At 59.6% G+C, this 56,179-nt stretch carries 57 protein-coding genes and 1 pseudogene (1 of these 58 cut by a window edge); 20 read left to right on the forward strand and 38 right to left on the reverse strand.

Annotated elements, in window-relative coordinates:
- The 4 genes and pseudogenes from J4721_RS17595 to J4721_RS17610 all read left to right on the forward strand — a co-directional run.
- Nucleotides 1–713, forward strand: a pseudogene (locus J4721_RS17595) (SAM-dependent methyltransferase); the annotation flags it as partial.
- A gap of 18 nt (nucleotides 714–731) precedes the next feature.
- On the forward strand, nucleotides 732–1,037 hold the full coding sequence (locus J4721_RS17600; protein WP_024099309.1) for a hypothetical protein: 306 nt from the start codon (nucleotides 732–734) through the stop codon (nucleotides 1,035–1,037).
- Between the two features lie 124 nt (nucleotides 1,038–1,161).
- Nucleotides 1,162–1,890: a DUF736 family protein gene (locus J4721_RS17605; RefSeq protein WP_024099310.1), complete on the forward strand. Its 729-nt coding sequence runs from the start codon at nucleotides 1,162–1,164 to the stop codon at nucleotides 1,888–1,890.
- Between the two features lie 156 nt (nucleotides 1,891–2,046).
- Entirely contained in the window at nucleotides 2,047–2,583 is a 537-nt protein-coding gene (locus tag J4721_RS17610) for a hypothetical protein (protein ID WP_024099311.1), read from the forward strand.
- A gap of 159 nt (nucleotides 2,584–2,742) precedes the next feature.
- Here J4721_RS17610 and J4721_RS17615 read toward each other — a convergent pair whose 3' ends face one another.
- From J4721_RS17615 to J4721_RS17630, 4 genes are all read right to left on the reverse strand, one after another.
- Nucleotides 2,743–6,147 (reverse strand): AAA family ATPase, encoded by a 3,405-nt coding sequence (locus J4721_RS17615; protein WP_024099312.1) that lies wholly within the window; start codon nucleotides 6,145–6,147, stop codon nucleotides 2,743–2,745.
- Entirely contained in the window at nucleotides 6,144–7,322 is a 1,179-nt protein-coding gene (locus J4721_RS17620; RefSeq protein ID WP_096873515.1) for a DNA repair exonuclease, read from the reverse strand. The genes J4721_RS17615 and J4721_RS17620 overlap by 4 nt, the downstream gene beginning before the upstream one ends.
- 67 nt (nucleotides 7,323–7,389) lie before the next feature.
- Nucleotides 7,390–9,234, reverse strand: coding sequence for a UvrD-helicase domain-containing protein (locus J4721_RS17625; RefSeq protein WP_024099314.1), 1,845 nt, complete (start codon nucleotides 9,232–9,234; stop codon nucleotides 7,390–7,392).
- Nucleotides 9,231–11,462 carry an ATP-dependent endonuclease gene (locus tag J4721_RS17630; protein ID WP_024099315.1) on the reverse strand — a complete coding sequence of 744 codons (2,232 nt, stop codon included), beginning with the start codon at nucleotides 11,460–11,462 and terminating at the stop codon, nucleotides 9,231–9,233. Before J4721_RS17630 ends, J4721_RS17625 begins: the two co-directional genes overlap by 4 nt.
- A 775-nt stretch (nucleotides 11,463–12,237) precedes the next feature.
- On the opposite strand from J4721_RS17630, the gene J4721_RS17635 reads away from it, so the two are divergent.
- From J4721_RS17635 to J4721_RS17655, 5 genes are all read left to right on the forward strand, one after another.
- Entirely contained in the window at nucleotides 12,238–13,167 is a 930-nt protein-coding gene (locus tag J4721_RS17635; protein WP_096708176.1) for a DUF2493 domain-containing protein, read from the forward strand.
- Nucleotides 13,168–13,706: 539 nt separating this feature from the next.
- Nucleotides 13,707–13,913 carry a hypothetical protein gene (locus tag J4721_RS17640; RefSeq protein WP_007120662.1) on the forward strand — a complete coding sequence of 69 codons (207 nt, stop codon included), beginning with the start codon at nucleotides 13,707–13,709 and terminating at the stop codon, nucleotides 13,911–13,913.
- Between the two features lie 562 nt (nucleotides 13,914–14,475).
- Nucleotides 14,476–15,069 (forward strand): helix-turn-helix domain-containing protein, encoded by a 594-nt coding sequence (locus J4721_RS17645; protein WP_096708177.1) that lies wholly within the window; start codon nucleotides 14,476–14,478, stop codon nucleotides 15,067–15,069.
- The gene (locus tag J4721_RS17650) at nucleotides 15,056–17,389 is read left to right on the forward strand and encodes a relaxase/mobilization nuclease domain-containing protein (protein ID WP_096873516.1); all 2,334 of its coding nucleotides are present in this window, start codon (nucleotides 15,056–15,058) and stop codon (nucleotides 17,387–17,389) included. Before J4721_RS17645 ends, J4721_RS17650 begins: the two co-directional genes overlap by 14 nt.
- A gap of 8 nt (nucleotides 17,390–17,397) precedes the next feature.
- Complete coding sequence (locus J4721_RS17655; protein WP_096873517.1) at nucleotides 17,398–19,401, forward strand: type IV secretory system conjugative DNA transfer family protein; 2,004 nt, start codon at nucleotides 17,398–17,400, stop codon at nucleotides 19,399–19,401.
- A gap of 92 nt (nucleotides 19,402–19,493) precedes the next feature.
- Here the strand turns inward: J4721_RS17655 and J4721_RS17660 are convergent, their stop codons facing one another.
- Nucleotides 19,494–19,928 carry a helix-turn-helix domain-containing protein gene (locus tag J4721_RS17660; RefSeq protein WP_024099322.1) on the reverse strand — a complete coding sequence of 145 codons (435 nt, stop codon included), beginning with the start codon at nucleotides 19,926–19,928 and terminating at the stop codon, nucleotides 19,494–19,496.
- Between the two features lie 73 nt (nucleotides 19,929–20,001).
- On the opposite strand from J4721_RS17660, the gene J4721_RS17665 reads away from it, so the two are divergent.
- The 6 genes from J4721_RS17665 to J4721_RS17690 are packed head-to-tail and all read left to right on the forward strand — an operon-like array spanning nucleotide 20,002 to nucleotide 24,119.
- The gene (locus J4721_RS17665; RefSeq protein WP_024099323.1) at nucleotides 20,002–20,400 is read left to right on the forward strand and encodes a mercuric transporter MerT family protein; all 399 of its coding nucleotides are present in this window, start codon (nucleotides 20,002–20,004) and stop codon (nucleotides 20,398–20,400) included.
- A gap of 14 nt (nucleotides 20,401–20,414) precedes the next feature.
- The gene (locus tag J4721_RS17670; protein WP_024099324.1) at nucleotides 20,415–20,711 is read left to right on the forward strand and encodes a heavy-metal-associated domain-containing protein; all 297 of its coding nucleotides are present in this window, start codon (nucleotides 20,415–20,417) and stop codon (nucleotides 20,709–20,711) included.
- 32 nt (nucleotides 20,712–20,743) lie between these two features.
- Nucleotides 20,744–20,935, forward strand: a complete 192-nt coding sequence (gene merF / locus J4721_RS17675) for a mercury resistance system transport protein MerF (RefSeq protein WP_081731463.1) — start codon at nucleotides 20,744–20,746, stop codon at nucleotides 20,933–20,935.
- Between the two features lie 12 nt (nucleotides 20,936–20,947).
- On the forward strand, nucleotides 20,948–22,360 hold the full coding sequence (gene merA / locus J4721_RS17680) for a mercury(II) reductase (RefSeq protein ID WP_024099326.1): 1,413 nt from the start codon (nucleotides 20,948–20,950) through the stop codon (nucleotides 22,358–22,360).
- A gap of 4 nt (nucleotides 22,361–22,364) precedes the next feature.
- Nucleotides 22,365–22,727, forward strand: a complete 363-nt coding sequence (locus J4721_RS17685) for a hypothetical protein (protein WP_027238612.1) — start codon at nucleotides 22,365–22,367, stop codon at nucleotides 22,725–22,727.
- 45 nt (nucleotides 22,728–22,772) lie between these two features.
- Complete coding sequence (locus tag J4721_RS17690; protein WP_024099328.1) at nucleotides 22,773–24,119, forward strand: NAD(P)/FAD-dependent oxidoreductase; 1,347 nt, start codon at nucleotides 22,773–22,775, stop codon at nucleotides 24,117–24,119.
- A gap of 95 nt (nucleotides 24,120–24,214) precedes the next feature.
- On the opposite strand, the gene J4721_RS17695 is transcribed toward J4721_RS17690, so the two are convergent.
- The 15 genes from J4721_RS17695 to J4721_RS17765 are packed head-to-tail and all read right to left on the reverse strand — an operon-like array spanning nucleotide 24,215 to nucleotide 35,713.
- A complete protein-coding gene (locus tag J4721_RS17695) occupies nucleotides 24,215–25,291 on the reverse strand; it encodes a type IV secretion system protein (RefSeq protein ID WP_024099329.1) in 1,077 nt (358 codons plus the stop codon).
- 12 nt (nucleotides 25,292–25,303) lie between these two features.
- The gene (locus tag J4721_RS17700; RefSeq protein ID WP_024099330.1) at nucleotides 25,304–25,717 is read right to left on the reverse strand and encodes a hypothetical protein; all 414 of its coding nucleotides are present in this window, start codon (nucleotides 25,715–25,717) and stop codon (nucleotides 25,304–25,306) included.
- Nucleotides 25,714–25,908 carry a hypothetical protein gene (locus tag J4721_RS17705; RefSeq protein WP_024099331.1) on the reverse strand — a complete coding sequence of 65 codons (195 nt, stop codon included), beginning with the start codon at nucleotides 25,906–25,908 and terminating at the stop codon, nucleotides 25,714–25,716. Before J4721_RS17705 ends, J4721_RS17700 begins: the two co-directional genes overlap by 4 nt.
- Nucleotides 25,905–26,891: an ATPase, T2SS/T4P/T4SS family gene (locus J4721_RS17710; RefSeq protein ID WP_024099332.1), complete on the reverse strand. Its 987-nt coding sequence runs from the start codon at nucleotides 26,889–26,891 to the stop codon at nucleotides 25,905–25,907. The genes J4721_RS17705 and J4721_RS17710 overlap by 4 nt, the downstream gene beginning before the upstream one ends.
- 4 nt (nucleotides 26,892–26,895) lie before the next feature.
- A complete protein-coding gene (locus J4721_RS17715; protein ID WP_024099333.1) occupies nucleotides 26,896–28,275 on the reverse strand; it encodes a TrbI/VirB10 family protein in 1,380 nt (459 codons plus the stop codon).
- Complete coding sequence (locus J4721_RS17720; RefSeq protein ID WP_024099334.1) at nucleotides 28,272–28,970, reverse strand: TrbG/VirB9 family P-type conjugative transfer protein; 699 nt, start codon at nucleotides 28,968–28,970, stop codon at nucleotides 28,272–28,274. The genes J4721_RS17715 and J4721_RS17720 overlap by 4 nt, the downstream gene beginning before the upstream one ends.
- A gap of 2 nt (nucleotides 28,971–28,972) precedes the next feature.
- Nucleotides 28,973–29,626, reverse strand: a complete 654-nt coding sequence (locus J4721_RS17725; protein ID WP_024099335.1) for a virB8 family protein — start codon at nucleotides 29,624–29,626, stop codon at nucleotides 28,973–28,975.
- A gap of 17 nt (nucleotides 29,627–29,643) precedes the next feature.
- Nucleotides 29,644–30,453 carry a type IV secretion system protein gene (locus tag J4721_RS17730; protein WP_040104422.1) on the reverse strand — a complete coding sequence of 270 codons (810 nt, stop codon included), beginning with the start codon at nucleotides 30,451–30,453 and terminating at the stop codon, nucleotides 29,644–29,646.
- Complete coding sequence (locus J4721_RS17735; protein ID WP_024099337.1) at nucleotides 30,453–31,607, reverse strand: lytic transglycosylase domain-containing protein; 1,155 nt, start codon at nucleotides 31,605–31,607, stop codon at nucleotides 30,453–30,455. Before J4721_RS17735 ends, J4721_RS17730 begins: the two co-directional genes overlap by 1 nt.
- A complete protein-coding gene (locus J4721_RS17740) occupies nucleotides 31,597–31,764 on the reverse strand; it encodes a hypothetical protein (protein WP_024099338.1) in 168 nt (55 codons plus the stop codon). Before J4721_RS17740 ends, J4721_RS17735 begins: the two co-directional genes overlap by 11 nt.
- Nucleotides 31,761–34,136 (reverse strand): type IV secretion system DNA-binding domain-containing protein, encoded by a 2,376-nt coding sequence (locus J4721_RS17745; protein WP_040182600.1) that lies wholly within the window; start codon nucleotides 34,134–34,136, stop codon nucleotides 31,761–31,763. The genes J4721_RS17740 and J4721_RS17745 overlap by 4 nt, the downstream gene beginning before the upstream one ends.
- Nucleotides 34,126–34,404, reverse strand: coding sequence for a type IV secretion system protein VirB3 (locus J4721_RS17750; RefSeq protein ID WP_027238604.1), 279 nt, complete (start codon nucleotides 34,402–34,404; stop codon nucleotides 34,126–34,128). Before J4721_RS17750 ends, J4721_RS17745 begins: the two co-directional genes overlap by 11 nt.
- A complete protein-coding gene (locus J4721_RS17755; RefSeq protein ID WP_009503803.1) occupies nucleotides 34,397–34,690 on the reverse strand; it encodes a TrbC/VirB2 family protein in 294 nt (97 codons plus the stop codon). Before J4721_RS17755 ends, J4721_RS17750 begins: the two co-directional genes overlap by 8 nt.
- Entirely contained in the window at nucleotides 34,687–35,301 is a 615-nt protein-coding gene (locus tag J4721_RS17760) for a lytic transglycosylase domain-containing protein (RefSeq protein WP_027238603.1), read from the reverse strand. The genes J4721_RS17755 and J4721_RS17760 overlap by 4 nt, the downstream gene beginning before the upstream one ends.
- 43 nt (nucleotides 35,302–35,344) lie before the next feature.
- Entirely contained in the window at nucleotides 35,345–35,713 is a 369-nt protein-coding gene (locus J4721_RS17765; RefSeq protein ID WP_027238602.1) for a hypothetical protein, read from the reverse strand.
- A 210-nt stretch (nucleotides 35,714–35,923) separates the two neighbouring features.
- Here J4721_RS17765 and J4721_RS17770 point away from each other — a divergent pair, with 210 nt between their 5' ends.
- From J4721_RS17770 to J4721_RS19945, 3 genes are all read left to right on the forward strand, one after another.
- A complete protein-coding gene (locus J4721_RS17770) occupies nucleotides 35,924–36,175 on the forward strand; it encodes a hypothetical protein (protein ID WP_008327366.1) in 252 nt (83 codons plus the stop codon).
- Between the two features lie 124 nt (nucleotides 36,176–36,299).
- Nucleotides 36,300–36,557, forward strand: a complete 258-nt coding sequence (locus J4721_RS17775) for a helix-turn-helix transcriptional regulator (protein WP_017470289.1) — start codon at nucleotides 36,300–36,302, stop codon at nucleotides 36,555–36,557.
- A gap of 169 nt (nucleotides 36,558–36,726) precedes the next feature.
- Nucleotides 36,727–36,954 (forward strand): hypothetical protein, encoded by a 228-nt coding sequence (locus J4721_RS19945; RefSeq protein WP_027238601.1) that lies wholly within the window; start codon nucleotides 36,727–36,729, stop codon nucleotides 36,952–36,954.
- A gap of 120 nt (nucleotides 36,955–37,074) precedes the next feature.
- On the opposite strand, the gene J4721_RS17780 is transcribed toward J4721_RS19945, so the two are convergent.
- The 11 genes from J4721_RS17780 to J4721_RS17830 form a co-directional block, all read right to left on the reverse strand.
- Nucleotides 37,075–37,770 carry a hypothetical protein gene (locus tag J4721_RS17780; protein ID WP_211003337.1) on the reverse strand — a complete coding sequence of 232 codons (696 nt, stop codon included), beginning with the start codon at nucleotides 37,768–37,770 and terminating at the stop codon, nucleotides 37,075–37,077.
- 634 nt (nucleotides 37,771–38,404) lie between these two features.
- Nucleotides 38,405–39,475 carry a sialidase family protein gene (locus J4721_RS17785; protein ID WP_096708181.1) on the reverse strand — a complete coding sequence of 357 codons (1,071 nt, stop codon included), beginning with the start codon at nucleotides 39,473–39,475 and terminating at the stop codon, nucleotides 38,405–38,407.
- A 154-nt stretch (nucleotides 39,476–39,629) separates the two neighbouring features.
- Entirely contained in the window at nucleotides 39,630–40,082 is a 453-nt protein-coding gene (locus J4721_RS17790) for a cytochrome c family protein (protein WP_027238598.1), read from the reverse strand.
- Nucleotides 40,083–40,158: 76 nt separating this feature from the next.
- Entirely contained in the window at nucleotides 40,159–40,599 is a 441-nt protein-coding gene (locus tag J4721_RS17795; protein WP_211003338.1) for a cytochrome c, read from the reverse strand.
- A gap of 14 nt (nucleotides 40,600–40,613) precedes the next feature.
- Nucleotides 40,614–41,918 (reverse strand): ABC transporter transmembrane domain-containing protein, encoded by a 1,305-nt coding sequence (locus J4721_RS17800; RefSeq protein WP_211003339.1) that lies wholly within the window; start codon nucleotides 41,916–41,918, stop codon nucleotides 40,614–40,616.
- A gap of 9 nt (nucleotides 41,919–41,927) precedes the next feature.
- Entirely contained in the window at nucleotides 41,928–42,461 is a 534-nt protein-coding gene (locus J4721_RS17805) for a plastocyanin/azurin family copper-binding protein (protein WP_211003340.1), read from the reverse strand.
- A gap of 109 nt (nucleotides 42,462–42,570) precedes the next feature.
- The gene (locus tag J4721_RS17810; RefSeq protein ID WP_211003341.1) at nucleotides 42,571–43,287 is read right to left on the reverse strand and encodes a copper-binding protein; all 717 of its coding nucleotides are present in this window, start codon (nucleotides 43,285–43,287) and stop codon (nucleotides 42,571–42,573) included.
- A 46-nt stretch (nucleotides 43,288–43,333) separates the two neighbouring features.
- A complete protein-coding gene (locus J4721_RS17815) occupies nucleotides 43,334–44,692 on the reverse strand; it encodes a multicopper oxidase family protein (RefSeq protein WP_211003342.1) in 1,359 nt (452 codons plus the stop codon).
- Between the two features lie 11 nt (nucleotides 44,693–44,703).
- Nucleotides 44,704–46,167: a TolC family protein gene (locus J4721_RS17820; protein ID WP_027238592.1), complete on the reverse strand. Its 1,464-nt coding sequence runs from the start codon at nucleotides 46,165–46,167 to the stop codon at nucleotides 44,704–44,706.
- On the reverse strand, nucleotides 46,167–46,388 hold the full coding sequence (locus J4721_RS17825) for a hypothetical protein (RefSeq protein WP_226892491.1): 222 nt from the start codon (nucleotides 46,386–46,388) through the stop codon (nucleotides 46,167–46,169). Before J4721_RS17825 ends, J4721_RS17820 begins: the two co-directional genes overlap by 1 nt.
- Nucleotides 46,389–46,461: 73 nt before the next feature.
- Nucleotides 46,462–46,770 (reverse strand): hypothetical protein, encoded by a 309-nt coding sequence (locus tag J4721_RS17830; protein WP_232367722.1) that lies wholly within the window; start codon nucleotides 46,768–46,770, stop codon nucleotides 46,462–46,464.
- Between the two features lie 717 nt (nucleotides 46,771–47,487).
- Between J4721_RS17830 and J4721_RS17835 the strand changes: the two genes are divergently transcribed.
- Nucleotides 47,488–48,192, forward strand: coding sequence for a hypothetical protein (locus J4721_RS17835; RefSeq protein WP_237455014.1), 705 nt, complete (start codon nucleotides 47,488–47,490; stop codon nucleotides 48,190–48,192).
- An 11-nt stretch (nucleotides 48,193–48,203) separates the two neighbouring features.
- On the opposite strand, the gene J4721_RS17840 is transcribed toward J4721_RS17835, so the two are convergent.
- The 5 genes from J4721_RS17840 to J4721_RS17860 all read right to left on the reverse strand — a co-directional run bounded on the left by J4721_RS17840 (nucleotide 48,204) and on the right by J4721_RS17860 (nucleotide 54,164).
- Nucleotides 48,204–49,529, reverse strand: a complete 1,326-nt coding sequence (locus tag J4721_RS17840) for an APC family permease (protein WP_096873520.1) — start codon at nucleotides 49,527–49,529, stop codon at nucleotides 48,204–48,206.
- A 48-nt stretch (nucleotides 49,530–49,577) separates the two neighbouring features.
- Nucleotides 49,578–51,923, reverse strand: a complete 2,346-nt coding sequence (locus tag J4721_RS17845; protein ID WP_170863238.1) for a copper-translocating P-type ATPase — start codon at nucleotides 51,921–51,923, stop codon at nucleotides 49,578–49,580.
- Nucleotides 51,924–52,001: 78 nt separating this feature from the next.
- Nucleotides 52,002–52,922, reverse strand: a complete 921-nt coding sequence (lgt, locus tag J4721_RS17850; RefSeq protein ID WP_058123688.1) for a prolipoprotein diacylglyceryl transferase — start codon at nucleotides 52,920–52,922, stop codon at nucleotides 52,002–52,004.
- Nucleotides 52,923–53,027: 105 nt separating this feature from the next.
- Complete coding sequence (locus tag J4721_RS17855; RefSeq protein WP_046212135.1) at nucleotides 53,028–53,414, reverse strand: DUF302 domain-containing protein; 387 nt, start codon at nucleotides 53,412–53,414, stop codon at nucleotides 53,028–53,030.
- 141 nt (nucleotides 53,415–53,555) lie between these two features.
- On the reverse strand, nucleotides 53,556–54,164 hold the full coding sequence (locus tag J4721_RS17860; RefSeq protein WP_237455013.1) for an EF-hand domain-containing protein: 609 nt from the start codon (nucleotides 54,162–54,164) through the stop codon (nucleotides 53,556–53,558).
- A gap of 396 nt (nucleotides 54,165–54,560) precedes the next feature.
- Here J4721_RS17860 and J4721_RS17865 point away from each other — a divergent pair, with 396 nt between their 5' ends.
- Entirely contained in the window at nucleotides 54,561–55,118 is a 558-nt protein-coding gene (locus J4721_RS17865) for a hypothetical protein (protein WP_233486466.1), read from the forward strand.
- An 87-nt stretch (nucleotides 55,119–55,205) separates the two neighbouring features.
- Here the strand turns inward: J4721_RS17865 and J4721_RS17870 are convergent, their stop codons facing one another.
- A complete protein-coding gene (locus J4721_RS17870) occupies nucleotides 55,206–55,871 on the reverse strand; it encodes a L,D-transpeptidase (RefSeq protein WP_024099381.1) in 666 nt (221 codons plus the stop codon).
- A 42-nt stretch (nucleotides 55,872–55,913) separates the two neighbouring features.
- A protein-coding gene (locus J4721_RS17875; RefSeq protein ID WP_040104428.1) for a disulfide bond formation protein B crosses the window boundary here: on the reverse strand, nucleotides 55,914–56,179 show its 3' portion. The gene runs 220 nt beyond the window's last position; only the last 266 of its 486 coding nucleotides appear in the window; its start codon lies off the right edge, out of view — the gene reads right to left on this strand; it ends in the stop codon at nucleotides 55,914–55,916.

The following is a 56,179-nucleotide window of genomic DNA, read 5'->3' on the forward strand; positions in this document are numbered from 1 at the left end:
AGGCCATGTCGCGCAATCCCGACAAGTTACCGATGGTCAATCGCGCCTCCGGTCGCGCGGCGCTCATCTCGGCGCGCCCCATGCAGATGTATGACGAGGATATCGTCACGCTCATGCGCAAGGCGGTGCGGCCCAATGGCTCCAGCTACCTCGAAGAGACGCGCTTCGAGTCCTCGGCTTGGGAAGAGATCGACAGGCCCGAGTTTGCACGGCTTTGGGATGCCGAGGCAGCGTCCTTGCCAAAAACCACCACAACCAAGCTCTACCTGCTGACCGGGCTGCTGTTGCCGATCTGGAAGGACATCCCGACCACGAATGAACGCATCTACCGCGTCACGCCGGACGGGGCGACCGCCATGATCGGGCGCACGCTGAGCGAGGAAGGGGCGGCCGCGCTGCGCGCCAGCTTCCTCGTCTCCAACCCGCAAACGCCACAGGAGATGCTGACCGCCGCCCTCGGCACCACCGCGCCTGTCGATCTGGGCCGGGGTCTCACCCTGACCCGTCGCCGGGTCGCAGGCGAGATGCGCCTTGAGCTGGGCGGTGCGGACAAGGGCATGATCGAAGGCCTCAAGGCGCTCGGCTGCTTCACGGAGATCATCGCCTTTCAGTTGCGGGTGTTTCTGCCGCATGGGGACGGGATCGACACGGGCCGCATTCTGACTCGGATCTTGGGGCATGCACCAGATGCCGCTTCAGTGGCAGCAGAATAGGCAATGGGGGGAAAGATCATGACACTCGGAGAGATCAAAACCGCCATCGATGCAGGCCAGACCGTGCACTGGGCCAATACCGGCTACGTTGTTCACAAGGACAGCCTCGGCCAATACCTGATCACGTTTGAGCCGAACGGCAGCACCATCGGGCTGACCGACCGGAGCGGGCAGCGGTTGAACGGGGAGGAAGCAGAGTTCTTCATCGCGGGATCGGAGGAGGTCGACGAGAATACCCAGGACAGCCATCCGAGGCCAGACGAACAGGGGAGGGGCGTCGTACCCGGCGGGAAGGTGGCACAGTCTTTCAGGCGTCAGCGCTGAACTGAAGGTTGGGAAGAAAGGAAAGCGAGCTTTCTGGTTTGTGATCCCTCAAGGGGTCGAGAAAGCAATCCCGGTTGCGTTGGCAAAAACGTCAGGCACCGGCCAATCCAAAAGGAACCATCCCATGTTCGCAGGAACCCTCACCCGCAATGTCGAGACCGCAGCCGCCGAGTACACCGGCATGATCCATTCGACGCGCTTTGACATCGCCATCCAGATCGAGGCACGGGCCAAGATGTCCGCTCGCAGCCCGGATTACGACGTGACGGCAGTCAACAAATCAGGCCGCAAGGTGCGTATCGGCACGGCCTGGAACGAGACCGGCAATACCAGCGGCAACCCCTACATCTCGATGCAGATCGATGTCGGCCTCGGCCCGTTCCGGGTCAACGCGGTGCAGACGAAAGAGGCGCGCGCGGCCCAGAGCGGCGAATTCGAGATCATCCCGCTGGTCTCGAACGGCCTGATGAAATCCGGCTCGATCTCGGGCGAGCTCACCGCCATGGACGCTGACAACGCCTTCACGGGCTACATCGCCAACATGATGTTCGATCTGGAGTTTATGCTGATCGAGAACAGCTACAAATCCGAGGAGACCCACCCCGATTACCGCATCGAGGTCAGCTCGCCCCGGGGTAAACCGATCCGCGTCGGCTCGGCGTGGATGGCCAAAAGCAGCCGCACGGGCAATGACTACCTGTCGCTGCTGATCAACACGCCTGATGGCGACTTGCGCGTCAACGCCGTGCAGAACGAAGAACAGCGCGGCGGAAAGACCTTCTCGATCATCCCGTTCATCGACAGCGGTGAGCAGCCGCAGGACGCGGGCGCGGGGCTCTCCTTGGTCGCCTAATCGGCGCGCGGGGGGGAGACGATCTGAACCGAAAGGGGAGCCGTGGGATCACGGTTCCCCTTTTTCCATGTCCGTTTGCGTGAAGGACGTCCCCCGCTTGCGATCAGGTGCAAATGTGATACAATAATATATTATCGATACATCGAGGGCGGGCACGTGGCGGCTAGATCAGGGACGGTTCCATGGTTTGACAACTTTGATGTTGAGGCAGAGGTTGCAGATCTCCTCGCCCATATCGAGCGCTGCACCGGATTCGCGCTACCCGCCCGAAAGCGTGAAGTCATCATGACCCATGCAAGGGCAAATCTCGACAGGACAAGGCAGGCACATCTGGAGGACAAGGCGGCGAGAAAGCCGGTGTCCACATCGCGGCGTGCGTATCTGACCGACCTGCAGGACACGATTTTCATGGCGATCCCGGAAGAGAACCTCGCGCGGATGCCGCTGAGCGAGCAGGTTCTCAACGACCCGTCATTTTACGCTGGCGCCATGCACAGCGCCGCTGCGATCAGCGAGGATGAGCTTTTCATGGCGCTGTCCTCTTCGCTGAAAGACATGAAAGTCCAAGACGCCCGCGCGTTCGTCTCGAAGCTTTGGCACGGCACGATTGACGACAACGCCCGCAAATACGCCGAAGCCCTGAAGCGCCCCGAGCGTGAAATCATGCCGCTGCGGCCTGGGAACACCCTGTAAAATCGAGGCCGCTCCCCTGGCTCAGGCTGTGATCGGATTTGCCGCCTTGGCCACCGGTCCCTTAGGCGTATCGCCGGTAGCGCGCGAAAGCGGTCCATATTTTTTGAAGAGCTGTTCCATAGTCATCAAACTTCAGGTGAAAGAGTGAACAGCGGGATGCTAATGCGGCATCTCCACGACGGAAACTCCTGGAATGTTCTTGCGTGCAAGCTCCAACAGGTGCGCATGGTGCGTGAAAATGATTGCCTGACCGCTCCGTCCGATCTCGGCACAGAGATTCAATGCGGCAGATGCACGGGTATCGTCGAAGGTTTCCATAATATCGTCGAGAACCATGGGCAGGGGGCCCGGATCACGCGCGAAGCTGCGGTAACCGGCCAGGCGCAGGGCAAAATATAATTGGCCCATGGTTCCAGTGGACATGTTTTCGACCTTCACGGGGCCGCCGCCGGGTTTGATGCCGACCAGCTTTTCGCCCTCGGATTCACTCCAGACAACGACTTTTTCCCATTCCTTAGATGTCATGGTGACAAAAGCTTCTTCCACGTCTTTCAGCATTGCGCTGCTTCGTTCGGCAGCCAGGCGCTTTAAGGCACCCCGCGCAGCCAATATCCCGAGCCTTGCGACAGCCGCATGCCTTGCACCGTTTCGTAACTCTTCGAGGATCGTGGCCTGTTCGGTGATCAGATCGCTGTTGTCAGCGGCATGAAAAGCTTCCTCGTAAAGGCGTTCTTTTTCATTCATTTCCTTCAAAGCGGCATCCCGTGCCGTTTGCGCATCGTCAAGTTTTTGCTGCAGTTCCGCTTCTCGCGTTACATCGGGCAATCGCGTCAGCTCTTCGTCAAAGAGCGTACGATCCACGCCGTCGCGCGCCTTATTGCGGCTCGTGTCCGCATTGGCCCGGTCTTCGCGCAACTCGTCGCGTTCAGCTAGAATCCCCACGCGCTCCGTCGGCGAAAGATCCTCACCACCTTGTCCTTCAAACAAGTTTTCCAGCTGGGTTTGCGCTTCGTCCCGGGCAACTATCGCACGCTTTCGGCCTTTGACCTCCTTGTCGAGAAGGTCTTCTTCTCGTTTTCTCACACGATCCGCCTCAGCGGTTTTGGTTACACGCGCACGAGCGCGGTTGATGATGGGAAGTGGATCGTCTTTCGGATTGTAAGGCTCCTCCAGGATCTCCGCCAATCGTGCGGCACTCCTTGCCAGGGTGGCAACGGCGCGTTCCAGGGCTTCAACACGTCCCGCCAGGCTTCTGTGATTACTGTGAACCTGTTGCAGCGTGCGCAGGTGCGGCAGCGCTGCTTTCACGCCCGTGGCCGAGCGATCAGGAAGAGGTCGCGCCGAGGTCAGCGTTTCCAGTCGGTTCAAGGCTGCCTTATGATCTGTCTCGGCTTGGGATACAGCTTTCTGGTAGTCGGCAATGCTACGTTCCCCGCGACGCCAGTTCTCCCATGTCTTACGGACACTTTCCTGAAGTGTGAGAGCCTTGCCAACCCGCTCAGGGAGGTCACTATCTTCACCTTCAAGGGCGACTAGGCGGGCTGCTGCCAGCAGTTCGTCAAAGGCTGCCTTGCGGCGCTTGGCGCGGTCCTCAAAGGCATTCTCCGCAATAGTGACCTCAGTTGCGATCTCAGCCGCCGCCGTCAGGCTGGTAAGTCTAGCAGCAAACGCAGCCGGCCCCGTATCGACGGGAAAGCCCAGGGCAGTCGCGAGTGAGCCGCCCCGCTTGGTCAAAGCTTCGTGTTTTCCGGTGAGTGCTTCGAGTTTGTCTTTTGCCGTGTCACGTGCGGCTTTTGCGGTGCTTTCCTGTGCGCGCGAGTTTGCAAGCTGTTTGCGCGCCTCCGTGCCCATCAGATAGCTCGTTCGGGCGCCATCATCTGCATGCATGGCCTCCTCAAAACGCTCCGCGGTTTTGTCGGAGAGACTGCCACGATGGGATTGCCAGGCTGTGTCACGCTGACGACGGGTTTCTTCCGTCGCTGCAGCGTCAATCGAATCCGGCGCGCTTTCGTCGGCTTCGCGTTTTGCGCGCGCGGCCTTGTAGTCCGCTTCGCGACCTTCCAAATCTTCTGTGGCGGAAACGATGTTGGCATTCAGGGTGTTCCATTCCCTGAGGATTTCATCGAGACTTTCACGTGCAGGCAGGCCGTTCTCGATAAGTGTCTGCCAAGAAGCAGGTAGACCCGAAACTGCTTTGGCTAGCCGGGCGAGTTCCGATGCGAGGTTATGTTCAAGACCTGACACGTCCGAAACTTTCTGCCATGCGTCAAACGCGATCTGCAGGTGAGACAAGTCCTTTGGTTCGGTTGGAGTATCCCCCAGCTGATCGCGTGCGGTCTTCAACACGTTTGAAGCCGCTCGCAGCTCGCCCTCGCTGGTTTGACAGGCCTGTACCGCATCCGCGAGTGTCTCCAGTTCTTCGGTCGTCAGGACCAAGGCCTCTACAGGCTCGTCACTTACCGCCAACGCTGTCAGAATCTGTTTTATCTGGCGGCCCGCGTCATCGCGCTCACCTGCGCGCTTTTCCAGATCCGATCTGGCCGTGTCCGCTCGGGAGGTGAGGGACGCCCCATCGATTCTGATTTGATCCAGCTCTGTGAGTTCCGCTTCGAGATGTCCGGCAGCCGGGTCAGCCTCATTTTCTGAAATGACCGCTTCATGGCGCGCAATTCTGTCATCGGCGCCTGCGATACTTTCTGCTTTCTCCGATAGGGTTGTCACGAGTGTGGCGACTTGCCCATCCGTGCCCTTCTTCAAATTCGGACCTTCCGGAAAATCGGCAGAAAATTCGTCGATTTTCCGAATTTCCTCCGATTTGTCATACCAGGTCTGCGCCGCCGCTCCTGCTGCCTGCCGTTTTCGGGCACGCGTGAGGTCGGTGTCCGCCTGTTCGAAAGCCTTTTGCGCGGTCTCTCTGTCTTTCCGAAGAGTGCGTTCCCGATCCGGCGTGAGACGTTCCGTTCGAAGTGCCTGATGGATCTCTTTCAAGTGGTCTTTGCCGGTTTTGAGCGCCGTACCTCGGCCGCTCTTCTTGTGAAACTTTTCGGCGCGGGCTGTCATGTCTTCCAGTGTCGTCGCCATACTGGTCAGGCCTGATACACCCGCATGCAGAAGCTGGCCCAGGTCGCCTTTTGCCTCGGCAATCCGTTCACCGCCTTTGCGGAGTCCTTCGTCGTTGAGTGAGAACCTTTCGACATAACCCTCCATGGAAAGGCCATGGAGCGCACTTGAAAGAATGGCTTCGTCGACCGGGCGGTCCTGATGATCAAGCAGGGACTGGGTGCGTTTGCCATTTCGGCGCAAAACTGTCACCCCGCGTCCGGGGATACCCAGCTCCGCTCCGACCAAAAGGTCATTGCGTTCAAACCTGAAAGCGTACGGGTGGGTTCCTGCTTTCATACCAAAGAGAAGTTCCAGAAACCCGTTAAAGGCCGTGGATTTTCCCGATTCATTCGGTCCATAGATTACGGTGACATCAGGTTTGCCCTCGGCTGGTGCCGGGAGCACGATCTCGGCGCCGTCAAAACGGCCATAGCGAATGAGATCAAGCCGGTTCAGTCTCATTCCGCGGCTCCTGAGTGCAGAGACAGCGTAACTTCAGTAACGGCCTCCTCCAAAAGGTCATCCAAGGCGTCTTCAGATAATTCGTCGGCAATTTCACGGGGCATTGCGTTTCTGAGTTCTTCGAGGATCTCTTTGGTGGCCAGCTGGAAGCCCGGTTCGGTGAGCTCGGCCCGCATCAGGCGCACTAGGTCATCCGCCTTTGCGTCGATCAGTTGTTTGGGGGCAACCACTTTGATTTTGTCGATAAACACGCGCTCGATGTCATCGAACAATTCGTTCGCAAGGGCCGTCAGTGTCTCAGCAGTATGGTGGCCTGTGGCCACCTGCAGACGCACCGCTATGCGGTGTTCTGGATGCTGCACCCCTTGGAGTGCACACCGAAGCGCGCTCAAAACTTCCTGAACATCTGAAGATTTACTGAGATCCAAAGCGCATTCGGTGAATCTCAGATGTCCAACCCGATGCCGTTCGATATTCGGAGTGTCATCATCAAGCTCGACAATCGCGACCGTACCGCCGGTAAGTTCTCCGAAGTGGCGTGGTTGCGGAATGCCCGGCATGACAGCGAGAACTGGGCCTGATGTGCGCTCAAAGGGGGCATGGATGTGGCCGAGGCACCAAAGGTCATAGCCATGTGCCAGCAGATCCTGCTCGGAGCAGGGAGCATAGGGATCGTGACCTGGCGAGCCATCCAGCGACGTATGCATCAGTCCGACGTTTTTCCGGCCAGCCACCGGCGCCGGGTAGTCGGGCAGGAAGCTTTTTGAGACATGCGCCGTGTCGAAAGACAGTCCGTGGAACCACACGCCACCGATTTCCACGCTGGGCTCGTTCTTGTGCAGCAAATGAATATTCGGACCCAGGTTACCGTGGGCTCGGTGATCGAGAAGGGCATCGTGGTTGCCACGGATCAGTACTGTGGGAACACCCGCGTCAGCGGCGCGTGCCAATTGCGAGATCAGAAATGCCCGGGACTTCAGGTCTGGTTGGTCATTATCAAAGATGTCGCCAGCGAGAACCAGTGCATCGACACTTTCCGAGATTGCCAGATCAACAATGCGAATGAACGTGTCCCGACTTGCCTGTTTCAGATGGTCACCCAGATCCGGATTGCGCATCGCGGTCGAGCGAATCGGCGACCCGAGATGAATGTCGGCTGAAACGAGGACACGCATAGATTTTAAATCTTCCTGAAAACGATCGATGTGAAAAAATGAATCTGCATAAGGATCTGTCCGGTACCTATAAAATTGAAACCTGGCTGTCCTGGAACAAACCGCGCTCAACCAGTTCTTTTTTGGCCGCTTCCGCGGCTTTCGAAAACATCAAAATCCTAAGGTTCACTTCCGCCCGTGAAAAACAGACATAAGCCAGCTTTTGAGTAAGTTCTTGCTGCCGGTCGGTCGGATTGCCCGCGACACCAGGGGTCAGAACTTTCGAAAAGCTGTAGGTATTCCAGGCTGCCTCGATATCGTCGATCATGACCAGCACGTTTTCATACTCTTCGCCTTTCGAGCCGTGCTGCGTACTGAAAGGAGAATTCTCATCCAGAAATTCGATGTACTTTTCGAGTTCGTCAGCCTTCAGCTTGAAGAATTCATCAGCCAGCCAATCTCCTTTTTCCCTTTGGTGATCCTCATTGCCGGAGTCATAAGCTTGGCGGGGAGCGCGAGCCAACTGACCTGCAAGGCGGTCCGAAATTGGATAAAGCGCGTTCGCGCTACAGTATTCCAGAATTTCTTTGACCGTATTGCCTTCCCATTTTTCTGCCAAAGCAGCGGCGTGTTTTGAGGCTTCCTCGAGCATCTGTTTGAGGGTTTTGCTCTTGTTCGCTCCAGTGTCGTCAAAAGCAGGGCTTATTCTTCGGAGTGTTTCAATCAGCTTCTTAGGATAGTTGTTGCGGGATGCATCGACCAAAGAAAAAATGCCGTCCACAAAGGGCTTGAGAAGATAGTGCGTGCCGTCTTCATAGTCGGATTGGGATCTGGACGACGAATAGTCACCTGTAAAGAGCTTGTGCAGTGTAACGAATCCGAGCCTCCGGGCGATCATCTGGCGTGCCAGAAAAAGGTTCTTTACAGGAGTAATATCGGTCCATCCCCATTGTTCAACGGCTTCCTCGAACTTCGCCGTTACCTCATCGAGTTGTTCAGAGGTATAGGTTTTCCGTGGACCGGCAGGGTCGGGAGCCTGCGCGATCGTAATCAAGACGCTGCCCTTAACGTCGGAGTTCTTCCCACCCGGAACCTGCTTCAGATCGGTTCTGAAGTTGTTGAGAAGGTCGATCACCGAGGTTGAGCTTCGAAAATTCTCTTCCTTCGGAATCTTTTCGGAGCCTTTTGGACCGGCAAAACCTCCGGCACGCTTATCGTAAATCTGCTGCATCGGATCGCCGAAATATCCGACGATTGGTAAACCTTCGTCCGCGCACACAGCATTGAGCGCCTCGACGACCTGCGGGAAGGTGTCTTGAGCTTCATCGACAAAGATGTAGGGGTATTTGAACCCGAGGCCTTTGCGCAAGAGTGGTTTGTTCGTGATTAGATAGGCCGCGACGTCAATAACATCATCATGGTTCAGGACACATTTGGAATAGTCGCTGATAACGGTTTCTTCGTAGCATATCGGCGGTTTATGCGCGTTTAGCGCAGCAAGTTGGGCAGTCAGGCGCTCAAGGTCTTTCCTCGCTTTTTGAGCGGCCTGAGACGTCCCCCCGTTGTCTTTCTCGCGGGCCTTTTCCATATGTTGCGGGACGATCGCATCACGAAGGGTCTCCCGAATAGCATCCTGGAAGCGCGCGATTTCCGCCCAAAGGAACCCGTGCAGAGTGGAAACGTAAAAGAGGTCATCGAAACCTAGACGCGACGAAATCACTCCAACGGCACGGTTTGTGTATGTGATACACACCACGCGCTGACCGTTTTTCCGAAGCTCGTTTCCACGGGACCTCTGGATTCCTTTCAGAGCTTCAACGAGCGATGTGGTTTTGCCTGAACCAGCGCCTGCGATAACCGAAAATGAAACGTCCTTGGCGATGCACTCAGCAATTTTCTTATCGGCCTCAGTTGGCTTGAGTTCTGCCGTCATTCGCCGGCTCCCAGGTTTTGGGAGAGACGTGTCTCCAGCCATTTTAGGCCTTCGTCGATGTAGTGGGGAACATTCCAGTCCCGGTTCTCTCCCGCATTCGCTTCTTCGTCCCCGCCTGCCGGTATTTCGAAGGCAAGGACATCCATAGCAAATTCTGTTTTTTTGAAAGTATCGCTTTTAATGCGTCGCCAGACGGCCTCTTGCAATTCGGCTCGACCATCCGGCAAGTCAATGCCGATACTGAGTCCATCGGCATGGAAGTGGTCGAGGTTTTCGAAGACAAAGGCTTCTTCAAGGGTTCGCCCGTGGAAGGTTTGAGCATTGTCCTGACGGTTAACTTCTACTGGCTTTTGATAGGCGACAAAACGCATCCCTTCAGCTTGCAGACAATCGTCAAAGGTGTTGCCGGAGAGTTCGGCGACTCTCGTCTCTCCAAAGAAATACCCCAGAGTCGCATTCGACGAAACGGCTCCCGGATGGGTAGCGACGCAACTCGCCCGGTTTCTCGCGGGATCAACGGAGTCGATATCGGTGATGACCAAATAGGGAATTTCGAGGAATTCCAACAATCCGGCGAAGCGCATCCCATAAGCGCCACCTACCTCCAGAATGGTCAGATACTTTTTGTTCAGATTCTGCGCCGATATGTCAATCATGCGCGGCAAAAGCAGTTTTTCCGCAGACCCCTCAACGAGTATGGCAGCATCGGAGAAGAACAAGTCGCAATGCGTAAGTCTCAGATATTTTTTGAGAAAGGAAAGTGATTCCTCTGGTTCAATCATATCGCCGCCCAATTCAAGTGGCTCAGGTTGAAATTGGCGAAGGCTGTGCACGGTCGTTCCCTGATAGGTCACTCCATCCTGTTCACCGTTGATATGGCACCGACGGAAGTAGCGGATTTTTGAGAAATCCACGGTATCCAGGATGTGCGACGAGTGGGTCGTGATTGTGAGCTGGGGCTTGCTTTCGCCTTCTGGTGCGTCAGCGGTGAGCACGTCCCACATCTGGCGAATGAATGTTTGTTGGACCTGAGCGTGCAAATGCACTTCCGGTTCTTCGATAAAGATCATCTGGCACAGCGGACGGTTGTCTTCGGTCGCGAGCCATTGCCGATAAAAATGATCGACCTGAATGGCCATGAACACCAGGTTCTTGAAACCCAGTCCGTTATAGGCCTCGGGTAGCTCATGGCTGGTGCTGGCATCGACGTAGAAGAGTTCGGTGTTACCGCGTAACGCAACCTCCGAACTGAGTGTCGAAACGACCTTCATCGCGCGGTCGTTGTCGGAGGGAAGGCCAAGACCTCCGATCATTGTCATCAGGGGTCTGAAGCGTTCGTCGTAGTGCCTAGTCAGATTTTCATTATTCTGTTCAATGATCGCTACAGCTTCTTCGGCCAGTTCCGCCTGCTCCAGGTTTCTCCGGTAATACGTCGCAAAGGCGTCTGACAGTCTGTTGCTCCTCGCGGCATTCTCGTCGTCAATATTTCGCTGGGCATCAACGAAATCGACGCGCAGCAGAGAATGGACAATCTTCTTGCCTTCTTGCGCGGAGAGTGCCGTTGCCACGAATTCCTCTTCCAGCTTTTCCAGCGAGGACACCTTGATGCCAAAATACTTTTTCAAGTTGCCTTCCATTCCAAGGAAGAAGCTCAAAGGGCGCTTGCGGGTACCGTCTTCCTTTGTCGGGAAAGCTGCATCGTAATGCTTCCAGAGTTCTGCTGCGTCATCCGCAGCGAACGAGCAGCGCATCCCGATTTCCGAGAAATCAGCGGAAAGGCTCGTTGCCAGGGCAAAGACCCGACCGAACGCAATTGAGTCCGGATCGATGTGAAACCAGAGATCAAGTTCTATTTGAGGTAGGCTGGATTCGTTCCTTGGAGCGTATGCGTCGATAGAGGCAATTGCGAGAATGGAGAAGTCATGAATCTTGAATTCCCGGTTCCCGAGAAAGCTTCGAATGGCAGCCGTCGCAGAAGTCTTGCCGCTGTTGTTCGGGCCAACAAAAACAGTTTCCTTGCTTTCGAAATCAACGGACACATCATTCAGGCGCCGAAAATTTCGAATGGATATACTACCTAGACGCATCCAGTCCCCCTGTAAGCTGCGAAGATGATAGCAATCATTGGTTGTGTTCGGGAAGGTAAATTCGTCGCCGGTTGACACAAAACTGATGCTCGCAACGGCGCGAATGTCACCAAGCTGACAAAAGCAAGACAACTGCGTCACCCATCCAAACCCACCTTATGAGGCAGGGCTTGTCTACCGTGAAAGGGGCAGTCCAATGCGTCGCTCCCTAGGTGTAGAATTTCGGGAGGACCGAACCATGGCAACGAGGGATGTCCCCTTATTTGCATTCATTGCCATGAAGCCGCCAGTCCGTTCCCGGCCCATCACGTGGAGTGCTTCGAAAAGTAATCCGTGTATTCTGCAGCGTAGTCGCCTGCACATCAACCTTGGCTTATGCCTTGCGGCCTCCCCAGCTCGGCTTCGCGTGTCGCAGGGGAGAACGGCCCTTCGGTCCGTCGCGCATTCGGCCATGCGGCCTCACCGCGGCGTCGCACCCGGCGTCCCGGTTTGCCCGCCTCGCGAGCACGTCTCTCCCTGGCCGCTCCGCCGGATTGCGCTCTGGTCTGTTTTGCGGGGCAAAACGATCCCGCCGCTGCATCCGTCTCCCGCGTCCGGTCGGGCCGTTTGCCTGCTCGTGTCGGGCAAACCTACCGTCAAAACACACACACATGAGCGTGGAAGCATATCCTCCGGATGGCCCCCAAATCAGCCCGCGTCAAGGATCGCAAAACTTTTCGGCGAGGACGGGGCCTGTGGCTTGGGGCGGTCCCGTGCGTGAGGGCGCGCATGTGTCAGTTGCTGCACGCGGAAAACTTTTGCGCCCGGCAAGCCGGCGGCTGCGCCGTCCCTGACCCGGGCAGATTCGGAAACCAGACATTCGGCCATGCCCCCACACTCACGTGGTGGCCTTGCAACCGAACACTGGAGACCAGACATGGCTTACGACACTGCGAACACCTACGAGACCATCGAGCTTTTCGGACTGACCGAGAAGGACGCCCACCTGCCGATCCCGGAAGATCACATCCTGAGCGACCACATCATCCGCGAGAGCTTCGAGGCTTTGCTCGGTCAGCTGCGCGGGACCGGGCTTGAAGCAGAGATCGAACCGCTGGCCCATGGGCTCGCCACGATCCTGCAGCGCCGCAAGGTGGCGCTTGGCAAGGAGGTCGACCGCACCGCCGACAAGATCGGCGCGCTGGCAAAATCCCACGACGGATCGGAGATCGCCGAGACCGCGCTCGACGAGGCGCAGGCGCGCTTTCTGCAGCTGCGCGAGATTGTCAGCGCTATCGAGGTGATGAGCGAGGCGGCGGCGGAATGCTACGAGATCGAGACGGGCCACGCCTTCATCCCGGCAGCCGGGTCGCGCGCAAGCGTCCGGGCGCAGGAGACCGGGGCGGTCTTCGAGGCACGGCAGCTCCTGGAGCAGCACGACCGTGAAACCGCCGAGAAGTCGAAAGTCGCGGGGGTGCCCCTGATCGTCTCAGGCGCCACCGACTGGACCGATGTCGATGTGATCTTCAACACGCTCGACAAGGTTCGCGAACGGATCAAGCAGAACCGCAACCAGGAGATCTTCCTCTGCCACAAGGGCGGCAAGCACGGGGCAGAGATGATTGCGGCCCGGTGGGCCCGAGCACGCGGGATAGCACAGGCGCGCTTCGATCCGCGCTGGTCCGCGCATGGGCGGGCGGCACCGTTCAAGTGCAACGACGAAATGCTGGACGACAAGTTCGCGGCGACGGGGGTTGTACTCTTCGGCGGCAACGGAGTCGCGCTGAACCTCGGGCAGAAGGCGGAAGCGAAAGGTCTGACGGTCATGCGGGTTGCGGACCCGGCGAAGAAGGCGTCGCAGAATTGAAGAGAGGGGGTCGCGCTTGGCGCGGCCCTTTCGTCATGTCTCATGGTGCGTGCGGTCGGTCACGCGTGATCGGCAGCTCGTGGCGTCCAGTACCGTTATCCCTCTACCCGGTCCGTCAGAGTGCGGCCCATCCGCATCGGTACGGGCTGGGGATGGTGCGCACCTCACGCACATCGTTCGCAGCACAAGACGCAAGGGGTCGAGCCGTCGCACTTTAGGCTGAAGCCCTGCACGTCCCTCGGGGCGTGTTTCGGAACATCGAACCCACGCGGGCGGGCTCCGTGAGCACCCCGGCCAGGAGCGGCGGGACGAGGACGCAGATGACGGCGTCGGCGTGATGTAAGGGGTCATCCGGATCACTCCTTTTTGCTCATCGATGTGGATCGCACGGGGTCGGCCCGTCCGTGCCCTCAGCTCACGCTTCGGCAAGCACAAATACGGCTTCCACGGCAAAGCCGCGGACCCTCCGCATTTGCGCTTGCGACCGAGCCTCTTGCCCCCGTGCCGGGTGATCCCCATCGCAACAAGGAGTAACCCAAATGACCAACCACTACGTCGCAACCGTCCCCGTCAAGTTCACCGATACCGATGGCCAGGAGCGCACCCGCTTTCAGCGCGTGGGCGCTATGTTCCGCAACACCCGCAACGGGGACGGCTCGGAGTTCTTCAGCCTCAAGCTCGACTTCCCGGTCGCGGTCTCGGAGCTGGTGATGTTCCCGCCGAGCGCGAAAGATCCCCAGGACTGAATCCTCTGACGAGGATGGGCCGCCCCAGGACGATCTTGGGGCGGCCCGATCCCTGTTCCAGGGATGCCGGTTCCGGCGCGGGTGATCGCCGGCAGCGACCTCGCCTTGGTGCCGGTCCCTGCGCGTTCAACGGACGCACTCCCCCCGGAATGATCAGGCCGCGACAGACCGGCCAGTCAGCCTCAAGGGGGCCATCCGCAAAAACCTATCGGCCAGGGCCTCCCGGTTTTTGCGGCAGAGATTTGGCAAGCCAAATCTGGCCCTCCTTGACCCTGCCTGTCCGCCCTGTCGGTGGGGTTTGCGCCCGCCCGCGGTTCCGTCCGAACACTTGGCGTTCGGCCAGACCCTCGGGCGGGGCTGGCGGACGGGACCCCTAGGACAGGTGGGTCGCCCGGTGGTGAGGGCGGCAGAGCCGCGTCCCTGCGGGCCGCGGCGTGAAGCGGACACCAAGGCTGCCTGAGCCTGAATGCGACGTAAGTATATAATTGACAGCTTGGTATATTATCGTAAGGTAGGGGCAGCCTTGGTGGAAGGTGGCAGGAAATAGGGGGTCTTTCTTCGCATGTCGCGCTCAAAACGTCTCACAGATGCGGACCGCATGGAGATCGTTCGCGAAGCTGCGGAAGGCGTTTCCACTTCAGTGCTGGCAGAACGGTTTGGCGTGTCGGTGCGGGCGATCCAGTACACGCTCAAAGCCGATGCCGAGCGCCAGACGGATGCCGCAATTCCGGTCTCAGCGGTCAGTGTGAAGGTCACGGCTGCGGAGCTTGCGGCGCTCGACGAGGTGCTGGCCGAGGCCGGAATCGAAAGCCGGGCCGAAGGGCTGCGGCGGCTCATTCAGGCGGCAGGCGGGGTGTTCGTTCCGGACGCGCAGATGGCAGCCGAGATGGCGCGTTACCGCGCTTCACTGCACGAGGTCGGCAATGGGGTCGCGCAGATTGCCAAGCAGATGACGCAGGCCAACCGGCGGGGGCAGGGGGCCGTGGGGGGCACGAGTGCCGAGTTCACCGAATTGCGCCTCGCGCAGATGCGCGGGCTGGCGCGGTTCATTCTGGATTCCGCGGACGAGATCGATCTGCTTCTGCGCCGCCGTCGAGACGCGATGCAGCTGCAGGCCACGGCCGCGCTGAGGGAGTTTGCCCATGCGGCTGAATGATGCTGTCGACGCCGTCACGGGCGAGGTCTTCCGAGACGGCTGGAGCCGGATCCGGGGCTCGATGCAGGGGCTGCATGTCGCCAAGCAGACCCAGCTTGTGCGCGCGGCAGCAGGGCACCGGCCGGCGGTCTTCAAGGCGATCCGGGGCGGGGGCACGCATACCAAATCGCAGCTCGCAAACCAGCTCGATTACCTCACCACCAAGTCCACCCATATCGTCGACAGTAGCGGGTTTCTGGATGGCAAGGCGAAGCTCGAGGCGGGTGACATCAAGGACCTCACAGAGCGCTTTGCCAAGCGGTGGGATGCGGGCTTCAAGCCGAAGCTCGGGCAGACAACACATATGCTCATGTCCTTCCCGATCGGCACGCGTGGAGAGGATGTGCGCGACATCGCGACCGATGTGGCCGAGCGGTTCTTCCAGACCGACGCGGGGCATTTCGATTACATCATCGCGGTGCATGAGGACCGAGATCACCCCCATGCGCATCTGGTGCTGAACCGCCGCTCGCAGGAAGGTGAGTTCTTCTTTCTGGGGCGCAACCATCGCTTCAACTATGACGACTTCCGCCTCGCCATGGTCGAGGAGGCCGAGAAGTACGGTGTGCGGCTGGAAGCCACGCGGCGGGTGGATCGCGGGGTTGTGCATTACCCAGCCCGGACCAGCGAGGTTTATGCGGCGAAAGAAGAGGGTCGCGCGCCCCGCGAGCGCGAGCGTGTGGGGACAGACCTGACCCGGACGCTGGCGGAGATCGCCAACACCAGAACCGTCTACCATTCGCTGGCCACAGAGGCCTCCCGGGAGGCCCGCGAAGACATCGCCGCGGCGCTCTTCCGCGCGGGCGAGGTGTTGGCCCATGGCGGGCAGGTGGACCGAACAGGAGATGTGTATATGGCCGAGGATCAAAGCTTCGAGGATCTCAGAAGCCTCTATGCGGAAAAGCTCGCGCGGGTGCAGGGCATGATCGCCGAGAAGTCTGACGCGGAACGTCCCGTGCTGGAAAAACGCCTCATCGAGATCCAGGCGCAGGTCCAGCACATGCAGCCCTTGGGGCTGCGCTCGGGCTCGCTATCAGAGGCCCCCTCGGAGGGGGGGATCTATTCTGAAGCCAATATCGACGCCAGCCAGCGCGAGCGACTGGCCGAGCCCGACTTGAGATCGCGCATTGACGTAGCACTACGGGGCACGGGGATCAGCACATCGGAAGTGGTGGCCCGGATCGAGACGGGCGCCTCAAATGCAGCGCTTGAGCATCAATGGATCGCCAATGATCTCTCCAAGGTGGCCGAGGCGCGCGATCTGAACCTCGAACGCCGCGCCGATCTGGAACAGGCCCGCGACATTCTCAACGATGTGCACGTCGAACTTGGCACGATGCTGGAACAGGAGAAGGTGCTGCGCCGGGATGGTGTCATGGAAGCGGAACCGATCAGCGAGCGGTTCCATTATCACCGGGACGCGGTCCGGGCGATGGAAGGGACAATCCGTCAGGAGATGCGCGCAGAGGGCCTGACAGCGCAGCAGGTGGAGGACCGGGACTGGGAAGTGGTCTCGCGGGCGGAGCGTCGGATCGAGACGGAGCAGCGCGCGTATCTCGAGGCACACCCGGACTTGCTCGCACGTCCCGGCGATGTGATCGACCGGTCTGAGCCTTACAGGGAGACCATCACCGATGCGGCCCGCGCCAGCGAGATCACCCGCGAGGTCGACCGCATCATGGAGGGACGCGACCTCCGCGTGCCGGTTGCAGATGCTGTCACGGATGACTTGCGCGCGCGCTATCCGGACATGCCGTCCCACCTCGCCCGCGGGCTTGGCGCGACCTATGCGGCCGTCGTCGAGAGCCGGGACACGGAGGTCATCAATCAGGTCCGCCGCGAAAACGAGTTGCGCGACAGGCTCGGGTCTGGCACGCGCGACGACATCCTCGCAACCCGCGATGAAACTGCGCCGCGGTCTGACAATGCCGACCGCCTCGCAGACGAGATTGCGCGTGTTCTGGACCATGAGCGGGCGGGGGAGTTGTCCGCGCCCTTCGAGAGCGAGGCGGAGCGGGACGCCTTCCGCGACGAGATCGCGCGGGTGCTTGATAACCGTCAACTTGAGCGGCTCACATCTGGCGATGCCGATGCGCTGGAAAAGGTTCTCGAGGACCGTCTCGACCGGCTCTATGTCGCCAAGGTCTACCTGCAATCGGATGCAGCGACGGCCAACACGGAGGCCTTGCGCCAGGTGGTCGATGATCTTGCCGACACCGAATATGAAAAGCACCGCCCGACAGACGTGGATGGCGAGACCGAGCGGGGCCAAGTCCATTGAGCGCCTCCATGGGAAAAGCGCGGATCGCCACAGGCGTCCTGCTGGTGACGCTGGTGACCGGGGCCATGGGCTATACCATCGCCTCGGCGGTGCTGACCTACCAGGATCTCGGCTTCGGGGCCGAGATCGACTTTGCATATATCGCGCAGAACTATCTGGCGATCCTGGACCGCCGCCCGGAGGATGCGCAACTTATTCACCTGATCATCGGCAGCTTCGCTGCCGCCGGCCTGATGCTGAGCCTCGCCCTCTCGGGGTCCGCCCTGACACGCTTTGGCCAGACCCATTGGCAGACCGCGCGCGAGATGAAGGCCAATGGGTTCTTCGGGGCGCCCGGCACCGGGTTCATCCTCGGCAAGCTGGGGCCGCCGGGCTCCCGCGCCAATTACATCTGCTCGAAGGTTTTCCCGCATGCGCTGATCGTGGCCCCCACCGGTCGCGGCAAGACTACGGGCTTCGTCATTCCGAACCTGCTGACCTGGCAAGGCTCCGCCGTGACGCTCGATGTGAAGGGCGAGTGTTTCGAGGCAACGGCCCGGCACCGCGCAGGCCAAGGCGACAAGGTCTATCGCTTTGCCCCCACCGATTGGGAGGGCAAGCGCACCCATCGCTACAACCCGCTCCTGCGCATCCATCAACTGAAAGATCCCGCGCGCCAGCAGATGGAACTGCAGCTCCTGGCGACGCTGTTCCTGCAGAGCGACAATGACCGGGTGCAGGGCCTCCTCAAGGGCGGGATCGATCTCTTCGTGGCGGCAGGGCTCTTGGCCTTCCAGCGCAAGCGCCCCACCTTGGGCGAAATCTATCGGATCGCCGCCTCGGGCGGGAACAAGCAGAAGGAATACTTCGCGCGCGGCCACGAGGTCGACAACAGGGCCGCCAAGCTGATCTTCACCCGGCTGGCCTCGACCAATAATGACACGCTGACCTCTTACGTCTCGCTCCTGATGACCTCGGGGCTCGATCAATGGCAGAACCCGGCCATCGATGAGGCGACGGCAGTCTCGGACTTTGATTTCCGCACGATCCGCAAGAAGCCTTTTTCGGTCTATCTCGTGGTCCAGCCGCTGATGGTGAAACCCCTCGCGCCGCTGATCCGGCTCTTCTTCTCCGATCTCCTCTCGGCGATGCAGGAAAAGGACCCCGGGCCGGATGAGCAGTGGCCAGTGATGATCATGCTCGACGAGTTCAATCGCTTGGGCAAGATGCCCATCGTGGTCGAGAGCATCGAGACCCTGCGCACCTATCGCGGGCATTTGGCTGTGGTCACGCAAACCATCCCCGCCCTCGATGAAATCTACGGCGAGAACACCCGCCGCGCCCTGCAGGGCAACGCGGGCGTGAAGCTCTACCTGACGCCTTCTGATGAGAAGACCGTCGAAGAGCTGAGCAAGGCGGTTGGCAAGACCACGAAGACCGTCATCACGCGCTCCCAGTCCATCGGCAAGAACCCCTTTGAAGGACGCAGCCAGTCCACCCGGACCGAAGAAAGCTCTCTCCTGCCCGAGGATGAGGCGCGCCGCCTGCCGCTCGACGAGATCGTCATGGTGATCGATGCCCAGATGCCGGTCCGCGCGAAGCGGATCCAATATTTTGACGATCGGCTGTTCAAGGCGATCCACGCGGCGCAGACGGGGGAGTTGCCGTTTCCGAAGCCGGGGGGAGGGGGGCCGCAGGGCACGCTGCCGCTGAGTGTGCGCGCCATGCCGATGACGCCGCCTTCGGACGGAGCAGGCGGACCCGACGCCGACGTTGAGGCCGCACGCCACGCTGCTGATGGCCAATCGTCAGGGCAAACCGATGTCACCCCAAAGAAGACTGCGCCTGTCGTTCAAGCCGTAATCGCCGAGGAACAGCGACAGATGGAAATGGATTTTGGGGGCCAGGTTGCGGATGCCGAGACAGTGGGCGTGGATGATGAGGCGCAGATGCGCTCTGCTGTCGATGGATTGGATGAAATGGAAGAGATGCTGCGAGAGGAGGAGGGTGGCAAAAAGCCAATTCACCGGTAGGGCGGTGGGCATGGTCTGACGGTCATAGAGGGCGGACAACGGCCATTCGCTGCAATTCGCGTGTATGACAGCTATTCCACCGAGCTTTCTGATTACTCTGACTTGGTCTGTCCCGCACTAAGGACGTCGAGCAGGGGGCAATCTGGTGTGTCCGAGCCGGTGCAGCGTGCGATTGTCTGAGCGAGCACGGTCTCGATCACTTGGAGATCGCGGATCTTGTCGCGCACTACCTCGAGATGGTGGCGCCCCATCCGCTCGACCTCGGCACAAGTGTGGCTGCCGCGATCGACGAGAGATAGCAGCCCGCGGATCTCTTCCATAGTAAAGCCAAGGTCCCGCGCGCGCATCACGAAGTTCAGCCGCTCCACATGTGCCGTGCTGTAGCGGCGATGGCCCGATGCGGTGCGTGGCGGATCAGGCACCAGGCCGACATTTTCGTAATAACGGATCGTCTCGAGGTTGCAGCCGGTCAGCCTGGCCAGATCGGAGCGTTTGAGCTCGCTCGCGGGGGCGTGATCAGCCGACATGAAATTTCTCCTTGATCCTGTAGCTGCTACAGACCCTATCTTGTCAGTCATCGAACGACAACAGGGTGACACGATGACGATCGAGACGAACGATACCGAACGTTGGGAGGGCGACAGCCCCGACAGGACCGGATGGACCGCCACTGGCGCCGGGGTGCTCGGGGCGCTGGCGATGACCTCCTGCTGCATCCTGCCGCTGGTCCTGGTTAGCCTTGGCGTCACCGGGGTCTTCATCGGCCAACTTACAGCGCTCTACTCCTACAAGTGGATAACCCTCTCCTTCGCCTTGGCGGCGCTCGGCTATGGATTCTGGAAGGCTTACCGACCTGTGTCTGCCGAGGACTGTGGCACCGGGGTCTGCGCGCGCCCGGTGGATCGCGGCCTGATGCGCGGACTGCTTTGGGGTGCGCTGGCCGTGGTGCTGCTGGCCTTGGTCTTTCCCTATGTCGCGCCGCGCATCCTAACCTTCTGATATCGGAGCCCATCATGAGACAAGTGTTACTCGCTGCCATCCTCTGGATCTCGCCGACCGCGATCTTTGCAGCCGAAGCCGAGACCCGCCTGCACGTCACTGGTCTGACCTGCCCCTCGTGCAGCTATATCGTCGCCACTGCGCTCAAGCGCGTGGAGACTGTGGAGATCGCGGAATTCCTCGAGGGCGAGGCCGAGGATGGCGTTTACGTCCTGCACTATGACGATCTCGCCACCGACCCGGACCAGCTGATCGCCGCCGTCACCGGAGTGGGCTATGGAGCAACAGTGGCCCAGGAAGACGTCTCGTGAGCGAGCGCGAGACAAACCCCAAGGACGACCGCATGCTGAAATACGGGCTGATCGGCACCGTCCTGGTGGCGCTGTGCTGCTTCACCCCGGTCCTTGTGGTCCTGCTGGGCGCGGTCGGGCTCTCGGCCATGCTGGGCTGGCTCGACTTCGTGCTCCTGCCGGCGCTGGCAGTGTTCATCGGCATCACCATTTTTGCGCTCTGGCGGCGCCAACGCACGAATTGAAGAGAGAATGATATGAAAGATTGCTGCACTCCCAAGGGCGGTTACGATCTCGCTGTGATCGGCGCTGGTTCGGCCGGATTTTCGGCCGCCATTACCGCCGCCGAAGCCGGGGCTCGAGTCGCGCTGATCGGCGATGGGACGATTGGCGGGACCTGCGTGAACGTGGGCTGCGTGCCCTCCAAGGCCCTGATCCGCGCCGTGGAGGGCCTTCACCACGCCCGCGCCGCCAATCGGTTTGACGGCATCAGTGCCGAAGCCAGCGTGACTGATTGGACTGCGACGGTTGCGCAAAAGCAGGCGCTCGTTGAGGAGTTGCGCGCGGCAAAATACGCCGACGTGCTGCCTCGGCACGAGAACGTGGACTACATCGAAGGTCGCGCCCGGTTCGACGGCAAAGGCAGTCTTACCGTAGACGACGCGGCGTTCCCGGCAGCGAAGATCGTTATCGCCACCGGATCGCGTCCCCACGCGCCCGCGATCCCCGGCATTCAGGATATCGGCGCCCTCGACAGCACGTCGGCGCTGGAACTCACCGTTCTACCCGCCTCAATGCTGGTCCTCGGTGCGGGCTATATCGGCGTGGAGTTTGCGCAGCTCTTCGCCCGTGCCGGTGTCGCGGTGACGCTGGTCAGCCGCCGCGGTGTGCTGCCCGAGGCCGAACCCGAGATTTCCGAAGCACTGGAGGGCTACCTCGCTTCCGAGGGTATTCGCTTGGCGCGGGTCGCCGGCTACGAGAGCGTGGTGCGCGACGGCGACGGCCTACGTTTGACCGGTAACGGGGGTGAGAACTTCATCGCCGAGCGACTGGTGCTTGCCACCGGGCGGGTGCCGAACAGTGATGGCTTGAACCTCGGCGCGGCCGGGATCGTGACCGGCGCGCGCGGCGGCATCGTGGTGGACGCGCAGATGCGCACCACCAACTCGAACGTCTGGGCCGCTGGCGATGTCACAGGGCGCAACCAGTTCGTCTATATGGCGGCCTACGGCGCCAAGCTCGCCGCCCGGAACGCGGTGGCGGGAGAGGCACGCAGCTACGACAACAGCACGATGCCCTGGGTCGTGTTCTCCGATCCGCAGGTGGCGGGCGTGGGACTGAGCGAGGCACAGGCCCGCGCCGCTGGACACGAGGTCCTCACCTCGGTCCTGCCGCTCGACGCAGTCCCCCGCGCGCTTGCCGCCCGCGACACGCGCGGTCTGATCAAGCTGGTGGCCGAGGCAGGCAGCAAACGCCTGCTGGGGGCGCAGATCCTCGCCCCCGAGGGCGCAGACAGCATCCAGACCGCAGCGATGGCGCTGAAAGCCGGGCTCACCTACGAGGAGTTGGGCGATACCATCATGCCCTATCTCACGACAGTGGAAGGGCTGAAGCTTGCGGCCCAGACCTTCGAGAAGGACGTGGCCGCTCTCAGTTGCTGCGCTGGGTGAAGGCATGAGCGGAAAATCGAAGCGCGACCTCCTCGGTTCGACTCTCGGCGCCGCTCTTGCCTGGTGGTTGCCGATAGGTGCCATGGTGCTGGCGATTCCACTGCCCGATGGACCCAAGATGGGGATCTGGTTGCTGGCATTGGTGTGGATGGGAAGTGCCTGCCTGTTCAATGCCCGGCGCTGTGGCCGGGTCCATTGCCGCTACACCGGGCCCTTCCTGCTGGCGATGACGCTTCCTGTGCTGGGCCATGGCACGGGGCTGGTGCCGCTCGGAGAGGACGGCTGGCGTTGGCTCGGCATTGCGACGGGTGGAGGCACTATGGCGATCTGGGGGCTGAGTGAACGATTGATGGGTCGCTATCGTTGAACGCGTAAGCGGCCCCAGACTGACAAGCATGAACGAGGAGCACATATGACCGAGACACTCGACCTGATCGTCATCGGCGCCGGCATGGCCGGGATCAACGCCGCGAAAAAATGCAGCCAGGCGGGTTGGTCCGTCGCCATCGTCGACGAGCTGCCTTATGGCGGCACCTGCGCACTCCGGGGCTGCGACCCGAAGAAGATGCTGCGCGCCGGCGCCGAGGCGGTGGAGGCCGTGCGGCTGCTCGAAGGCAAGGGCGTCGCAGGAGAGACCAGGATCGATTGGCCCACGCTGATGAAGCACAAGGAGAGCTTCACCGACCCGGTGCCCGAGAGCATGGAAAGTGCGCTGACAGAGGCCGGGGTGAAAACGCTACATGGCCGCGCGCGCTTCACCGCCGAGGACCGGATCGAGATCGACGGCTACGGCGAGATCGCCTTTCGCCGCGCACTGATTGCTACGGGCGCAAAGCCGAGGCCGCTGAAATTTCCCGGTGCCGAGCGACTGATCGACAGCACCGATTTCCTGAACCTCGCCGAACTGCCGCGCCGGATCGCCTTTGTCGGTGGCGGCTACATCTCCTTCGAATTCGCCCATATCGCCGCGCTGGCGGGAGCTGAGGTGACAATCCTCGACCGCGGCGCACGCCAGTTGAAGATGTTTGACCCCGAACTCGTAAAGATGTTGCTCGAACGGAGCCGCGAAGCCGGGATTAAGATCGCGGCCGAGGCCGAAATGGAACGGATCGAGGACGCGAATGGGGCGCGCCGGGTGCTCTACCGCAGGGCCGGTCAGAGCCATTCCATCGAAGCCGATCTCGTCGTTCACGGTGCAGGTAGGGTGCCTGCCATCGACCATCTTGACCTTGCGGCTGCCGATATCGAAACCGAGCACGGTGGCGTGAAGGTCATGCCTTGGCTGCAATCTCCGTCGAACCCACGCATCTATGCGGCCGGAGACGCTGCCGCCTCGCCAGGAAAGCCGCTGACCCCGGTAGCTGTGTTCGAAGGTAAGATCGCCGCCTCCAACATGCTGAAGGGCAAGCGGACTGAACCCGACTACACTGGAGTGCCGAGCGTGGTGTTCACCATACCCGAGCTGGCGCGGGTCGGGTTGCTCGAGGAAGAGGCGCGAGAGGTGGGTGATGTGGAGGTGAGCTTCACCGACACCTCGGGCTGGTTCTCGCAGAAGCGCATCGGTGAAACACATGCCGGTGCGAAGATTATCACCGGCAAGGATGGCAAGATCCTCGGAGCCCACATGTTCGGCCCGGAGTATGCCGAGCTGATCAACGTCTTCTCGCTGGCGATCAAGCTGGGGCTGACGGCGGCGCAGGTGAAAGCGATGCCTGCCGCTTACCCGACAGGGGCTTCTGACTTGGGGTCAATGTTCTGATGGTGCAACGGCTTTCCGTTGCGCACTCCTTCATGTTAGTAACACCCCGGAACCGGACCTTCGCGACTCGATATGTGAAGGTCCGCTACGGGCCGTCACCGTCGGCCAAGTCGACCCAGTCTCGCCAGCTGCGCCAGCATTTTTGACCCCGAGTCTGCGGATCCTGCGCCTCCTGCGGAACCCGTCTGCCCCATGCCCTGCCTCACGGGCATCTGCTGCACGCCGAAGAACTGCCGCGCCCTGAGGGCTGCGTATTCTGCGCCACTTGCGCCTCCGATCAGGTAGCGATTGTAGGCCTGCTGGCTTCCCATGGCGGCGCGGGCAAAGCTGTAGCCGCCGCCGAGACCACCGGAGAGGGCGGGCATCATAATGTTTCCGGAGATCGCGCGGACGATGAAGGGCGTGGCAATGATGAAGCCCTTGGCCATGAGCACCATCATGAAGAAGGGAATGAGCGCGCCGATGTTTGAGGCTCCCTCCGGGTCGCCGAGTTCGCCGATGAGGGCAGAGGAGACACCCGTGATTGTCGCGAACACACCGGCCACGACTATGGGGTAGAGCGCGAAGGAGACCAGCGCCGACAGCCAGCGCGCGAAATAGTCCTTGGTGACCTCGAAGAGGGTCAGGAAAATCATCACCGGTGCGATCCCGATCAGAAGTGCGATCATCAGGCGGGATGCCACGAGGATGAAGGCGGCCAGCCCGCCGAGGATCGAGAGCAAGAGGACCCCGACAATGTCGAGCATGGCCCCTGCCATCCAGTTCAGCTCGGACCCAGCGGCGTTGAGATAGTCCCCTAGTTCCGCGATTAGCCGGTCAAACTCTTCTGCGAAAGTGCCAGAAGGGCCGGGAGTTCCACCACCAACGGAAGCAACCAGCGCACCCGCAATGCTGTCGATCCCGGCCAGGATGGCGGAGGAGAGGGCGTTGAACTGCACCCAGTTGGTTGCAAATATCCCGATGAGCCCGATCTTGACCGCGAGCCAGAATGCCGTGCGTCCGTCCATCGCCTTGTACTGGTAGACCATGTTCAGGAAAACGAGAACCACCACCAGCGTTGTTCCCAGCACCAGAAGCGTGCCAACCGTTGCCGCAACCGATCCGAACTGGGTTTCTGCGGCGGTGTCGAGATAGCCCTGGGAGGTTTCAACGAAGTAGGTGACGACACTCATCGCGGGGCTGCCTTACCAATTACCTGCGGCGTCGCAGATGGCCTTGGCGGCAGTTCGGGCGGCGTTGGCGCGGCGGTTGTAGGCGTCGGAGGCTTCGAGCATTTCCCATCGTTCGTCGCTCGCGTAGCTCTCCCGAAACACCGCTTCGGCAGCGTCCCAGGACGGGAACCGGATTTCGCAGGCGCAGCTGACGGTCTCGACAATCCGCTCGAGGTTCTGGGCGCGGTAGATGTCCTGAACCAGAACTCGCTGATAAGATTGGCGCAGGGGGATCTCCTGCATCCACACGGGTTCAGCGGGCCGGTCTGGACAGACGTCGAAACTGCGCTCGAGGGTCGGCACGAGATTGCGCTCAGCGAAGCCGGGTGCCGACGTCAGGCCCAGGACCAGCGCAGTCAGTACGAGGGTACAGCTCGCCTGCCTCATGCCGTGGATCCGGTGGCTGTGGTTTCACGCTTCAGGAAGACCGTGTGTCCCACATTGGCGAATTCCGAGGAGCTGATCGACACCACCTCCCAGCCTTTCGCACCTTTGGCATTCAGGCTGGCCTGCATGTCGGCAAGGCTGGCTTTGCGGGTCATGGGAAAGGACAGAATATCGTATTCAAATGTCTTCATTGGGAAATTCCAATCTCAGTTGCGCCGGGGAGGTAGAATTCTGTGATGCCGCGTTTGCCGTCATGGCGGCCGGCCTGGATGATCACGTCGATGGAGTTCTCGATGTACTGGATCATGTCGGCATAGGTCATCGGGATTTCGGTCTTCAGCGCCGCGATCGCGAGCCGCTGCACGGCCAATTGCGGGGTTTCGGCATGCAGCGTGGTCATCGAGCCTCCATGGCCGGTGTTGATGGCTTCCAGAAAGGTCATGGCCTCCTTGCCGCGCACCTCGCCCAGGATGATCCGGTCGGGGCGCATGCGCAGCGTGGCGGTGAGAAGCACATCGGCGGTCTGGAATTCCGCATCGCGATTGGCGATCAGGGTCACAGCATTGGGCTGCGTCGGTAGAAGCTCGGCGGCTTCTTCGATGGTGACGATGCGTTCCTCAGACGGGACATGGGAGAGGATCTTTCGCGCAGCGACGGTCTTGCCGGTCGAGGTGCCGCCCGAGACGATCATGTTGAGCTTGTTCTCGACACAGAAGGCGAGGGCGTCATCGATCAAACCGGAGGCCACGACCTCGCGCAGCTCGCGCGTTTTCTCGAGGCGCAGTTCTTCGAGCTTGCGTTCCTTACCGAAGAGAAAGTCGAGTTCGATGCCCTTGAGCGGCAGGCTGGAAAAGAACCGCAGGCTGATCGACGAGGCCGAGAGCACGGCGGGCGGGGTGATGACCTGTGCGCGGATCGGGCGCCCCTTGTAGGTGATCGAGACCGAGACGATGGGGCGGTCCTTGCTCATCGTGGTATTGGCCGAGGAGGCGATCTGGTTGCCGAGGTCCCTGACCTGAACGCCCGTCAGCCTTTGATCCAGCGCGCGCATGAAGTGATCGCCCTGGAATTCGCCCCAACAGGTCCCGTCGGGGTTGATACAGATCTCGATGACATCGTCGCGGGCGGCGGCGTCGATCCGGTCAAGGGATGTCTCGAGATAGCTGAGCGACATCGGGCTAGAAGATCTCCAGATCGCGGTCGACCATGACGGTGACGCGCGCGCCTTGGTCGACATAGATGACGGGGCCGATGGAGAGGTAATCGCCAATGACGCTGTCCGTGGCATCTGCCAGATCATCGCCAACGTCTTCGAGAACGTCGGCGGCAGTCTCATCCTGGACCTCGGAGGCGGCGGCACTTGGCGCGGCCGAAATCAGCGAGATCAGGGCGGCCGACCCGAAACGCTCGGCAAAACGCGTGTCCACGAAACCCGTGACGCCGGAGCGGCCAAGTTCATCGCCCCCGAAGGAGCTGATCTGGACGGTTTGGCCCGCGGGCAGGATGATCCGGTCCCAAGCGATCGTGACGCGGCGCTGCGCAATATCGACGCCAGCGCGGTAGCGCCCGACGAGACGGGATCCGCGGGGGATCAAGAGGCGCGCGCCATCGACGCTGTAGACATCCTCGGACACCACGGCACGGGTCTGGCCGGGCAGTGAGCTGTCGAGGGCGGTTTCCATGACGGCCTGGATCATGGTGCCCTGGATGATGGTGTTGGAAGGATTGGCGATCACCTCGGCCTGCGTCACGGTGGAGGGCAGCGCACCGTTCAGCACGAAATCCGTCACCTCGCCGAAGGTGCGTTCGGTCAGAGCCGTTTCATTCGCTCCTGAGGCACCGCCAAACGCGATGGTGGGCGAGGCGATGCGCCGCTCCTGGAAGGCGCGTTCCTCCGCGGCCCGGCGCTCCAGCTCGGCCATGCGCCGGGCTTCTTCCTCGCGGCGCAGTCGCTCTTGCTCGCGTGCGCGCAGCTCATCTTCCGTGGGGCCCGCTGGTGCGGGTTGCGGTCGGCTGGCCTCGAGTTGGGCCAATTCCAGATCCATGCGGAGTTGTTCAAGACTTCGATCCCGCGCCGTCAGTTCGTCCTGAAATCGTTGCTGTGCTGCTTCCGAGGCGGCTTGTAGCGCCGCGATCTGAGCAGTCAGCGCGTCAATTGCCTCTGCGGCGGCGGTGTCTTCCTCGACAACTGGTTCAGGGGCGTTGCGCAACTCCTCGATCTGGGCCTGCAGGGCGGTGATCTGCGCCAGAAGCTCCGCGTTGGGCTCGACGGGGTCTGGTCCGACGAACACAACCTCGGGCTCGGGCGGGGGCAAGGTCTCGATAGCGCCAAAGCCGTCCCCTTCGTTTTGGAAGACGTCCGGGGTGGCCGTCGGTAAGGCTTCCTCTTCGTCGGGCTGTGAGAGGAGATAAAGCAGGGCACCACCCACGCCGATGACGAGGATCACGATCAGCGCGAGAAGGGGCGACCGGCGCTGCGCCGCCGTGGGGGCGCGGGCACTGCCTTTCTCAAGGGCGGCGAGGCGTTTTTCCAGCTCGGTGTTCCCGGTATCGCTCATGAGGTGGCCTCCGCGGGCGCGATCGCCTCGATGCAGACCACCTCTTCGCCAAGTCGCAGGATCCATTGGCGGTTCACGCCGCTGACGCGGATCACGCCGTCTTCAGGGGTTTGCGTGTTGACCGTGCGTTCACGGCCGCCCGCGTAGCGGAAGATCGCTGGCACAGGTGCGTTTCTCGGAAACGCGAAATACGTGAACGTCCCGTCATCCCAGATGCGCGTTGGCGTGAACTCGGTCCGCGCGCTGGCGCCGTAATTGTAGTTTGGTGCTTGGGCGGCGATGGCCCGGGTCGGGCGCGCAGCGTCATCAGGATAGCGGAACTGCACCACGTAGAAGGTTGGGCTGCGGACCTCCTCGACGTTGAAGTAGTAGCTCCGGCGGTTCGTATAGACTGTCACATTGGTATGCACCCCGCGCGCGACGGGCTTGATCGCGAAGGCCTGACCGCCCGGGACGCCGTCGATCTCGAAGCCCTCGGTGTCGCCCGCGATGATCGAGCGGATGCTTTCGCCGATCCCGAACTCGATGGTGGTCACATGGGTGAGTGACACGCTGAGACGGTAGACCTGACCCTCCTGGTAGGTGGCCAAGCGCACCCGGCTGTCGTTGGGACCGCCACGCGGGATGGCTTCGGCGGCGACCAACCCCGGCAACAAAACGATAAGGACAACAAATGCAATTCGTACGGGAAACAAGATCAGTTCTCCAATCTGTCGGAGCGGATGGAATATTCGAGGACGGTGAAGCCGAATGGATTGGTCCAGACCTCATCGATGGAGCGGCGGGTCTCCGGGCGGAACTCGAAGAGAAGCGTCGCAGTGAAGAGGCCGGTCTGGGTGCCGTTAATGGACGTCAGGCGCTTGCGCAGGCGGACCGTCGCGCGGTTGGTTCCGATCCGGTTGATGCTGAGGATTTCCACGTCGAGCCGAGCATTGGGGCCATAGACGGTCGGCGGATAGTTTTCATTTGCGCTGTTCCAGATCTGGCGCAGCCCGCTCTCGGCAGCTCCGTCCGAGCGGCGCAGGACGCTGCGGATGCGCAGATCGTTGTCGAGCTGGTTATAGACCTCCCGGTCGGCCACATAGCGGAACACCTCCGCCTCGATGATCGCCTGGTTGGCGGTCACCGAGGAGGCGCCCACCGAGGCTTCGGGGAGTGCAAAGCCGGTGGCGGGATCATAGGGGACAACGACGGGGGGCGGATCGACATCGAGGATCGCGACTGCTGCTGCGCTCAGACAGCCGATGATGCCGAAGACAAGACCTGCCAGACCAAGGCGTTGCCAGAGCCGTTCGCGGCGCAAGGCACCGTAGACCAGTTCTTCCTCGATGATTTCTTGTTCAGTCGCCACCCGTCATGCCCTCGCGATCACTCGGCCCGGAGGTCCGGTAACGTGAAATCCATGAAGCGCTGCTCTTCGGCGATGGTGGCGGCATCGATCACGCCGCCTGTGCCATCGCCTACGGTCTGGATGGCTTCGAGTTGCCACATGGCGACCAGCGCAATGGCGAGCTCCGCGGTCACGCGCGTGTTGAGATCGATGCTTTGCTTGAGCTCTTCCATGTCGTCGATGAGCCCGACAAGGCGGTCTACCCGCTCGAGCGACTGGCCGGCATCTTCATAGCTGTTCTGGGCGGCGGCTGAGACGAGTGCGCCGGTTGTTGCCTGCGTGGCCACACGGTTGGCCCCGGGATTGCCGCTGGTGGCCATTTCCGAGAGCGTGTCTTCATCGAAGCCGAGATCGGCCAGCACCCGGTCCATCTGGGTTTCGATCTCGCCTGCACCGGAGCCCGACAGACCTGAGAAGTCACCCGTCTTGATGGCCTCGATGGTGGCGAGGATGTCTCCGAACTCCTGGTCGAGCAGTCCGTTCAACTCGTCTTCCATTTCCGTGCGGATGATTTCTGGAAGCTCGGCAAGTCGGGTGAGCGCTTCATAGGTTCTTTGCAGCTCCGCGAGTTGATCCGTGAGAAGGCCGAGCTGTTCGCGGAGCTGCGTCAGCTGCTCGTTTTGCAGGATCTCGTCTTCGATCATCTGCCGGAGCTGCTGGATGTTTTGCGCGATGTTCTGGGTGTCGACGACGGGCACGCCCTGCGCCGCGGCAGGGGAGAGGGCTCCCAGATGCAGGCCAATCCCAAGCGTTGCGGCCAAGGCCGCTCTCAGAAACTTCCGTCCCATCATTCAATCTCCCTGATCGTAAAATCCATGAACGCGCCTTCGGCCATGCGGGCGCTGGCCTGGGCCAGCTCCTCGGCAGAGAGGACTCGGGTGCGGGCCGCCTGAAGCCGGATGCGTGCAGCGACGAGGCGCACGAGTTCGGCGCGGGCATAGGTGTTGAGCGCGATGCTTTCTTGCACGTCTTCCGTCTCGGAAATCCGCTCGACGATGTCCGCAATACGGAAGGCGGCTTGCCTGATCGCGGCGGGTGAGTTGTTACCATAGAAGGCCGCGCCGTGCCCGGTGATTGAGAGGTTGGCATTGGCCAGAAGCGCGGGGTCGATCGTGCCAAGCGCTTCGATCCCGCCGATACGGCTCAGGTAGAGATTGTAGCGTTCGGGAATGACCTGAACGTAATGCTGGGTTTCGGCAAAGGGCGGCACGCCGCCATACTCGAACACCCGGCCGGGTCCGGCGTTATAGGCCGCGAGCGCGTTGATGATGTTGCCATCGAATGTGTTGAGCTGGGTCGCGAGATAGCGCGCGCCGCCATGCACCTGCAGGTAAGGGCTGTCATAGTAATCCGGGTTGATGCCGAGATCGCTGGCGGTGCCGGGCATGATCTGGGTGAGGCCATAGGCGCCGACGGGAGACCGTGCCCCAATGGTGAAACGGCTTTCCTGCCAGATGAGCGCTTGCAGCAACGCGCGCCATTGGACGGGTGAGAGACCAGCGCGGCCGACACCCGCAAAGTCGCTGGTTTCCTGGGCGACGCGGATGATGAGCTGCTCGATGTTCTCGGCGGCGTCGCCGAACATCTGCGCACCGCCGGGATTGGGGTCGATGTCGGCATTGCCATAGACCGCCTCGACTGACCGGGCCGGATACCCGCTGCCGCTTTCCAGCCCCGAGACCATAGCCGGCAAGCCCTGACCGCCGAAGCTGGTCTGGGCATCGAGGATGCGTTGCAGGGTTGCCAGCTGTTCGCGCTCGATCTCCGCGATGAGTTCGCGCACGGCGAGCTTGTCGGCCTGAACGGCCAAGTCAGCCTCGCGATCACCGGTCTCGACGATGTCACGCGAGGTCAGCCCACTGTCATTGGTCGGCACACCTTGAGACAAGGCGAGACCAGGCAGCAGGCAAAACGCGAGGATATGAGGCAGGCTAGACTTCAATGTCGCCCTCCGGCGCATCTAGAGGCGTGAAGGTGCAATCAGGCGCGACAGGGGCTGTCGAGGCCAGGAAGGTGAAGCAGTTTGCCTGCGGTTCGCGATACTGCGCACAGGAAGCGAGCAGGCCGAGTGCTGTCAGGGACAAGAGAATACGGATCATGAAAGCCTCCAGAAGTCCGGGCGGGTGCGATAATCGGCGCCAACGTGCGCTTCGCCCTTTTCCATGCCGCCAAGGATGGTGAGATTGGGTCCAAGCGCGCTCAGATCGGCATCGACGACGATCGAGCCCTGATCGTCACGGATGAGCGCCAAGCGGCTGTTGCTGCCCGTGTTGAGAAGGACGTCGAGCTCCTTCTCCGTGAGGTTCAGCATGGCGTAGTCCGCAGGCTGCGCGCGGATATTGGGCAGCAGGATCTGCGTCGGCACGGCCTCGACGATGGTCTTGCCGGTCCGGGTGCGCTCGAGCTGGCTTGCGTATTGCGTCATCATCACCGCGACGGTGTTCTGCTTGCGCGCAGTCACGAGCCAGTTCGACAACCGTTCGGCGAAATATGCGTTGTCGAGCGCCTTCCAGGCCTCGTCGATCACGATGATTGTGGGGCGACGATCCTCGATCTCGCGCTCGACCCGGCGGAAAAGATAGGATAGGACCGCCATGCGTTCTTTCTCGGCCTCGCTGTCGAGAATGCCGGTGAGATCGAACCCGACCACTTCGCCTTCGAGCGAGAACGTATCTTCCAGCGTCTGGCCGAAGATCCACCCATAGCGGCCGTCTTCGGTCCACTCAAACAGGCGCTGGTGCAGATCGCCGCCATCATCGGTGGACACAAAAAGCGATGCGAAATCCCGCCAGTTCCGCAGGGCCGGATTGGAGGCCTGCGCGTTCTGGCGCACCACTTCCTGGATGCGGTTGGTCTGTGCCGGGGTCAGGGGCTTGTCGGCGCGGTAGAGCAGCGTGGTGAGCCAGTCCGAGAGCCAGGCGGTGCCGCGTGCATCGGTTTCGGTCCAGAGCGGGTTGAGACCCGTAGGCTGACCGGCGTTCAGGGACGCGTAACGCCCGCCATTGGCGCGGACCGCCATCTCCATACCATTACGGTAATCGAAGACGAAGATCCGTGCGCCTGCGCGACGGGCCTGGGTCATCAGGAAGGCCGACAACACCGATTTACCCGACCCGGGCCGTCCCATGATCAGGGTATGCCCGCTGGTCGGTTCTTTGTCGGGCGAACCTTGCTCGTGATAGGAAAACCGGTAGGCGCTCTGCTCCGGCGTGGGCAAATAGGTGACGACCCGGCCCCATGGGGTTTTCGCGGCGGGTTTGCCGAGCTGTGTCCGGTGAAAGGCCGCAAAATCCGCGAAGTTGCGATTGGTGACGGCGCTGGCACGGACGCGCTTGGGCTGGTTGCCGGGATGCTGGCTCAAGTAATGCGCCTTGGCCGCGACCCGCTCGCCGATCATCTTCACGCCTTCGGTTGCGGCGGCGTTCATGATCTCGGCGCTGAGGGTTTGCAGTTCTTCGAGCGTGTCGCAAAAGAGCGTCACGACCATGTGATGCTCGCCGAAGCTTTGGCGCTTGGCCTCGAGATCATCGGCGGCGATGTCGAGGGCTTCCAGGAGCGAGAGGGCCGCGTCCTGGCTGGCCTGCATCTGGCGCTTTTGCCGCTTGATGCGGCCCGCCATGAGGTTCGAATTGATCGGCGTGAAGGAGTGCGTCACGATCATGTCGACCGGCAGGTTCAGCATGTCGAACATGGTGCAGGAGGTGGCCTCAGCATATTCCCCGATGGTGAAACTCTTGCCGTAGCGATGGCCCACGACGCCTTCGGAAAGCTCGAAATGGTCTCCGTGAAACGTTACGCGGGTATTGGCGACGTTGAAGGACAAAAAGCCGTAGGTGTTGGCCGGGTAGAGCGGCAGCTCGGTGCCCGTGTTCAGCGCGCCCAAGAATCCCACCAACTCTCCCGATCCGGCTGAGAGCATGCGCGGCTTGAGCTCTGCGAGGCCGGACAGGAAGACGTTCACGGCCTCACCGAGGCGCTGCAGGCGTTTGCGGGTCTCCTCCTTCAGTCGGTCCGGCGCGCTGCGGCTGAGGAACGGCAGGAGGCTTTTCGGGGGCGGGCGGTGAATGACGGTGAGCGTCAGTGTTTTGTCGCGGAGCCCGCTGGTCTCGAGTTTCGCGCGCCAGCGCCGGTCAACCTCGCCTGCGAAGCTGTCCTCACGGATCGGGTCGAGATCAGGTTTGATGGCCTTGGAGACCTTGTGGACGTAATAGCTGAATTCCGGCCCGAGCTGCGCGACGATGCGGGCAAAGAGCGCCGTCACCTTGTCGAGATAGGCATCGTCCGTCGTGTAGCTGTTGATCCCCTCGAGCCGGATGCAGCGGAAGAGTTCGTTCACCCGGGTCCGCACGGTCTGGTCGTCGACGAGGCTCACATAGGGCAGCATATGCGCGAGGCGGGTCTCGCGCGCATACCAGTCCGGCGTCATCGTGCGGGCATCGAGCGCAGCATCACGGGCGTCATCACGGGGCATAGCTGTCCCCGCCATGGATGGACCTGTTGCGCGTGGGCGGTGTCTCCTGCAGGGCCGTCATCATCACGTCGATGAAACGCGGGTCCCAATCGGCGGCCTTCCACAGCACCGGATAGAGAAGGGTGGCCACGCCCAGCACCGCGATGTGCTGGACCCAGACGAACAAGAGCACCGAGCCAAAGAGCCAGACCATCGCGTACATGATGGGCAGGCCCAGAAGCTTCGGCGGGCGCACGAGGCCGAGAAAGAGAGGCGAGCGCTCAGCCACCGGCAAAGACCGCGGCAACGATGGTGGGGGCAGCCGCGACACCGGCGATGCCCACGAGGACCCAAAGCGCTTGGCGCAGGTCGATGATGTTGAAGAACCAGCTCAAGAAAACGCCGAGAACGGCAAGCGTCGCGATGACAACGCCAAGTGGGCCGGTCAGCGCATCCACGATGCCCTGTAACAGGCTCTGGATCGGGGAGAGATCAATGCTCTGGGCGAGGGCGGGTTCGGCAATCAGCAGGAATAGCGCCAGCGAGGCGACAAAGAGGTTTGAAATCTGTTTCATGAATTTGATCCTTCCAATCGGGCCGCGACGGCCATGACGCGGGCCACGTGGTTCTGGGTTTCTCGGTAGGGGGGAACGCCGCCATACTGGCGGACCGCATCGGGTCCGGCGTTGTAGGCAGCCAGCGCCAGGTGCGGATCGCCGAACGTCTCCAGCATTATCGCGAGGTAGCGGGCGGAGCCGTCGAGGTTCTGCAGCGGATCACGCGGGTCGACGCCCAGATCACGCGCCGTCGCTGGCATCAATTGACCAAGGCCAATGGCACCTGCACTTGAAATCGCATCCTGCCGGTAGGCGCTCTCAACCTCGATATTGGCCCGATAGAGAGCCAGCCAATCCGTCACGGAAAGCCCCGCGCGACGCAGGCCAGGATGGCCGGCATAGCGCAAGGCCGTGGTCTGAATCCCGGAGAGAACATCGGCGCGGGGCAGGGGAGTCATGCGGGCAAGGGCCGCGACTTGGACGCCCTCTTGCTCGGCCTCTACCTCGCCGAAGATCGCGATCCCATCGGAAGCCGAACTCTGACCAATCCCGTCATAGTAGTTTCGAGCAAAGCTGCTTTGGGAGCGGGACGGGATCAGGGAGCCGTCGCTCTCCATGACCAGGACCATTTGCGCTGAGGCAGGTGCTGCGACCAGCCAGAGGCAGACGAGGTTAGTTGTCAGCGGCCTTGTCTGACGAGGCTTTGTCTGACGGGGCGAGTTTATGCGTGCGGCTTGTGCCCGCCTCAAGCGGCAGGTCGACATGCGCAAAGCCAAGGCCAATGAAGAAAGACACCACGCCGGAGATCGTCTTGAACTCGCGGATCTTGATATCGTTGTAGGTCGTCCGTGTGCGGGCGGTGACGAGGAGCTTTTCCACCCCATCATCAGAGACAACGCGCATGATCCAGACCCCGTAATAGCTGGGGCCTTTCTTATGTGCCGACTCCTGGCACAGGATTTCTGCGCTATAGCCGCTTTCCACGAGCTCGCGGAACCTGGCTTCCGTAACCACATTTGGTGCTTCGATGTCCCAGTTCATGGCCCGGCTCACGCTTTCTCCAATGGCGCGACCCCAGGCATTCCTACTTGAAGCCCAGAGTTACGATAGTATATTATCAACCGCAAGATGTAATATCGTGCTTTGGCTGTAGTTTGGTTACGCAAACACTAGTCACGGCCAGTGTCCGCGATCAAGGAGATAACAGGTTTGAGAAACCCAAGGTTGACATGCCTGCTCCCATTGCAAGCTATGGCCCTTCTGATCTGCGTTCCTGGGCCGGTTTTGGCGGAATCCTGCTTTGCGCCATCCCGTCCTTTCCTGCCAAGCGATTCGCAGGCCGCGCGGGACTATGCGGATATCATCCGCGGCGACTTCGAAGATTACATTCAGGATATCCAGAGCTACTTCCGTTGCCTCGACGGTGAACGGGCCCGCGCCTTCGAGGAAGCGCGCGAAGTCAGCGAGGAATATGGCCGGTTCCTGCAATTGGTAGGGGATTGATGGGCAACCTCGGGAGCATCAGACTTGCAGCCCATGGAAACCAGACGCCGATAACACCCTCATATATCTACTTTTTAGATAACAGATTTCATCCGCTAGCGACGTCACAAAAGGTATGTGACGCGTGGCAAAGACAATCAGAAGCAAGGGACAAGTGGCACTCTGTCAGGCGTTGGTCGACGCCCGTGTCAAAGCGGGCCTTGGTCAGAAAGACCTGGCAGACAGGCTCAGATGCCACCAGTCCCTTATTGCCCGCCTTGAGAGCGGCCAGCGCCGGGTCGACGTTGTCGAGCTGGTCGTCTTGGCGCGCGCCATCGGCTTTGACCCGTTCGAGGTTCTGGCGATCGTTGAAGCCGCCACGGAGCCCGACCACAGGATTTGAAGCCAATGAATTGTTGAGAACACGGGAACCCACTTTCCCGGTCTGATGATCATTTCCTCATCGAGGACCAGTTAGCCAACATCAAAGAAGCCCGGCGCGCGGTCGTAGTGAACGCTCTGCAACCCCACGCCGCAATTCGCAGCGCCGCAGTGCAGGAAGCCAGTAAACAGTGAACGAAGATAAGGGTGAGGGCGTCGCGATCGCCAATCTGATCGGGACCGATGGGTGCAGTGTTGTTGGTTGGGTTTATCGCTGGAGGACAGGCTCACATGCGGTGATGTGGGACGTCCAAGGGCCCCAGCCGGTATCGGAAACCCGGCCGGATATAAGTGACGAACAGAAGCAAGAAATCGACTTCGATGCGCTGACGAGGATCGGAAGAAGCGACGACGGGTGAACAGAGCGAACCCGCGGTGTTTGCCTAAACGCCAAACAGCATGTGGACCGCGAAGCGTATGCGGTGCGGTCGTGCAAGCCAAAGAAGCCGTCTTCCATGACAAATCTACGTAGCGGCAGGTCAGTAGTTCACCTGCTCGAACCCGTAGTTGCCGTCATAGTCACGCCAATCGACGAAGACGGATCGGTGATAAATGCCAGGGCAATGCTCGCCCCAACGTTCAAGTCCCACATGGGCCTCGGGCAGGGCAGTTATCGAAGATCGCTGCCATGAGAAATCGCCTTGGGTCCCGTAGGTGCCGAGGACCACGGTCGCGCTTCGGTTACAATCCCCATCGCGCCCGGACTCGTGCTGTCGTGCATACCGTACATCGAAGACGCGGATGGACCGCACGAAATTGAACTCTGGCCCGCTGATATCGATGTCCGCGCGGTCCTGAACGAGCCGCAGGGCGAGGTCGGTGGGAACGAGATTATCTACTGGCAAGGATTGAAGCGGTCGACGGCTGTCGGTTCGGTACAAGGCTTCAAAGATGCCGCCAGCGTTGTTTTGTAACCGATCGTTCTCGTAGGAGGCGCCCATGGGACAGCGCCAGATTTGCAGCGGTGGTTCGACCGGCCAAGGTGTAATCCGCCGGATAAATTCGGCGCGGGCTCGGGCGCAAGGGACGGAAGCAGGCCAGCCGCCAGACAGGCACAAGAGGATCGCGCAATCGATCGGGTATGTCTGCGCGCGGGTGGGTATTGGCAGCGAAGAACCTGTCACGGTCAAAGCGACTGCGACCGAGGGGAGGAGCTTCTTGAGTAAATGGCGCATGCTGTGGAGCCTCCGTGATAGGAGTTCAGCATACATACAATAATATACTATCGCAACGCTAAGTATAAAGTCGCATAATGAAGTTTATGTTATTTCTTCTCCGGCTAATGCCGACCTTCGCTTATGCTTGGTAAAGGTGCACATCGCGGGACAATGCCGTCATTCGTTTTTCATATTTCGCTGACGCAGCACGGCTTCGCGCATGCGGCAGGTTTGTCGCTGCGTTGCAGCTCAAGTTGCCAATGCGGTCATTCAATCTGGCTAAATGTCACAAAGTCCAAACTCCACCTTCGCTGTCTCTTCGCAGCATGTTTTCGAAAACAGTAAGGCGCACAACAACTTGAAGCACCTACAACAATCACACCAGTCCCGTAAATAATGACGGGATCTTTATCCATGGTTTACCGACGATCTTGAAGCGATTCCTCGACGGTCCAATTGTTGCGCTCTTGATCTAAAGATTTCACGATTTCGAAGCTCTAGTGACCAGATTGTTTGGCTACGAGATCCTCGCGCAGCGATAAACCTCCAAGGCTAGAATAATCCGTTTGCGGGGTTCTAAGAGTAGGACGGAATATTGACTTTCACCGCCATGGAACAGCCTTGAACCGACTTGTCGCTTTGGTCCTGAAGATTACCTTGCGGGAGACGGTATCGCTACTTCGACACCAACCACGGTTGTCCCCGCCAAGTTGCCCTGTGCAGACCCGGTCCACGCAACGACAACGCCAGCTGCTGATCGCGTAATCCTTGGAAATCCTACCGACTCTCGCCCACGATTGATGTGGAGTGCTTGTGGCGAAGTACACCCGCTCTCCGGCGACACCTGACACACGACTATTGCTTCACCGCCATTCGCATACTCCAACCAAAGAGCAAGTGCTTTGCCGTCACCCATCTGCAAGACATCTACGCGACCTGCGGGTGTGCCGAGATCGAGTTGCAACGGGTCTTCAAAGGATGCGCCCCCATCCCTGGAAAACGCAATTCGAGCCTTTGCCTCGCCATTGGCACCGGTGAACCACACGACTACCGCGTACGTTCCCAACGCATCGATGGCAGGTCCGTTGACAGGGCATCCTGCGATTTCCCAGCCGTCGCCGTAGATTGTTTCGGGGTCGGTCCATTCTTCTTCGACCAACCTGACAACCGAAATATCGCGGATTTCTTCGGCTGTTCGGTCCCTGTAAACCGCTATGATGTTACCTGCTTCCTTGCGGACGGCCGATGTTTGACAGCACGTACAAGCGCGTGGGTCGAGCAGGCTTTCCGGTCCCATTGAACCGTCCGGCGCAATGCGACGTGCGCGGACCTGCATGGCATTCTCATAGCTGTCGTCTGCGGCTTGATTATCGTATGCACGACCATCTAGCCAAAGAGCTGTCAAACCAGCGCTATCATCAGGGATTAGCGACACGAAACCATGTTCACGCTTTGATCGGTCATCGTGGGGTATGATTGGCGTTGTCCAGTTCAAACCCTCATCGAAGGAGAAAGCGATCTTTACGTCGTATTGATAGCTGCCCGGCCCATTCAATTCCAACCAATGCGCTGCAAGCGTCCCATCGCTAAGCCCAACGACTGACGGAAAGTCGGCCCAGTTCACAAACAGTGTCTCAGATTGATGAATTGTACGCGCCTCCGTCCAATAGGTGCCATCGAACAGGGCCATCCGAACGGCGTTGTTACCTTCGGTCCAACTCATCACGATCCGACCATCGGGCAGTGTTGAAAGCGAGGGTTCACGTGCGTGATCCCCAACCGGTGCAACCAGTGGTCTGACTGGAAACAGAGGGGCATCTTCAGCCGCTACAAAGGGCGCACCGAGCATAAAAAGAGCCGTGCAAACGAATAAAAATCTAATCGGCCTCAACCTCCGGTCCAACCGAAACGAGATAAGCCCAGACTGCCTTGGCATCCGTTTCTTTCTTCAATTTGAATGACATGCCAGATTTCGCCTTGCTGTCGTTCAGAAAAGTCGCGAGGAACTTCTTCGGATCTGCAATATAGGCTACGAAATCGCTCTCGTTCCAGACCAAGCCATTCTCGCCCGCTTCACGAATAGAGTCCCGAAATTTATTCCCAAACATTTCTTCGGTCCCTGCTGTTCGGTTGTACACACCATAAAGATTTGGCCCAACCGCGCCACCCTTTCGGATAACGTCACCATCCGTCCTGACGATTGAGTGGCAGGCCTTGCACTTGTTAAATACCTTATCTCCGGCCGATGCGTCGCCGGTTGCATGTCCATCGGCGAGAACACCTGTTCCGGACAATGCCAGTGCTAGCGTTGCGATAAATTTAGGTTTCATTCGTTTCTCTCCTTGTTGATGACAGTTATTATCTACTGGATGGCTGTTATGCTTTTGCCTCAGGTCGACAGGTCACTCAGTTAATTCCGTTTTCCCTTTGAAGAGCCCGTATATATGCCACGATATGCAATACTTCTGCTCGTGTTACGCCCTCGACAGCTGGCATGTTGCCAAACTTCCAATGGTGCGCCCGAACACCATTCTGTGCTGCGAGGACAAACGCCATGTCACCGTGGTGGCCCGGCTCATAAATCTTGTGCACCAGCGGTGGAGCAACGCCGTCCTGACCCTGCCCATTGACGCCGTGGCAGGTCGCGCAGGCCGCACCATAGGCACGCTTGCCGATTTGCTCTTGCTCGGTGAAACTTGGGGGCAGCCTGACAGTTGCAAGCGCACCTGCGGGAAGTGCCATTCTTTCGTCCGTCTGAGTACTCGTCTGGGAGTGGGTCGGCTGCAGGATGTACCATCCTGCCGCAGCAACGGCGATCAGAGCAAAAAAAATTGCTGCCCATTTCATGCTATCAAACTCCTTTATTGCCTTTCGAGGGCTTCATGCCCCTCGAAAGGCAAAGTCGTTTTTCTGAGCGGCGATTGCTCGAATTGGCTGACCTTTTCCAGCGTACTGTCATCTGCCTGGGCCACTTCGGACGAGTGGCCTGACCCGGCAAAAAAAGCCGTGATTTCGTGATACCGGATTCGGGTGTCTTCCAAGGTCTGATAGTAGCGGAAAAGTTCCTTCAGCGGTGCCGAGAAGTCCTTGTGCGCTGCCAGGACGGCCACCAGCGCGCCGAGTGTGATCCGCCCTTCGATGACGAAATATCCACCCAGAGAGTAGAACAGGAATGGCGTCAGCGCGGTCAGAAAATTGTTGAGGGCCTTGATGAAGAACTTCAGACGGAAAATCTTCCTGCGCACGTGCTCAAGCTCTCTAAAACTTGCGCTTACTGGCAGCAGCCCGGCCGGATTGACCTGCCGTTCGCGCAATTGATCGCTGAGCTGCCTGCCAAGCTGTCGGACCTCCTTGATCCTGGTGCGTGAAAGCGCGTTGACCCGCCGTTGCAGCTTGGGCAGCAGCACGAGCTGAATTGGCAGTACCGTCAGTGCGGCGGCACCCAAGACAGGGTCCTGAACGAACATGAAAAACAGGATCGTCAAAAGCGTACCGCCTTGCAGGATTGGCAGCGTAAGGACGTCCGCCGCGAAGCCACCGATGGGCTCGACTTCCTGTGCGAGAATAGGGACGATCTCGCTTTGGTTTCCGGAGTCTGGATCGCTGCGCCATTGCCGATAGACCAGCAGGCGGAAGCGCCGCAGAAAACGCTCCGCGACATACCCTTTGAAGACGTTAAGGCTATATTTGTTTAACCCATTCAGGATGATCGCCAGAAGATAGAGACCGCAAAGAAGTATGAGGAAAACGACCTGATCGAGGTCTCGTCCCAGAACGACAATCGGGAAACGGTCTGAATCCAGAGCGTTGTTCACGATCTGTTTTGGCAGTTCCAGGGTCAGATAGAGAATAGGCATCGCGATGAGGCTAACCACGATCATCAACGCCTGCTGCCTTCTTGAATAGCGCAAGACGGTGCTGAAAAGACTTCCTTCGAGCCCTCGTATGGGCTCTGGGTGGATCGCAGGCGTGCTGCGGTACTTCCAAAGCTTCAGAATGCCGCGAATAGCAAGATATGAGCCAACACTGATCAGCAGCGCGGGGGCCAAGACCAGTATGAGATGAATGAACGGATGAACCCAGTCCGGCGTGGCATCGCTGTAGTCGTACCCAAGGGCGGCAGCTACGTCGTGTACAAGCAGGTGATACCTATCCAAGAGTGACATTGAAAATGTCTAATCCTTGGACTTCGGCGCAAGGTGATCGTGCACGATGATGACGCCCCACATGCCCGCTTCCCGGTGGCCGGGAATCAAGCATACGAACTCCAGGTTGGTCATATCGGAGAAATCCCAGATCAACTCGGCATTTTGTCCACTTGGGATCGAAACCGAGTTGGCGTTATCATGTTGCATGTCGGGGTGTTCGCGCATCCACTGCTGGTGTTTTGCGACCTCGTCAAAGGAACCGAGAAAGAACTCGTGATCCAATCCACCCAAATTGCTGATAAGAAACCGGACAACCGATCCGCTCTCGATGTGGAGTGCGTCCGGCTCGAAAAGCATGTAGCCGCTTTCCGTCTCCCTGATGGACAATTCAATCGTCCTGTCGATCGAGGAACCATCACCGGGTTTCCCGATCGGATCATGGCCAGGCACTTCGAAGGCTCGGGCGTGAGGCTGCTGGCCCTTGCCACCGGAAGCGCCCACTGAAAAAGCCGGAAGGACGAGCGCAAGGGCGATGGTGCAGGTTCTCAGGAAATTCTTCATGCTCGGCTACCTCCGTAGCGCTTGATTTTATGGGATCTTCTTGCTTGCTTGGGCTAAGCGATCAAGGCGATGGGGCCGGAGTGTTTACCCCCGACCCCATTGTTTGTAGTTACTTCATATGCGTGACGGTCAGTTTACCCTTGACCCGGTCAGCGACGAATTCGATGTCCTGACCTTCCGCCATCTTGGCCACCATCGCCTCATCGGCGCGGAACACCATGGTCATTGCGGGCATATCCAGGTTGACGAGAGGGCCGTGGATAATTGTAACCTTGCCGGCCTTGGCGTCGATTTTCTTGATGGTCCCGCTCGTGTATTCCACGTCAGCCTGAGCCATCTGGTCACCGACTGCGACCTCACGGTGCATGCCGGATTCGTAGTGGCCGGCGATCAGGCACGCCGCTTCGAATGTGCCAGAATTAGCGAAAGTCCAGACAACCTCGCCCGAAGCGCCCGCATCGAGACGGATACGGTTCGGATCGTCATGTTCCATGTCCATCTTGGCCATTTCGATCTTATGCTCGGCATTACGCTCTACCGTGTCGAGGACGAATTCATGCTCCAGCTCACCCTTGTTGGTGATGTTGAAGCGGATGGTTTCGCCCTCCTTGATATCCATCGGCTCACTCTCGATCAGCATCTGGCCCTCATCGTTTTCGAGCAAAGTGACGTCGATTGTGCGGTCAACCTTGGCGGCGTCACCCGGCATGCCGACCATCATTGCGGCTGGCTTGGTCTCCCCATGTCCGCCGTCGTGTGTACCTGCAGCAAAGGCCGGTGCTGTTAGCGCGATCGCGAAGCTTGTCGTCAAAAGAAGATTTCTCATTTTATTGTCCTGTAGGTTGGTTTGGTGTGAGATGACGAAGGGCCGCTCAGCCCTTCGAGGTTGGTTTCGGTGTGAGAATGGTTTTGGGGCTGTTGTTGGAGGCAAATTCGGGTAATTTGCCGGTCCATTCGTAGGCCATCTCGCCCGGAGGATTCTCGTACCAGCCGGGATCGGAGTAATCGTCCGCGTCGATGCCGTCCCGCACCTTCACGACCGAAAACATGCCGCCCATCTCGATGGGTCCGTACGGGCCCCAACCCGTCATCATCGGGATGGTATTGTCGGGTAGCGGCATTTCCATTTTTGCCATGTCCCCCATGCCGGACATGCCCATCGGCATGTATTCCGGCTGGAATTGACGGATCTTCTGGGTCAGCGGCTTCTTGTTCACCCCGATGAACGTCGGCACGTCATGGCCCATGGCGTTCATCGTATGGTGCGATTTGTGGCAATGGATCGCCCAATCTCCCAGATGATCGGCGACGAATTCGTAGGCGCGCATCGCACCTACGGGAATGTCGATGCTGACCTCCGGCCACTGTGCTTCAGGCGGCACCCAGCCGCCATCCGTGCAGGTGACCTTGAAGTCATAGCCGTGCATATGGATCGGGTGGTTCGTCATCGTAAGGTTCCCAACCCGTACTCGCACCCGGTCGCCCTTGTTCACGACCAGCGGATCGATGTCGGGGAAGATCCGGCTGTTCCAGGTCCAAAGGTTGAAATCCGTCATCGTCATGATGCGGGGTACATAGGTACCCGGATCGATGTCGAAAGCATTCAGCATGATCAGGAAATCACGATCCACCGGCATGAATGTGGGATCCTTGGGGTGGACCACGAACATGCCCATCATCCCCATCGCCATCTGGGTCATTTCATCGCCGTGGGGGTGGTACATGAACGTTCCGGACTTCACCAAGTCGAATTCGTAGACGAAGGTTTTGCCCGGCGGGATGCTTGGATGGCTCAATCCGGAGACCCCATCCATGCCTGAAGGAAGAATGAGCCCGTGCCAGTGCACCGTTGTGCCTTCCGGCAGCTTATTGGTGACGTAGATGCGCACCCGGTCGCCTTCGACTGCTTCGATCGTCGGGCCGGTGGATTGGCCGTTGTAGCCCCACAAATGCGCGATCATGCCGTCGGCAAGCTCGCGTTCTACCGGTTCGGCCACGAGGTGAAATTCTTTCACCCCGTTGTTCATCCGGTGCGGCAGGGTCCACCCGTTCAATGTGACCACAGGTGTGTAGTCCGGCCCGGTACTAGGACGCGCCGTGATCGCCGTTGCTGCGCTATCCATTTGGGCAGCTTCGGGCAGGCCCATGTTCAGGGTTTGACCCCAGGCTTTCGAAGAGACCAGCGTTGCACCTGCCGCGCCGGCTCCGAGTAATTGACGTCTATTTAGCATGTCAGTTCCTTTCAGTGTCCTGCGCCGCCACCGGCGGCAAGTGTCGCGCCTTCTCCACCAGCACCGCCACCGCCTTCGCCGCCGCCATAGATCGCAGCGGTCAGATCAGCCTGTGCCATGTAGAATTCGCGTTTTGCGTTTGCCGCTTCCAGTGATGCGCCCAGTTTCTCGCGCACGTCTGTCAGCAGCTCGAAAGTGTTGGTGATCATGCCGTTATAAGACAGCAGCCCCTCTTCTTCGACGGTCGTGCGTAGCGGCACCAGAACGTCGCGATAGTGGCGGGCGATCTTATACGCGGCGTGATAGGAGGCTTCAGCACCACGCGCTTCGGACCGGACGTTGACGGCTCTTTCTGCCAGCACGTTGGCTGCTTGCAGGTACGACAATTCCGCCTTGCGCATCCGTGCCTTCCCGGTGTCGTAGATCGGGATTGCGAACTCCACCTCCACCTGAGGGGTGGTCACGGTCTCCGTTTCTCCGTCCTCAATTTCCCGCTCCGCTTCGAACCCGGCAATGAATTCGAGATCGCTGATAATGCGAGTCTGATCAGTCAGACCAAACGCCTTGGCCTGTGCTTCCAGGCCAAGTTTGGCAACGCGCAGATCAACCCGATTTCGCAATGCTTTCGCTTCGATGTCAGTCACACGGCCGACGGAACGCGGCAGCGCAGGAAGAGCATCGGGCACATAATAGTCGACTTCGGTGCCCCACAGCCCCATGAGCCTGGTCAGCTGCTCTTTGGACCGGGTAGCATTCAAGCGTGCCTGGGCAAGTTGTCCGGCGAGTTCGGCATTGAATGCCTGTTCACGGGCCTGCCCGGCTGTGTTAAGCGCGCCGGTCTCGCCCAGTCTCATCGCTAATTCCGATCCGGCGTCAGACGTCGCTTTCGCACGGCGGAGATAACTCACAGCCTCGAAGGCGGCTACGGCATCGACCCATGCCTTCCGCGTCTGATTGGCCAGTGCGAGTGTGTCGTTCACGGCGCTCAGTTGAGCCTGCCGGAAGTTTGCGTCTGCAATGGCCGTACGCTGCTTGCGAGTGGTGGCATCGAGCACGTTCGACCGGATCAGTCCCTCGATCGCCCTGTAGGCACCCAGTTCGGGCGCACCGATGCCCAGTATACCAATCGACACGATTGGGTTTTCCGGCATCGATTGCTGCCAGGCCTCTGCGGCAGACAGGCCGACGTTTGCATAGGACGCCTGCAACCCTTTGTTGTTCAGAAGCGCGACCTGAACGGCGGTGTCCGCCGAAATGGTCTTGCGGTGCACCATTGCGTGCACCTGCTTCTTCAAGGCCTCGTTTTCGGCCTGGGTTTCGGCGAAGGCTGTCCGTTTGCCGAGGGCTGGTGTGACCTGGCTGGAAATATTGGCGAAGCCAGCTTTTGGTTCCGTGTAGATGCCCGGCACAGCGGTAGCACAGGCACCCAGGATTAGCGGAAAGCCGAAAACCAGCGGAAACTTCGATACCCGCATCAGTTGCCCTCCGTCTGTTCTTGATTGACGGAACGCCAGTCGCGGGGACCTGTAGGGCCGCGATAGGTGTAGCCCGCCAAGGGGTCCTGATAGCTGATCGGCGATGAAACTGCCGTGTTGACGACGGCCTGTTGGGTCGCGACGGACGGCAACGGGGTGGGCTCATAGGCGCATGCGCCAAGCCCGAGGGCCGAAGCCCCCATAAGTAGATGAATTTTCATGAAAGTAACCTGATTGGTGAACGTTGTCTCACGCAGACTCTGCGCAAGGCTCACACCCGTTTTGGGCGTCGGTTCAGATCAGGAATCGAGGGGGCCGCAGGAACCCTGCTGTTTCCACCGAATACGTTTGACCGTCGAGAATGACATATTCACTTGTACCAACCGGCTCTGCTTCGATCTTGGTGTCTTCGAGGAAGACGACAGAAATACAGATACCGTTGCAACACTCTTGGGATTGTTGCTCTTTGCCATCCTTGTCGGACGCTGCGATGTCGCTTGCGACCCTAAGCTTCTCATGCGCGTGATGCGCATCGCTTCCGGTGTCATGAGTCATGGCGGCACCAACGACAACAATAGACTTGGCTTGATGTCCGTCATGCATGCCGGACGCCGCGTGAGCGGCAGAAGGTGGTGAAAATACCAAGGCTAACGCAAACGCAATGCACGTAAACGTCTTGAACCAGCATGATATGAAAACTCGAAAGCTCATGCTCTAGATATCGGATACCGAAGCAATCCAGTCAATCCGTCCTGCGCAGGAAGGTTTGTCGCTTTTTTGTGAAAAAGGCGAGATTCGGCCGCTGCCGTCAGAAAATGTTGCATATCAGAAACATATAAAGAGCCAATATTCCCCTCCGGTCAGCGGAGCGATGCTGACGCGTCTTGTGCTACCGAACTTCAGCCAGCTTCTCAGACCTGTAGCCCGCGTCGCTGATCGCTACCGCCAATGCAGTTTCATCCAGAGTGCTGTCGACGCCGACGATAGGTGCAGTCAGATCGCACGAAACTTTTGCATCTGGGTCGGCAGCCATGATGGGCTTTTGCATGGAAGCGGCACGATGGCCGCGATCTCCGCGCAGATTGCAATAGACCCTGAAAGGAGTCCGCCCACTCGGATAGGAATATTCCGTTCTGAAAATTACCGCCAGCGTAAGACATGCAGAAAAGCTACTTTCCAATGCTATCAACATTTCCGCAACTAGGTCCGGCAGTAACCTACCATTTGTTATGTCGCTCGGCCTGCAGTCGAGACATGGAACGCGGTTCAGGAGATTTCGAAACTTAAATTTCATTCGTCCCAAAGACCTGGAGCGAATGCTTGGTTCCCAAACGCAGGTTCAACATCCTCGATCTCAAGCCGTATATGTGCCAACGTTCTAACATGCAGAGGTTTTTCTCCGTCGACATGCCCGGTGTTCAATTTGTGAGCATTGTCTTGGCATTCAGCCTCGCAGCGTTACTGGCGGTCCTCTGCCTTTATATCTTGCTTTCGCCGGGCTTTGCAGCGGCTCTTGCCGCCGGCGGGCCATCGCTGGCCCGCTTTCTGAGGCAAGTTACGACCAACGGTCTGCCCGTAGTTTTTGCCATAAACTATGTCAGTTTTTTTCTTTTCGCGGTGATACAGAAACCAAAGGTCGCCCGCCGAGATACGGCGTTTTTCGTGCTGGTGGATATCTTGCTCAGAGCCATTCTCTTTCCAAGCCTCCACGCACTGATCTACGTTTTGTCTGCCGACTGGTTCGAGTCATTCGGGGGCAGTCGTGCAACCGCGTTGTCGGTCGTTGCCCCAACCCTTGCGCGTTCGGCGTTTTTTGAGAACATCTCCGGAGTTTATCTTTATGCGACAATGATCAGCGCGCTGCCGCTATATGTTTCAGCTTTCGGGCAGTCGGAATTTCTTGGACCGACCGTTCGTCGCTTGCCAATAAAAGCGGGCTTGATGCTGCTCGCCTTGTTTGCGTTTGCCCTGTCGGTCGGATTGATCGCAATCGGTGCACAAGGCATCGCATTCCTTCAGGGCTAAATGATGGCTGGCTATTCACCGTGGGAATGCGCGGCCTGAGGTGCCAACCATCGCGACAAGTAAACGCGCTCGAAAGCGAAGACAGCGATCATTCCGACAGCCGCATACAGAACGATCATCGGGTCGCTTTGAAGCTTCATCACGGTGAAAGCTGCCAGTACAACTACATCGAGCGCCAGGGCAGTCAAAAGCACGATACCTGAGGCGCCGACGTCTGCTCGACGATAGTGGAACACGCCCCAATGTATGATCATGTCCATGACGAGGTAAAAGAAGGCACCGAGGGATGCGATCCGGCCTAAATCAAAGAGCACGGCCAACGTCGCTGCGATGACGACAGTATAGACCAGGGTGTGGCGTTGGATGGGACCTGGCATACCGAAGTGGCTGTGCGGGATCATTTCCATGTCGGTCAGCATCGCCAGCATACGCGACACCGCGAAGACGCTGGCCAGAACGCCGGACGCCGTTGCGACAGCGGCCAGGATCACCGTGAGTATGAAGCCGGTTTGTCCAAGGGCGGGCTGCGCCGCCTGTGCCAGCGAATAGTCACGCGCTGAGATGATCTCCTCGATCGTGAGACTCGAACCGACCCCGTAGGCGACCAACAGGTAGACGACGACGCAGATTCCGATCGAGAACATGATCGCTCGGCCAACATTGCGATTTGGTTCAGTGATCTCGGCCCCGCTGTTGGTGATCGTGGTGAACCCCTTGAACGCGAGGATGGCCAGCGCCGTAGAGGCGATGAACCCCGTGAGCCCGTAGGATTGAGAGGTCTCGGACGCAGCGGCGAACGCAAAACCACTAGACCACAGGGCCGCGATGCCAAACAGAGCTATGCCTCCAATCTTGATCGCTGCCATGATCAGCGAGAACAGCCCGACCGAGCGATTTCCGGCGATGTTCACCAGAAAGGCGAAAACGATCACGGCCACGGCCAGGGCGGGGACCAGTGGGCCGCCTTCGATATCGAAAGGGCGCAAGACATAGGTGGCGAAGGTTCGCGCGACGAGGCTTTCCGCGATCACCATGCTGAGCGCCATCAGCAGCGCGGCACCGCCCGCGATGGCTCCGGGGCCATAGCACTTCTGCAGGATCATGGCGATGCCACCCGAGGACGGCCATTTGTTCGACATCCTGATGTAGCTGTAGGCGCTGAAGCTTGTGACGACCGCGCCGGCGATGAATGCAAGCGGGAAAAGCGGGCCGGCGAGCTGCGCGATTTGCCCCGTCAACGCAAAGATTCCGGCGCCGATCATCACGCCTGTTCCCATCGCAATGGCTCCGCCCAGACTGATGGAATCTTCGCGGTACGTTTCTTTTTCGCTCTGCATAAATGGTCCCCTTTTAATTTTGGTTCGTCCGAATGCTGTTGCGCGCTTCTAGATACGAACGCCGCGAAGGCGCAGCGAATTGAGCACCACCGAGATTGACGACGCGCTCATGGCGAAGGCAGCAAACATCGGACTGATGAGGATGCCAAAGAAGGGAAACAGAACTCCCGCCGCGACCGGCACGCCGGAGGCGTTGTAGATCAGCGCGAAGAACAGGTTCTGGCGGATGTTGCGCATAGTGGCCCGGGCGAGCCGCCGCGCACGCACGATACCGTCGAGGTTGCCCTTGACCAGCGTGATGCCCGCGCTTTCGATGGCCACATCGGCGCCAGTGCCCATGGCGATGCCGACATCGGCTTGTGCCAAGGCCGGCGCGTCGTTGACGCCATCCCCGGCCATCGCGACCCTGTGACCCGCCTCTTGCAATTCACGGATGATCCGCGCCTTGTCCTCCGGCAGCACGTCGGCCCGGATCTCATCGATGCCGAGCCGTGCGCCGATGGCGTTGGCAGTGCGTTCGTTGTCTCCGGTCGCCATGATGACGCGGAACCCCAGTTCATGCAGGTCCTTGATGGCCGCAGGTGTGCTCTTCTTCACCGGATCGGCGACAGCGACAAGACCTGCAATGTCGCCATCCAGCACCACGAACATTACCGTCTCACCTTCGTCGCGGCGGGCATTGGCCTTGGCGGTCAACGCGCCTGCCTCGAGCCCTAGTTCGCGGATCATCGCCAGATTGCCGAGCGCCACCGCTTTGCCGCCCACAACACCCTTGACGCCCTTGCCAGTGATCGCCTCGAAGTCCCGAGCATTGTCCATTTTGACATCTCGCTCCTCCGCACCCCTGACGATCGCTTCGGCCAAGGGGTGCTCCGATCCGCGCTCAAGCGATGCGGCGAGACGCAAGACCTCGGCTTCGTCGTGGCCGGGTTGCGGGAGTACGTCGACAAGCCGCGGCTTGCCTTCGGTCAACGTGCCGGTCTTGTCGACGATCAGGGTATCGACTTTCTCGAACCGCTCCAGCGCCTCGGCGTTCTTGATTAGGACCCCTGCCTGAGCGCCCCGTCCTGTCGCCGTCATGATCGACATCGGTGTCGCCAGGCCAAGCGCACAAGGACAAGCGATGATCAGAACCGCCACTGCCGAAATCAATGCGTAGGAAAGCGCAGGCGCGGGCCCCCAGATCGCCCAGGCGATGAAGGACAGGACCGCGATACCGATGACGGCCGGAACGAAATATCCCGCCACCTTGTCGGCATATTTCTGGATCGGGGCGCGCGAGCGCTGCGCGTTCGACACCATCTCGACAATTTGAGCCAGCATCGTGTCGGACCCGACACGCGTCGCCTCCATCACCAGACTGCCAGTGCCGTTGATCGTCGCACCAGTTACCGGGTCGCCTTCGGTCTTCTCGACCGGCACAGGTTCACCGGAGATCATGCTTTCGTCGATCGAGGACCGGCCGTCCAGAACCACGCCATCGACAGGAACCTTGTCACCGGGCCGTACGCGCAGCCGGTCGCCGACCTGTACGTCCTCCAGCGGGATCTCCTCTTCGGAGCCATCGTCCCGCATGACCCGCGCGGTCTTGGCGGCCATATCGAGTAGCGCACGGATCGCCTTGCCGGTTCCTTCACGTGCGCGCAATTCCATCACCTGACCGAGCAGCACGAGCGTCACGATCACCGCCGCCGCCTCGAAGTAGACGCCGACATGGCCTTCGGAGTCTCGGAACCCATCAGGGAATATGTCCGGTGCGAGAACGGCAACGACGCTGAAGAGCCAGGCGGCAAGAACGCCCATGCCGATCAGGGAGAACATGTTGAGGTTCAATGTGCGGAACGAAATCCATCCGCGTTCCAGAAACGGCCAGCCGCACCACAAGACCACTGGCGTTGCCAGGATCAATTCGATCCATTGTGTGGTGCCTTCGCCAAAAAAAGTCCGGACTGCGGGGAAACCGACGAATGGCCCCATCGTGAGGACAAGGAGCGGGATCGTCAGGACTGTGCCGACCCAGAACCGCCGTGTGAAATCCACCAGTTCGGGATTTGGACCTTCATCGCCCGGCACACCGGATTCCAGTTCCAACCCCATGCCACAGATCGGGCACGCGCCCGGATCAGGCTGCCGCACCTGAGGGTGCATCGGGCAAGTGTAAATGGGACCATCATGCCCTTGGGGAACCAGATCATATCGTCCATCCGCCGGCGCGGCACCTGCTTGGTGGTCGTGATGATCATGTGCTGAATGGACCTCGAGCTCCGATTCCGGCACGAGATGCATCCCGCATTTCGGACAATTGCCGGGCTCAACCTGCCGCACCTCAGGGTGCATTGGGCAAACGAATACCGAAGAAGCTGCTGTGGTTTCAGAACTGTCGGGGGTGCTCATTTTGCGGTCCTTTCCGAGAATGCTTCTCTTGCCTAAGGCTTCCATCCACAGGAGGGTCAAGAGAGATCAGTATGGTGATTACATTGCGGATCTGCGGGGTGGCGCTGTCCGGCCCCGTTCCCGTCGGGCGAGCACGATCAACGCCAGCCCGACCAACACCATCGGCATGGAGAGCAACTGGCCCATCGTCAAACCCCACTCACCAAAATGGAGCGCATGGCCAATCGGGTTGTCCGCCGTCACAAACTGTTGGTCCGGTTGCCGGAACATCTCGACGAAACTTCGGGCAAGACCATAGCCGGTCAGAAACACGCCAGCCAAGGCACCGGGCATTTTCAGCCAGCCCCGGCCCCAAGCGAGATAAATGAGCAGCATTCCAAGAATGAGCCCCTCCAATAGCGCCTCGTACAGCTGGGACGGGTGTCGGGCGCAGAGGCCGCTAATCCCTGGGCAGGCCTGCGCGACTTCGCCGGGAAAGATCACCGCCCAGGGAACGTCCGTCGGCCGCCCCCACAGCTCGTTGTTGGTGAAGTTCGCCAGCCTCCCAAGAAACAAGCCTGGTGGTGTTGTCAAAGCCAGCAAGTCGCCAGTGCTGAGCAATGACGCGTTTTGTCGAAGGCAGAACAACAAGGCCGCGATGACAACGCCCGCGAAGCCCCCGTGGAAAGACATGCCGCCTTGCCAGACCATCAGAATCTCCAAGGGATTGGCGAGATAATATGCGGGCTGGTAGAACAGTACAAAGCCCAGGCGACCACCAGCAATCACGCCGATGATGATCCACGTCAGAAGATCTTCGATCTGCGTCCGGTCAAGCGGCGGTCCAACTGATGTCCAGAGCGCGGGACGGCTTATGGCACTCAAACAAATGCGCCAGCCAATCAGGATACCGAAGATATAGGCTAGCGCGTACCAGCGGAGTGCGAATGTGACCCCCCCGATGTCGAAGGAGAAGAGGTCGGTTCCAATATCCGGAAATGGCAATCCCGCTGGCAGCACTGGGTCAGTTCCTCATCAGGAATTTACGTGGGGATTAGATGGCATTAATCGAGCACCGCCAATGGCGCTGGCTCTGCGACAGGGCATCCAACGCCCATCCCGCCATCACGCGGTGTCGAGGGCGTCCCGCAGGAGATCGCGGACTTCGCCGGCGACCGCGTCCAGGTCTTGGTTCTGCACCGCCTGCATCGAAGCGACAGGATCGACCGCGCTGACCTCGGTGTCGCCGTCCACTTGCCGCAGGATAACATTGCAGGGAAGCATCGCACCGATGCGAGGCTCGATCTCGATGGCTTTGTGCGCCATGCCCGGATTACAGGCCCCCAAGATGCGGTAAGGCGGCATGTCCGCATCAAGTTTCTTTTTCATCGTCGCTTTGACGTCAATCTCAGTCAAAACGCCGAAGCCCTTGTCTGCCAAAGCATCCCGAACACGCATCTCTGCGTCATCGATTTTGGTGTCTTTCAGGACGCGATCATAGGTATAGGCCATGGGAATTTTCCTTTCAGTGTCTCTATTTGTTGGCATACCGAGGCTAAACGGTTCAGGTCGCGGTTCGGTTCAATGTCCCGACCGCGAATGGTTTTGGCGTTGTGAGGACGGGTGCCGGAAAATAAACCGGCACCCATTGGCTCAGTTGTCCTGCATCATGGAGCCGTTGCCCATGCCCTGACCGTTGCCGGGCCGCGCAGGCGCATCTGCCATATTCGACCGCATCATCTGCATCCGCTCCATCCTATCGGCAGGAGCGGCCATCTCTTCCGGCGTCACCGCGCCGTCGCCATCGGCATCGAGGTGTTGGAAACGATCCACCATCATTTCGCGGATCATTGCGCTGTGGAGAGCTTCAAACTCGGTAATCGAGAGGTTTCCATCCCCATCGCTGTCAAACTCGGAAAGCTTGGCCTGAAGCCGCGTGCGCATTTCTTCCGGCGTGGTTGTGCCGTCTCCATCAGTGTCGAACATTTGCATCATGCCGGCACCCATGCCTGGGCCCATCATACCACTGCCCATGCCTGCGCCCATCATGCCGCCGCCCATCATGTTCCCGTGCATGCGCTTCATCATGTCCATCATTCCGCCCATGTTCGCCATCATGCCCGGACCACCGTTCTGCATCATGCCTGCCCCACCTTGGGCACCAAGCTGCCCACCGTGCCCATGGTTGGCATCCGCGAAGGCCGCGCCACCAAAGGCGGTTGCAGCCAGGGTCATTGCAGCGAGTAAAGTGTTGCGTTTCATTTCGATCACCTCGTGTCAGTGTTGCGATACCCACTATATGGGATGCACCTGCAGATGCGGAATAACACGCGAGCCGGTGTTTTGTATCGCGAGGTCACAAAGGCGGGGTCTGTTACAAACTGCGACAAATCAATTCGGGGCGAACGCTCCTCTTCATCTAAGACATGCGATATCCAGAGAAAACCTGTCGAGGAGTCGTGTACCAACTGACACCGAAACCATGTTTCGGTGGAAGTGAAATTCGGAAGAGTTGGTGTCGAGAGTGGCAGAGGCCCTGATGTTCCCGAAAATTCAGTCATTCAACCCATGGCAGGAGGCTGCAAGTTGCTCTTTTTGAACCGCATTTTCTTGGTGCTTGCCTTGGTGATTTTGGCGGGGTGCGGTGCAGGAAACGACATGCGCCCTGATGCTTCAGCCGAAGTCATCAGTAGTGCATCCTACAGTCACGACGGACCGGCCGCGTTGACGCTGTACACTATGATCAATAACAGGTCCGGGGCGGGTGCGCATACCAGCGTCATGATCAATGGGTCGCAGCGCGTTATCTTCGATCCGGCAGGAACGGTCCGGCTGAGCGCGGTACCGGAACGGGGAGATGTGCTTTATGGCATTACTCCACAAGTGGCCGATTTTTACGCACGGGCTCATGCACGGGAGACCTACCATGTCGTCATACAAGAGATCGATGTGTCCCCCGAAGTCGCGGAGCGCGCCTTGCAACTTGCATTGGCAAACGGTCCGGCTGCTTCAGGCTTTTGTAGCGTCAGTACTTCTGCGATCCTAAGGCAATTACCAGGATTTGAATCCATTGGACGCACATTTTTTCCAAAGCGCCTGATGGCGGATTTTGGCAAGTTGCCGGGCGTGCGAACCACAAAGCTGTTCGAGAACGATGAGGACGACAAATCCGTAGCGATCGCACAGTTCGAAAATTCACTTGCGACGCGGCCTTGAGTGTTCGTCCAACAATTCGTTGCAAGTTGTCCCTGCACGACGCGGTACTCGGCGTGTGAGCCAAAGATTCTCTGTCCTACGAATAGGTCAGCTTCGAGCGGTAACGCTGTCTTCGGCCGAGTAAAGGAACGCCGTCGATCCGACAGCGACATTCGGATAGAGATCATTGATATGGGCCATCACCATGCGCACGCATCCCGAACTGGCCCGGCCGCCAATGCTGCGAGGGCTCGGCGTTCCGTGAATTCGAAGGTACGTATCCCGATCTCCGACGAATAGATACAAAGCCCTGCTGCCCAAGGCATTGTTGGGGCCGGGCTCCATACCGTCGGCAAACCGCTCGTAAGCCTCCGGATCGCGTTCGATCATTGACTGTGTTGGCGTCCAGTGCGGCCATTCGACCTTTCGGCGGATCGTATAGGTGCCGGGTTCATAGAGATCGCCCTTGGCAATCGCGACCCCGTAGCGCATCGCGGTGCCATCTTCCTCGATATGGTACAGATAGCGCGCGATCGCATCGACGTGAATGTCACCCGGGCGCAAACCGTCATTCGCCAAAACGCGTTGCGGCAGCAGCCTGGGATGCAGCCCCCATGGGTTGGTTGTTGCCGGGTCATAGTTGGCGGGCGTGACCTGCGCATCCCAAGCTGCTTTTTCGGCTGTTGTCGGCCAGGTCTTAGCGAATGCTGGCGAACTCAGAGAAGCTGAAAACAGCGAGCCGGAAAGTGCAAGGAAGTGTCGTCTTGTAACCATGAAGCGAAGCCCTTTGTTTGTTTTCGATGAATGCGAGACGATTCAAGAAACGTCCGCGACCCCATGCCATCGACCCTTTTGATGTCTTGCGATCGCGACCAACCAGAGGCAAGCAAGGACACCGCTTAGGATCGCGTTCCAACTCGCCATGGACAACGTCAGAAATTCCCAGACAACCTCATTGCACAGAACAAGAGTGGACGCATTTGAACTCGCAGAGGGCAGCAATTCCGATACCGACATTTGGGAAACATCGAGGCCGGATCCCGTGCAAGAAGTCGGTCCCTCCCACCAGCCGCGCTCGACAC

The organism is Phaeobacter sp. HS011 (genome assembly GCF_018101215.1).
GTDB lineage: Bacteria > Pseudomonadota > Alphaproteobacteria > Rhodobacterales > Rhodobacteraceae > Phaeobacter > Phaeobacter inhibens.

Excerpts from the sequence above, each read along its gene's own strand:
- J4721_RS17600 (WP_024099309.1), top strand. The coding sequence starts at position 732 with ATGACACTCGGAGAGATCAAAACCGCCATCGATGCAGGCCAGACCGTG.
- J4721_RS17605 (WP_024099310.1), top strand. The coding sequence starts at position 1,162 with ATGTTCGCAGGAACCCTCACCCGCAATGTCGAGACCGCAGCCGCCGAG.
- J4721_RS17615 (WP_024099312.1), bottom strand. The coding sequence starts at position 6,147 with ATGAGACTGAACCGGCTTGATCTCATTCGCTATGGCCGTTTTGACGGC.
- J4721_RS17620 (WP_096873515.1), bottom strand. The coding sequence starts at position 7,322 with ATGCGTGTCCTCGTTTCAGCCGACATTCATCTCGGGTCGCCGATTCGC.
- J4721_RS17625 (WP_024099314.1), bottom strand. The coding sequence starts at position 9,234 with ATGACGGCAGAACTCAAGCCAACTGAGGCCGATAAGAAAATTGCTGAG.
- J4721_RS17635 (WP_096708176.1), top strand. The coding sequence starts at position 12,238 with ATGGCTTACGACACTGCGAACACCTACGAGACCATCGAGCTTTTCGGA.
- J4721_RS17640 (WP_007120662.1), top strand. The coding sequence starts at position 13,707 with ATGACCAACCACTACGTCGCAACCGTCCCCGTCAAGTTCACCGATACC.
- J4721_RS17645 (WP_096708177.1), top strand. The coding sequence starts at position 14,476 with ATGTCGCGCTCAAAACGTCTCACAGATGCGGACCGCATGGAGATCGTT.
- J4721_RS17650 (WP_096873516.1), top strand. The coding sequence starts at position 15,056 with ATGCGGCTGAATGATGCTGTCGACGCCGTCACGGGCGAGGTCTTCCGA.
- J4721_RS17655 (WP_096873517.1), top strand. The coding sequence starts at position 17,398 with ATGGGAAAAGCGCGGATCGCCACAGGCGTCCTGCTGGTGACGCTGGTG.
- J4721_RS17660 (WP_024099322.1), bottom strand. The coding sequence starts at position 19,928 with ATGTCGGCTGATCACGCCCCCGCGAGCGAGCTCAAACGCTCCGATCTG.
- J4721_RS17665 (WP_024099323.1), top strand. The coding sequence starts at position 20,002 with ATGACGATCGAGACGAACGATACCGAACGTTGGGAGGGCGACAGCCCC.
- J4721_RS17670 (WP_024099324.1), top strand. The coding sequence starts at position 20,415 with ATGAGACAAGTGTTACTCGCTGCCATCCTCTGGATCTCGCCGACCGCG.
- merF (WP_081731463.1), top strand. The coding sequence starts at position 20,744 with ATGCTGAAATACGGGCTGATCGGCACCGTCCTGGTGGCGCTGTGCTGC.
- merA (WP_024099326.1), top strand. The coding sequence starts at position 20,948 with ATGAAAGATTGCTGCACTCCCAAGGGCGGTTACGATCTCGCTGTGATC.
- J4721_RS17685 (WP_027238612.1), top strand. The coding sequence starts at position 22,365 with ATGAGCGGAAAATCGAAGCGCGACCTCCTCGGTTCGACTCTCGGCGCC.
- J4721_RS17690 (WP_024099328.1), top strand. The coding sequence starts at position 22,773 with ATGACCGAGACACTCGACCTGATCGTCATCGGCGCCGGCATGGCCGGG.
- J4721_RS17695 (WP_024099329.1), bottom strand. The coding sequence starts at position 25,291 with ATGAGTGTCGTCACCTACTTCGTTGAAACCTCCCAGGGCTATCTCGAC.
- J4721_RS17700 (WP_024099330.1), bottom strand. The coding sequence starts at position 25,717 with ATGAGGCAGGCGAGCTGTACCCTCGTACTGACTGCGCTGGTCCTGGGC.
- J4721_RS17705 (WP_024099331.1), bottom strand. The coding sequence starts at position 25,908 with ATGAAGACATTTGAATACGATATTCTGTCCTTTCCCATGACCCGCAAA.
- J4721_RS17710 (WP_024099332.1), bottom strand. The coding sequence starts at position 26,891 with ATGTCGCTCAGCTATCTCGAGACATCCCTTGACCGGATCGACGCCGCC.
- J4721_RS17715 (WP_024099333.1), bottom strand. The coding sequence starts at position 28,275 with ATGAGCGATACCGGGAACACCGAGCTGGAAAAACGCCTCGCCGCCCTT.
- J4721_RS17730 (WP_040104422.1), bottom strand. The coding sequence starts at position 30,453 with ATGGGACGGAAGTTTCTGAGAGCGGCCTTGGCCGCAACGCTTGGGATT.
- J4721_RS17740 (WP_024099338.1), bottom strand. The coding sequence starts at position 31,764 with ATGATCCGTATTCTCTTGTCCCTGACAGCACTCGGCCTGCTCGCTTCC.
- J4721_RS17745 (WP_040182600.1), bottom strand. The coding sequence starts at position 34,136 with ATGCCCCGTGATGACGCCCGTGATGCTGCGCTCGATGCCCGCACGATG.
- J4721_RS17755 (WP_009503803.1), bottom strand. The coding sequence starts at position 34,690 with ATGAAACAGATTTCAAACCTCTTTGTCGCCTCGCTGGCGCTATTCCTG.
- J4721_RS17760 (WP_027238603.1), bottom strand. The coding sequence starts at position 35,301 with ATGGTCCTGGTCATGGAGAGCGACGGCTCCCTGATCCCGTCCCGCTCC.
- J4721_RS17765 (WP_027238602.1), bottom strand. The coding sequence starts at position 35,713 with ATGAACTGGGACATCGAAGCACCAAATGTGGTTACGGAAGCCAGGTTC.
- J4721_RS17770 (WP_008327366.1), top strand. The coding sequence starts at position 35,924 with ATGGCCCTTCTGATCTGCGTTCCTGGGCCGGTTTTGGCGGAATCCTGC.
- J4721_RS17780 (WP_211003337.1), bottom strand. The coding sequence starts at position 37,770 with ATGCGCCATTTACTCAAGAAGCTCCTCCCCTCGGTCGCAGTCGCTTTG.
- J4721_RS17785 (WP_096708181.1), bottom strand. The coding sequence starts at position 39,475 with ATGAGTTGGACCGAAGGTAACAACGCCGTTCGGATGGCCCTGTTCGAT.
- J4721_RS17790 (WP_027238598.1), bottom strand. The coding sequence starts at position 40,082 with ATGAAACCTAAATTTATCGCAACGCTAGCACTGGCATTGTCCGGAACA.
- J4721_RS17795 (WP_211003338.1), bottom strand. The coding sequence starts at position 40,599 with ATGAAATGGGCAGCAATTTTTTTTGCTCTGATCGCCGTTGCTGCGGCA.
- J4721_RS17800 (WP_211003339.1), bottom strand. The coding sequence starts at position 41,918 with ATGTCACTCTTGGATAGGTATCACCTGCTTGTACACGACGTAGCTGCC.
- J4721_RS17805 (WP_211003340.1), bottom strand. The coding sequence starts at position 42,461 with ATGAAGAATTTCCTGAGAACCTGCACCATCGCCCTTGCGCTCGTCCTT.
- J4721_RS17810 (WP_211003341.1), bottom strand. The coding sequence starts at position 43,287 with ATGAGAAATCTTCTTTTGACGACAAGCTTCGCGATCGCGCTAACAGCA.
- J4721_RS17815 (WP_211003342.1), bottom strand. The coding sequence starts at position 44,692 with ATGCTAAATAGACGTCAATTACTCGGAGCCGGCGCGGCAGGTGCAACG.
- J4721_RS17820 (WP_027238592.1), bottom strand. The coding sequence starts at position 46,167 with ATGCGGGTATCGAAGTTTCCGCTGGTTTTCGGCTTTCCGCTAATCCTG.
- J4721_RS17825 (WP_226892491.1), bottom strand. The coding sequence starts at position 46,388 with ATGAAAATTCATCTACTTATGGGGGCTTCGGCCCTCGGGCTTGGCGCA.
- J4721_RS17830 (WP_232367722.1), bottom strand. The coding sequence starts at position 46,770 with ATGCATGACGGACATCAAGCCAAGTCTATTGTTGTCGTTGGTGCCGCC.
- J4721_RS17840 (WP_096873520.1), bottom strand. The coding sequence starts at position 49,529 with ATGCAGAGCGAAAAAGAAACGTACCGCGAAGATTCCATCAGTCTGGGC.
- J4721_RS17845 (WP_170863238.1), bottom strand. The coding sequence starts at position 51,923 with ATGAGCACCCCCGACAGTTCTGAAACCACAGCAGCTTCTTCGGTATTC.
- J4721_RS17855 (WP_046212135.1), bottom strand. The coding sequence starts at position 53,414 with ATGGCCTATACCTATGATCGCGTCCTGAAAGACACCAAAATCGATGAC.
- J4721_RS17860 (WP_237455013.1), bottom strand. The coding sequence starts at position 54,164 with ATGAAACGCAACACTTTACTCGCTGCAATGACCCTGGCTGCAACCGCC.
- J4721_RS17865 (WP_233486466.1), top strand. The coding sequence starts at position 54,561 with ATGCGCCCTGATGCTTCAGCCGAAGTCATCAGTAGTGCATCCTACAGT.
- J4721_RS17870 (WP_024099381.1), bottom strand. The coding sequence starts at position 55,871 with ATGGTTACAAGACGACACTTCCTTGCACTTTCCGGCTCGCTGTTTTCA.